Origin of the sequence: Micromonospora sp. NPDC050695, assembly GCF_040654415.1 — a bacterium.
Classification (GTDB): Bacteria; Actinomycetota; Actinomycetes; order Mycobacteriales; family Micromonosporaceae; genus Micromonospora.
This window is the reverse complement of sequence record NZ_JBFAHZ010000014.1, coordinates 99,912-144,135: the sequence shown is the minus strand read 5'-3', so window position 1 is coordinate 144,135 and position 44,224 is coordinate 99,912. Positions and strand designations below refer to the sequence as shown.

Here is a 44,224-nt window from a genome sequence, read left to right as displayed (position 1 = left end):
GGTCGCACCACTTCTGCTTCGGTGCCCAGCCGAGCCGACCACCTGCACCGGACGGTTGACCGCGAGTTCCCGCAGGTCAGCCGGCACTCAAGCGATTACGCAATAGCCCTGGTCGCGCAATCAACCCTTATGCGTTGCTGAGATCACCTCGGTCCTCGGCGGCCCTGGCCACCTGGCGCATGGCCAGCGAAAGTCGTCGCAGCGGTCGACGCTGGAAGAATAGCATTCGGCCAAAGATAGTGAGATTTTGCGATCGTAGCTTTGGTGGCGTCAGGTAAAGAGTTAAAGATGTGCGGACTATCCCTCGCGTTAAGTATATTTTGCATCAAATAGCCATCAACTTGGATCCTTTTCGCGAACTCTTTAAGGCTAATTCCTGAATCCGCGAAACTGATCAGCTGCGCTTTCCACCATTCGTCACTTCCGCGCCTTTCCGACGCCTGGGGTGTGACCTGCTGCTGCCTGTACTGACTCGAACTAGTGCTGGCCATCTGCGCCATCTGTGCGGGTGCCTGTGGCAAGTGGCCTGGTGGGGGGTAATTGGCTGCTCGGCGGGCAGCAAGAAATTCCTCAAACTGCGTAGGGTGATTGTTTCGAGTGTTGTAGATATAGTCTATCAACATTGCTACATTTACATTGTTTTGCCACTCCGTGCAGGACGTCTTCAGTTCCTCGGTCTGCTCCCGGAAGGCGGAGTACATTGGGTTGGTCGCAGTCTCTCTCACCAACCTTACCCATTCGTTCAGATGTTGGTCTTCGGCCGCGAGAAGGTTCCTCGCGGTGACTTTAGCGGCCATTTCAAGTTGAGTGATGTCATAATGCAGGCCGCGCCCTGGCGAACTAATGTGCGTGGGATCCACTTCAAACCGTCCAATCATCTAGGATATTGGCCACTCATAAGGTAACGAAGGGCGACTGCCGCTGGTTCATGGAGTGCCCGAATCCCTTACGCCGGGGTTCCACGGACAGGGCTATTGCGTAGTCCGTTTGCGCAGGTCAGCACCAGCGCAGCCCCCGTCGTGGTGGTCCCGGTCCATTGGCCTGCGGAGCTACGGGGCCTTCGGTCGCACCACTTCTGCTTCGGTGCCCAGCCGAGCCGACCACCTGCACCGGACGGTTGACCGCGAGTTCCCGCAGGTCAGCCGGCACTCAAGCGACTACGTAACAGCCCTGGCGCCAACCTGACCGGGCTTCATGTTGCGAGACGCCAGCAACCCAGCATCTTCCCGTCGTCAACTAAAGATGGCGATCCGGTCGCCGTAGGCGAGGATCAGGGCGTTGAGGGCCTTGGCCCAACCGTAGGCCGGCCGGTGATACTCTCGCGGCCTGCTCGGTCGGGAAGTGCCCCCGCCGTCGGGCGGCCTGCCGGAACCGGGCGTTGAAGCTCTCGATGATGTTGGTCGTGTAGAGGACTTTGCGGACCTCGTGGTCGTAGTCCAGGAACGGCACGAACTGCGGCCAGGAGGTCCGCCAGAGCCGGATCACGGCTGGGTACTGGTCACCGAACTCGGCGGCGAACGCCTGGAAACGGGCCTCCGCGGCGGCCACCGTGGGGGCCGTGTAGATCTCGCGTAGGGCGGGGGTGATTCTCTGCCAGTCCTTGCGGTTGGTGTATCGCAGTGACGCCCGCACGAGGTGAACGACGCACTGCTGATGCACCGCCTGCGGCCAGACCTGCTCGATTGCGTCGGTCATGGCCTTGAGGCCGTCGGAGCAGACCATGAACACGTCCTCCACACCGCGGTTGCGCAGCTCGGTGAGGTAGCCGGCCCACTGCTTGGCGCCCTCACCGCCGGTCCCGGCCCACATACCCAGCACGTCGCGTCCGCCCGCATCGGTTCAGGAAGCTGAGCAGTGGCCTTCTTGTCTGCCATGACGTGGTCCTTCCCGGACAGGATCAACGTCCTGTCCAACGGACCACACCCAGGTCAAACACGGAAATCTACGCAGTCCCATTCCCGGTGGCGGCGCCGCGATGCGCAGCGCACCCCCCTGGCCGGCACGACCAAAACTTCTGTCCGTTTGAGCAAAAGTTGGCGTCGGGATTGCCGAAGCTCTGGACAGGCGGAGCGGAACGCTCCTACTGTGTCGGACACAACACATCGGCATTGCGTCGATGTGAACGAGTCCGATGACGAGGTGAGTCCCCGGTGCGCACCGTCGACCCCCTGCACGTGCGACTGTTGCGGTTGCTCCGCGACGAGGGGGCCGTCTCCCGCGCCGAGCTGGGCGACCGGCTCCAGATGCCGCGCCCGCGCCTGCTGGCCGAGCTGGACCGCCTGGTCGCGCTCGGGTATGTCGCCGAGGCCGGCCTCGCCGCCTCCCGGGGTGGCCGCCGCTCCACGCTTGTCGAACTGAACCCGAACCTGCGCTTCGCCGCCGTCGACCTGGGTGCCAGCTCGATGGACGTCGAGGTGGTCAACGGTCGCCTCGAACCGGTGGCCCACTACGCCGAGCCGGCCGACATCCGCAACGGTCCGAAGGTGACCCTGCAGCGGGTCAACGAGCTGCTGCACAAGGCCCGCGTCGACGGGGCGTACGAGCGTCTGGACGCGGTGGGCATCGGCGTACCCGGGCCGGTGAGCTTCCGCGACGGCGTTCCGGTGTCGCCGCCGATCATGCCGGGTTGGGACCGGTTCCCGGTCCGCGAGCTGCTCAGCCGCGAGCACGGCTGCCCGGCGGTGGTCGACAACGACGTCAACATCATGGCGATCGGTGAGCGCCACGGCGGTGTCGCCCACTCGGTGGACGACTTCCTCTTCGTGAAGATCGGCACCGGGATCGGCTGTGGCATCTACCTCACCGGCGAGGTCTACCGGGGCACCGACGGCTGCGCCGGGGACATCGGCCACATCCAGGTCGACGCGCACGGCCCGATGTGCTCGTGCGGCAACGTCGGCTGCTTGGAGGCGCTGTTCAGCGGCGCGGCACTGGCCAAGGACGCCACCGCCGCCGCCCGCAGTGGGGTGTCGCCGGCGCTGGCCGAACGGATGGCCCAGCGTGGCGTGGTCACCGCGTTGGACGTCGCCGAGGGCGCCGTCGAGGGCGACGTGACCTGCATCCAGCTCATCCGCGACGGTGGACGGCGGGTCGGCGGCGTGCTCGCCGGCCTGGTCAGCTTCACGAACCCGTCGATGATCGTGATCGGCGGCGGGTTGGCCCAGCTCGGGCACATCCTGCTCGCCGAGATCCGCAGCGTGGTCTACCGCCGGTCGCTGCCGCTGGCCACCGGCAATCTTCCCGTCGTGCTCTCCGAGCTTGGTGGTCGCGCCGGCGTCGCCGGTGCCGCCGTCCTCGCCAGCGACGTCGCCTTCGGGGAAGCCGCATGACGCTGACCGAGATTCCGTCGTGAGCGAGGAGGAGACCGTGGCCCTGCCCGAGGAGACCACCGCCACCGACCCGGCCGAGGTCGGCGTCGAGGCACCGCTGGTCGAGGCTCCGCCCGACACCGTCGCGGGCGAGGTGGTCCTGCGCCTCACCGACGTGGTCAAGACCTTCCCCGGCGTACGCGCCCTCGACGGTGTCCAACTTGAGGTACGCGCCGGCGAGGTGCACTGCCTGCTGGGGCAGAACGGCGCCGGCAAGTCCACCCTGATCAAGGTGCTCTCCGGTGTGCACCAGCCGGACTCCGGGCAGGTGCAGTGGCGCGGCGAGCCGGCCACCTTCGCCAACCCGCAGGCCGCGATGAAGGCCGGCATCGCCACCATCTACCAGGAACTCGACCTCGTCGAGGACCTGTCGGTCGCGGAGAACGCCTTTCTCGGTCACGAGCACCGCCGGTTCGGGTTCGTCCGGCGGGGCCGGATGGCCCGGCAGACCCGGCAGATCCTGAGCCGGCTCGGCCACGGCGAGATCCCGCCGGGCCGGATGGTCCGGTCGCTGCCGGCCGCCGGCAAGCAGATCGTCAGCATGGCCCGTGCGCTGTCGCACGAGGCCCGACTGATCATCATGGACGAGCCGAGCGCGGTGCTGGCGCACGACGAGGTCGGCAACCTGTTCCGGATCATCCGGGAGCTGACCGCGCAGGGCATCGCCGTCATCTACATCTCCCACCGCCTGGAGGAGATCCGCGAGATCGGCGACCGGGTCACCGTACTCAAGGACGGCCGGACCACGGCGGCGAACCTGCCGGCGCGCGACACCCCGACCCGCGACCTGGTCAGCCGGATGACCGGCCGGACCATCGAGTACGTCTTCCCGGACCGCCCCGTCGACGAGGGCACCGGCGCCGACCTGCTCCAGGTGGAGGGGCTGACCCGCACCGGAGAATTCGCCGACGTCTCGCTGAACGTGCGGGCCGGGGAGATCGTCGGCATCGCCGGCCTGGTCGGCTCCGGTCGTTCCGAGCTGCTGGAGACCATCTACGGCGCCCGCCTCGCGGAGGCCGGCTCGGTGCGGATGGACGGGAAGGTCCTGCGTCCCGGCGTCGGCGCGGCGGTACGCGCCGGCATGGGCATGGCCCCGGAGGAACGCAAGAGCCAGGCGCTGCTGCTCGGCGAACCGATCTACCGCAACGTCACGCTGGCCACCTTCGGCCGGTACGCGCGGCTCGGCTTCACCGACGCCGCCAAGGAACGCGCCGAGGCGAACCGGATCGCCGACAGCCTGGAGCTGCGGCCCCGGGACGTCGACCGGCCGGTACGCACACTGTCCGGCGGCAACCAGCAGAAGGTGGTGGTCGGGCGGTGGTTGCTCGGCGGCACCAAGTTGTTGCTGCTCGACGAGCCCACCCGGGGCGTGGACGTGGGTGCCCGGGCCGAGCTCTACCAGGTCATCCGGTCGTTGGCCGCCCAGGGCGTCGGGGTGCTGCTGATCTCCAGCGAGGTGCCTGAGGTGCTGGGCCTGGCCGACCGGGTGCTGGTGATGCGGGAAGGGCGGGTCGTCCGCGAGGCCGCGGCCGGCGAACTCGACGAGAACACCGTGCTCGACCTCGTGATGGCGGGGTCCTTGATGGAAGGCGCACCGGCATGAGCGACGCGACTCCCTCTCCCACCGCGACACCGGAGCGCCCGCAGCTTCCGGCGCAGTCTCCGCCGGTGGACCCGGCGGAGACGGCGGTGGCCAGTGACAAGGCGGCGGGCACCGGCCGGCTCTCCTGGTGGCGGGGGGACAGCGGCGACGGCGCCAAGCGAAACCTGGGCCTGATCGGTGTGCTGGCCGCGCTCATCCTGGTCGGCGCGATCACCAAGCCGGACCTCTACGGCGACCCGACCTGGGTCTGGAACAACGTCCTGGCCATCCTCCAGCTCGCCTCGGTCGTCGGCGTGGTGACGGTCGGGATGACCTTCGTGATCATCGGCGGCGGCATCGACCTGTCGGTCGGGGCGATCGTCGCACTGGCCGGCGTCTGGTGCACCACGGTGGCCACCCAGAGCTACGGCGCCGGCGGCATGATCTTCACCGCCCTCGCCGTCGGCATCTGCGTCGGCCTGGTCAACGGCGTCCTCATCTCGTACGGCCGCCTGGTGCCGTTCATCGCGACGCTCGCGATGCTGGTGGCCGCCCGTGGACTCGCGGCGTCCATCTCCAACAAGCAGACCCAGGTGTCGAGCAGCACCTTCATCAACGACATCGCCGCCCGCAAGGTGCTGGGGATCCCGATCCTCGTCTACATCCTCGGCGCGGTGGTGGTGGCCGGCTGGATCCTGCTCAACCGGACGACCTTCGGCCGGCGGACCATCGCCGTCGGCGGTAACCCGGAGGCGGCCCGCCTGGCCGGCATCAACGTCCGCCGGCACACCATGCTGCTCTACGCGCTGTCCGGTCTCTGCTGCGGCATCGCCGCCATCATGCTCACCTCGCAGGCCACCTCGGCACAGGCGGCAATGGCCAACCTGTACGAGCTGGACGCGATCGCCGCGGCGATCATCGGCGGGACGTTGCTCAGCGGGGGCCGCGGCACGATCGTCGGCTCGCTGCTCGGCGTCATCATCTTCGCCACGATCACGAACCTCTTCGCCATCAACGGCCTCTCCATCGAGGCGCAGAACATGGTCAAGGGCGGCATTATCGTCGCCGCCGTCCTGATCCAGCAGTTCCAGTTCAAGTCCGTCACTCGGCTCCTCGCGCGGAACAGGGTCACCACCGCAACCTGACGCACCGCACCGTTGTCCCTGGCGACGTCGAGAACTTCGACAGTGGCCGGGCCTCGCACACCCTCACCCATACAGAAACCGCTCCCAGGAGGTCGTTCATGACCCAGCACAGTCGCGACCTGTCGCGCCGCCGGTTGCTCTTCGGTGGAGCCGCAGTGGGCGCCGCCACCCTGCTGACCGCCTGCACCAGCAACGAGACCCCGGCTGCCAGCACCCAGACCAAGGCCGCCGGAAACAGCGAAGGCAACAACGCCCCGGGCAAGAAGGTCGTCATCGGCTTCTCCGCCCCGGCCGCCGACCACGGCTGGATGGGCGCGATCCACGCCAACGCCAAGGCCCAGGCCGCCGCCTACTCGGACGTGGAGTTCAAGGAGGTCGACGGTGGGTCGAACTCCGAGGCCCAGCGCTCGACGCTCGGCACGCTGATCGCCCAGAAGCCGGACATCATCGTCGTGCTGCCGCACGACGGCAAGGAGGTCAACGCCGTTGCCCTCCAGGCGATGCAGGCGGGCATCCCGATCGTGAACCTCGACCGGGCCTTCCCCGACGCGCTGGCCTCGCGGCTGGTCATCAAGGGCGACAACTACGGCATGGGCGTCTCCGCCGGGCACTTCATCGGCAAGCAGCTCAAGGACAAGGGCGTCGCCAACCCGGTGATCGGTGAGATCGCCGGTCTGGAGATCCCGCTGACCGTCGAGCGCAGCGCCGGCTTCGCCGCGGCCCTGGCGACCTACGGGTTCAAGGTGGGCAACCGCCGCTCGGCCGAGTTCACCTCGGACAGCGGTCAGCGCGAGGCGGCCCAGCTGCTCCAGGCGCTGCCGAAGATCGACGCGATCTGGAACCACGACGACGACCAGGGCATCGGTGTGCTCGCGGCCATCAAGCAGGCCAACCGGTCGGAGTTCTTCATGGTCGGTGGCGCGGGGTCCAAGCTCGCGATCGACGCCATCAAGGCGGACAACACCGTGCTCAAGGCGACGGTCACCTACAACCCGTCGATGGCGTCCTCGGCGGTCTCGCTCGCGCGGCTCATCGCGCAGGGTCGGGGCCTGGGCGACCTGACGGAGCTGCAGGTGCCCAAGGAGGTGACCCTCGCCTCCGAGACGATCACCAAGGAGAACGCGAGCAGCTACGACAAGCTCGGGTTCTGACATACCGGGGGGAGACCCACCTTGTCCACGACAGACAGAGAACTGCGGATCGGCATGGTCGGTTACGCGTTCATGGGCGCCGCGCACTCACAGGCGTGGCGCACCGTGAACCGCGTCTACGACCTGCCGGCGCGGGCCCGAATGGCGCTGATCTGCGGCCGGGACACACCGAAGGTGGCCGAGGCCGCCGACCGGCTCGGCTGGGACGCGTACACGACGGACTGGCGTGACCTGATCAACCGGGACGACATCGACGTGGTCGACGTCTGCACGCCGGGCGACAGCCACGCCGAGATCGCGCTCGCCGCGTTGGCCGCCGGTAAGCACGTCCTGTGCGAGAAGCCGTTGGCGAACTCGGTGGCCGAGGCACGGGCGATGACCGCCGCGGCGGAGACAGCCCGGGCCGCCGGGGTGCGGTCGATGTGCGGGTTCAACTACCGCCGGGTCCCCGCGGTCACGATGATGCGCCAGCTGGTCGCCGACGGACGACTCGGGGTGATTCGACACGTCCGAGCGACGTACCTGCAGGACTGGATCGTGGATCCGCAGTTCCCGCTGGTCTGGCGGTTGCAGAAGGACAGGGCGGGCTCCGGCGCGCTGGGTGACATCGGTGCGCACATCATCGATCTGACCCAGTTCGTCACCGGCCAGCGGATCACCGGGGTCAGCGCCGTCACCGAGACCTTCGTCAAGGAACGGCCGCTGCCGGCCGAGTCGAGCGGTCTGGCGGCCACGGTGGACGGCGGCACGTCGCCCACCGGGCCGGTCACCGTCGACGACGCCGCGGTCTTCGTGGCCCGGCTGGACGGCGGCGCACTGGCCACGTACGAGGCGAGCCGCTTCGCCACGGGCCGCAAGAACGCCCTGCGGGTCGAGATCAACGGCTCGCTCGGCAGTGTGATCTTCGATCTGGAGCGCCTCAACGAGCTGGAGTTCTACGACGCCACCCGGCCCGCCCTGGAACAGGGTTTCAGCCGGATCCTGGTGACCGAGGGCGATCACCCGTACATGTCGGCGTGGTGGCCTCCGGGTCACATCATCGGCTACGAGCACTCCTTCACGCACGAGATGCGTGACTTCATCGAGGCGGTCGCCACCGGCGTCGACCCGACTCCATCCTTCGCCGACGCGTTGCAGGTCCAGCTCGTGCTGGACGCGGTGACCCGTTCGGCGGAGGTCGGTTCCTCCTGGACCGAGGTGGAGCCGACGCTGGCCGCGGTGGCCGTCTGACACTGACCATCCGCGACGGCGGTGTGTAGGCACCGTTGTCGCCCGACCGGCTTTCCGGAGCCGACCGGCGAGGGACCGGCCGCGGTTTGCGCCCCGCGGCCGGGACGAGGTCGGCACCGGAGGGCGTGCGGCCGGGCCGTACGGCCCGGTGGCGCACGAGCAGAACGGTTGTCCGGTGTGGCCGGACCGGGATTCCCCGGCCGCACCGGAGGACCGCCACCATTCCCGGCGATCCGGAGGACCGCCACCATTCCCGGCGATCCGGAGGACCTGACGGTTCCGCCGGCCTGAGACGTCCGGTCGAGGCATGCCAACGCCCTGACCGGCCGGATGCGGGGGAGGCAGGGTCGAGACGCCGACCGACCCTGCCTACCAGCCCCGTCTGCCCGCACCCGCACCGGGAACCGGTCCGGCGTCGTCGCCGCCGACGCCGACGTCGGACCGGGTGCCGTCCCGGTGCGAGGCGGGCGGGCGGGGCCCATCCGCCCAGGGCGTATCTTTCCGAACAATATTCTGATATTCCTATATTTAATTACACCGACGGTTCCTCCTGAACGGGAAGGAGCACCATGCGAACGGGTGTCTGGTTGGTGGGAGCGCGCGGTTCGGTCGCGACCACCAGCATCGTCGGAGGGCTCGCGCTGCGAGCCGGCCTGGCCGGGCCGACCGGCTGCGTCACGGAACTGCCCGAGCTGCGCGGCCCCGACCTGCCGTCCTTCGCCGACCTGGTCTTCGGCGGGCACGACCTGGCCACGACTCCGCTGTGCAAGCGCGCCGAGGCGCTGGCCGACGCCGGGGTCGTCCCCGGCAGGCTCGTCGCCGCGCTCCCCGACGAGCTGACCGCCGTCGAGCAGGAGCTGCGCCCCGCGCCCACCGGCGCCACCCAGGCCGACCGGGCCGCCGCCGTGGTCCACGACCTCACCAGCTTCCGCGAACGGCACGGGTTGGACCGGGTGGTGGTGGTCAACGTCTCCGCCACCGAACCGACCCCCCGGCCGCACCCCGGGCACGCCGATCCCGACGCGCTGCGCGCCGCGCTCGCCGGCCCGGACGAGGTGCTGCCACCCAGCTCCCTGTACGCGTACGCGGCGCTGCTCGCCGACTGCCCGTACGTCGACTTCACCCCGTCCACCGGGCTGCGGCTGCCGGCGCTCACCACGCTGGCCGAACAGCTGCGCCTGCCGTACGCCGGGCACGACGGCAAGACCGGGGAGACCCTGGTCAAGTCGGTGCTCGCGCCGATGTTCGCGATGCGCAACCTGGCCGTGCGCTCCTGGTCCGGGATGAACCTGCTCGGTGGCGGCGACGGCGCCACCCTCGCCGACCCGGCCGCCAACGCGGCGAAGGTGCAGAGCAAGCAGCGGGTGCTCGGCGAGACGCTGGGCTACGTCCCGCAGGGCAACACCCGGATCGAGTACGTCGAGGAGCTGGGCGACTTCAAGACCGCCTGGGATCTGATCACGTTCGCCGGCTTCCTCGGCACCGGCATGCGGATGGAGTTCACCTGGCACGGCTGCGACTCCGCGCTGGCCGCGCCACTGGTGCTCGACCTGGCCCGGCTCACCGCCGCGGCGCACGCCGCCGGGCACGTCGGGCCGCTGGCCGACCTGGGCTTCTTCTTCAAGGACCCGCTGGGTGCCCCCACCCACTCGCTGGCCGAGCAGTGGGCCCGACTGACCGACTTCACCCGGCAGCTGCACGCCGGCCGGGACGGTGGCCATGACCACGCTGGCTGACGTCGCCGAACTGGTCCGGGCGCCGGCGGCGCTGTCGGTGCCGGGTGACGTGATCGCCGGAGCGGCGGCGGCCGGCGCGCTCGGCCCGCGTACCCCCGCTCTGGCCGGCGCATCGGTCCTGCTCTACTGGGCCGGCATGGCCGCCAACGACTGGGCCGACCGGCGCCTGGACGCCGTCGAGCGGCCCGAGCGGCCGATCCCCAGCGGCCGGGTCACCCCGGCCGTCGCGGTCGGCCTCGCCGCCGGCCTCACCGCCGCCGGCGTGGGCCTGGCCGCCGCCGTGGGCGGGCGCCGCGCCGCCACGCTCGCCGTGCCCCTGGCCGCCACCATCTGGGGGTACGACCTGCTGGCCAAGAACACCGCCGCCGGGCCGGCCGTGATGGCCGCCTGCCGCGGGCTGGACGTGCTGCTCGGCGCGTCCGGCGGGCGGCTGACCCGGGCGCTGCCGGCGGCGGCGACCGTCGCCGCGCACACCTGGACGGTCACCGCCCTGTCCCGCCGTGAGGTCACCGGCGCCGACGCCGCCCTGCCGATGCGCACCCTCGCCGGCACCGCCATGGTCGCCGCCAGCGCCGCCGTCGCCGCGCCCGGCGCCCGCCGCGCAGCCGCCCGAGTCGACGAGCGGTCCGGTGCGACCGATCGGGCCGGTGCCGTCGGCGAGGTCGGTGTCCGCGCGAGGCGCACCCGATCGGCCGGGATCGCGGCCGCGCTGCCCGCCGTGCTGGCCGGCTGGTACGCCGCCCGCTACGGCGCGGCCCAGGTCGAGGTGGTGCGTGATCCGTCGGCCGGACGGGTCCGTGCCGCCGTCGGCGCGGGGATCACCGGACTGCCCGCCCTGCAGGGGGCGCTCACCGCCCGGGGCGGCGCTGGCCTGCTCGGGTTGGCCGTCGCCGCGGCGGCACCGCTGGGCCGGCGGCTCGCTCGGAAGATGTCCCCGACATGACCGTGCCCCAGCCGCGACCACCGGTCGCCGACGCGACGACGCTGCGCCTCGGGTACGGCACGAACGGCTTCGCCAACCACCGACTCGACGACGCGCTCGCCGTCATCGCCGACCTCGGCTATGTCGGGGTGGCGCTCACCCTGGACCACGACCACCTCGACCCGTTCGCGCCGGGGCTCACCCGCCGGATCGCCGCGGTTGGGCGACGGCTGAGTGAGCTGGGCCTCGCGGTGGTCATCGAGACCGGTGCCCGCTACCTGCTCGACCCGTGGCACAAGCACGCCCCGACGCTGCTGCACGACGACCCGACCCGACGGATCGAGTTCCTGCGTCGGGCCGTCCGCGTCGGCGCCGACCTCGGCGCGGAGGCGGTGTCGTTCTGGGCCGGCGTACGCCCCGAGTCGGTGTCGCCGCAGTGCGCGTGGGACCGGCTGGTCGCCGGTTGCGCCACCGTCGTCGACGCCGCCGACACCGCCGGCGTCACCCTCGGCTTCGAACCGGAGCCGGGGATGCTGGTGCAGGACATCGCCGACTGGCGGCGCCTGCGTGCCGCGCTCGACGCACCGGCCCGCTTCGGCATCACCCTCGACATCGGACACTGCCGGTGCCTGGAGCCGTGGCCGGTCCCGCAGTGCGTCGCCGAGGTGGCCGACCACCTGGTCAACGTGCAGATCGACGACATGCGTCGGGGCGTGCACGAGCACCTGGAGTTCGGCACCGGCGAGATCGACTTTCCGCCGGTGCTGGCCGCCCTGGCCGAGGCCGGCTATCGCGGACTGGTCGCCGTCGAGCTGCCCCGGGACTCGCACGCCGCGCCCGCCGTCGCCGCCCGCTCGATCGAGTTCCTGCGCGCCGCCGGGCAGACCGCCGCCGGGCAGACCGTGGCCGGGAGCGGCACCACGAGCACGGTGGCGACCGCCGGGTCCACCGACGGCGAGACAACCACCGCCGCCCTTTGCTCTGCTTCACCGGACGCAACACCTGCCGTCCGCTATCCGGACAGCGACCGTCGCGTGGGGTGAAGCAGAGCAAAGGACGCGCCTGAGGCACTCGAGCCGCCGGGTGCCTGCGGAGCAGCACGAGGGAGGAGACGGGATGACACCGGATTCACTACGGGCCGCGCTGCGGGGCGTACCCGATCCCGACTGGCTGGACACGGCGCTGCGCCGGGTCGCGGCCGAACCCACCGCGATCACCCGGCTCTTCCCCGCCGCCGCCCGGCGCTGCGGGCGCGGGCCGCTGCCCGACGCCCCCGGTTGGACGGCCGACGACGCGGCCCGGGTGCTGCTGCTGACCGCGCTGCCCGGCGACCACGCCGCGTACGCCGAAACCCTCTACCAGCACGGTGACGCGGCCGAGCGGCGGGCCGTGCTGCGCGCTCTGCCGCTGCTGCCGATCGGCGCCGCCGGGGTGCCCCTGCTGCACGACGCGATCCGGACCAACGACACCCGACTGGTCGCCGCCGCCCTCGGCCCGTACGCCCGGCACCTCGACCCGGCCGCCTGGCGACAGGCGGTGCTCAAGTGCGTGTTCAGCGGCGTACCCCTGACCGCCGTGGCCGACCTGGACACCCGGGCCGACGGTGAGCTGGCCGCGATGCTGGCCGCGTTGGCCGCCGAACGCCACGCCGCCGGCCGCGAGCTGCCCGCCGACGCCACCGACCTGCTCGACCGGCTCACCGCCGCACTGCCCCGGGAGGCGTGACATGCGCATCTTCGACCCCCACATCCACATGACCTCACGCACCACCGACGACTACGAACGGATGGCCGCCGCCGGGGTGCGCGCGGTGGTGGAGCCGGCGTTCTGGCTGGGTCAGCCGCGCACCAGCGCCGCCTCGTTCACCGACTACTTCGACTCGCTGATCGGTTGGGAGCCGTTCCGGGCCGGGCAGTTCGGGGTACGCCACTTCGCCACCATCGCGCTGAACCCCAAGGAGGCCAACGACCCGCGCTGCCGGCCGGTGCTCGACCTGCTGCCCCGCTACCTGGACAAGGACGCGGTGGTGGCGGTCGGCGAGATCGGCTACGACTCGATGACCCCGGAGGAGGACGAGGCGTTCGCCGCGCAGCTCGCCCTCGCCGTGGCGCACGACCTGCCGGCCCTGGTGCACACCCCGCACCGGGACAAGGCGCGCGGATGCGAGCGAACCCTCGCCGTGGTCGCCGAATCCGGCATCGACCCGGGGCGCGTGGTGGTCGACCACCTCAACGAGGTGACCGTCAAGTTGGTCCGCGACAGCGGCTGCTGGCTGGGCTTCTCGATCTACCCGGACACCAAGATGACCCCGTCCCGGATGGTCGAGCTGCTGCGCGAGTACGGCACGGACCGGATGCTGGTCAACTCGGCCGCCGACTGGGGGCGCTCCGACCCGCTGCTGACCCGGGCGACCGGCGAGGCGATGCTGCAGGCCGGGTTCAGCGACGACGACGTCGACACCGTGCTGTGGCGCAACCCGGTGGAGTTCTACGGGCAGTCCGGTCGGCTCGACCTCAGCGACCTGGAGGTCACCGCCGTGGACCCGCAGACCGGCAACTCGATCCTGCGCGGCGGCAGCTGATGCGGCTGCGACATGCCGGCGGCGACACCGTCCACCTCGGCTACTGCACGAACGTGCACCCCGCCGAGGACCTCGCCGGCATCCTCGGTCAACTCGACACCTACGCCGTGCCGGTCCGCGAGGCACTCGGCAGCGACCTGCTCGGCCTCGGCCTGTGGCTGGCCGCCCCGGTCGCCGCCGAGCTGGCCGCCGACCCGGCGCTGCGCCGCCGGTTGCGCACCGAGCTGGACGCGCGCGGGCTGGAGGTGGTCACCCTCAACGGCTTTCCCTACGCGGCGTTCCAGGCACCGGTGGTCAAGCAGGACGTCTACCACCCGGACTGGACCACCGAGCAGCGGCTGACGTACACCCTGGATCTGGCCCGGGTGCTCGCCGACCTGCTGCCCGACGACGCCGCCCGGGGCTCGATCTCCACGCTGCCGCTGGCCTGGCGGCAGCCCTGGGACACCGACCGGGCCGACGCCGCCCGACGCCGGCTCGACCAGCTCGCCGCCGGCCTGGCCGCGGTGCAGCGCGACACCGGCCGGCAGGTCCGGGTCGGCTTCGAACCGGAGCCCGGCTGCGTGGTGGAGAGCACCGACCAGGCCGCCGCGCTGCTGTCCGGCATGGACACCGAACGCCTGGGTGTCTGCGTCGACCTGGCCCACCTGGCCTGCGCCTGGGAGGAGCCGACCGAGGCACTCGACCGGCTGCGGGCGGCCGACCTGCCCGTGGTGAAGGTGCAGGTCTCCGCCGCCGTCGAGGCCACCGACCCGGCCGGTGACGCCGACGAACTGCACCGCTGGGTGGAGCCACGCTTCCTGCACCAGACCCGGGGGGCCGGCTGCGCCGCGGGCGGCGACCCGGCCGACCCGGCGTACGCGGCCGACGACCTCGACGAGGCGCTGGAGCGGGCGCTGCCCGGCCCGTGGCGGGTGCACTACCACGTGCCCCTGCACGCCCCACCCGAGGAACCGCTCGGCTCGACCCTGCCCGTTCTGCGCGCCGCGCTGAGAGCGCTCTACACCGGCCCGGCCGCCGGCTGCGACCACCTCGACGTCGAGACGTACACCTGGGGGGTGCTGCCGGCCGCACGACGGCCGGGCACCGACGCGGAGCTGGCCGTCGGCATCGCCGCCGAGCTGGCCTTCGCCCGCACCGAACTGGTCAGCCTCGGGCTGACCCCGGAGAACACCGTGACCGCGGGAGTGACGAGATGAGCCGACGACTGGTGGTGCTCGACGTGGTGGGGCTGACCCCGCGACTGCTGGCACACATGCCCCGGCTGCGCGGAGTCGCCGACGGCGGCTTCCGGGCCGAGTTGGGCACCGTGCTGCCCGCGGTGACCTGCTCGGTGCAGTCCACCTTCCTGACCGGCGAGCCGCCCAGCGGGCACGGCATCGTCGGCAACGGGTGGTACTTCCGGGACCTGGGTGAGGTGCTGCTGTGGCGGCAGCACAACGCGCTGGTCGGCGGGGAGAAGCTCTGGCAGGCGGCCCGCCGGGCCGAGCCCGGCTACACCGTCGCCAACGTCTGCTGGTGGTACGCGATGGGCGCGGACGTCAACTGGACGGTCACCCCGCGCCCCGTGTACTACGCCGACGGGCGCAAGGAGCCGGACTGCTACACCGACCCGCCGGAACTGCACGACGCGCTCACCGGCCGGCTGGGCACGTTCCCGCTGTTCACCTACTGGGGGCCGACCGCCGGGCTGCCGTCGTCCCGGTGGATCTGCCAGGCGGCCGAGCAGATCCTGGCCGACGTGTCACCCGACCTGACCCTGGTCTACGTCCCGCACCTCGACTACGACCTGCAACGCTTCGGTCCGTCGTCGGCCCAGGCCGCCGCCGCTGCGGCCGAACTGGACGCGGTGCTCGGGCCGCTGCTGGACGCCGCCCGCGCCCGTGACGCCACCGTGGTGGTGCTGTCCGAGTACGGCATCACCGACGTGTCCCGGCCGGTGGACGTCAACCGGCTGCTGCGCGCCGAAGGGCTGCTGCGGGTGCACACGCAGGCCGGCATGGAGTACCTCGACCCGTGGACGTCGAAGGCGTTCGCGGTCGCCGACCACCAGGTCGCGCACGTCTACGTCAAGGACCCGGCCGACGTGCCGGCGGTGGCGAAGCTCTGCGCCGGGCTGCCCGGGGTGGCCGAGGTGCTCGACGCCGACGGCAAGGCCGCGCACGGGCTGGACCACGAGCGCGCCGGTGAGCTGGTGCTGGTGGCCGAGCCGGACTCCTGGTTCACGTACTACTACTGGTTGGACGACGCCCGCGCACCGGACTTCGCCCGGCTCGTCGAGATCCACCGCAAGCCCGGGTACGACCCCGCCGAGCTGTTCTTCGACCCGGCCAACCCCGGGGCGGCCAAGCTGCGGGCGGCCGCCGCGCTGGCCCGCAAGAAGGTCGGCATGCGGTACCTGATGAGCGCGATCGGCCTGGACGCCGGAGCGCGCGCGGTACGCGGCTCGCACGGGCGGCTGCCGGACGACCCGGCGGACGCCCCGGTGCTGCTCTGCTCCGACCCCACCGCCGCCCGTTACCGGATCGCGGCCACCGAGGTCAAGGAGTTGTTGCTGGAGCTGGCCGGGCTGAGTTCCGGTGGCGGGTCGGGGGAGGGGTCGTGACGGTCACCGTCGCGCCCACTGACACGAGCGGATTGCGGGCGCGCTTCGACGCCGAGCTGGCGGCGTTCCTCGACCGGCAGGGGCCGGACTGGCCGGACGGCGCGCCGCGCGGGGTGTTCACCGCGCTGCAACGGTTCGTGCTGGCCGGTGGGAAACGGCTGCGCCCGCTCTTCTGCTACTGGGGTTGGCGCGGCGCGGGCGCCGCCGACGGCACCCCGATCGTGGTGGCGGCGGCGGCCCTGGAGCTGTTCCACGCGTTCGCGCTGATCCACGACGACATCCTCGACGGCAGCGACCGCCGCCGGGGTGAGCCGTCGGTGCACCGGCTCTTCGCCGACCTGCACGCGCGCTCGTCGTGGCGTGGCGACCCCGAGGCGTACGGGCGCAACACCGCGCTGCTCTGCGGGGATCTCTGTGCGGCCTGGTCGGATCAGATGTTCCACGAGTGTGGCCTGGGCACCGAGCAGGTGCACCGGGGTTACGGCGTGTTCGCGCTGATGCGTACCGAGGTGATCGCGGGGGAGTACCTGGACCTGGTCTCCGGGGTGGGTGACGGCTCGGTGGCCAGCGCGCTCACCGTGATCCGGATGAAGGCGGCCCGGTACACGGTCACCCGACCGTTGCAGATCGGCGCGGCGCTGGCCGGCGGAGGGCCGGAGCTGATCGACGCGCTGGGCGAGTTCGGTGACCCGCTGGGCGACGCGTTCCAGCTCCGCGACGACGTGCTGGGCGTCTTCGGTGATCCGGCGGTGACCGGCAAGTCGGTGCTGGACGACCTGCGCGAGGGCAAGCCCACGGTGATGATGGCGCTGGCCCGGAGCGCCGCCGACCGGACGCAGACCGCGCGGCTGCGGGAGCTGTTCGGCAATCCCGGGTTGGACGGCGAGGGCGCGGCGGAGCTGCGCGCGATCATCGAGGAGACCGGCGCCCGGGACCGGATCGAGCAGATGATCCGGGTCCGTACCGAGGCGGCGTTGACGGCCCTGGAGAGCGCGGAGGTGGCCGCGGGGGCCCGGTCGGCGCTGATCGCGTTGGCCGCGCAGGCGATCGACCGCCGCGCCTGATCCGGCTGACTTTCAGCCAAATCGACGAAAGTTGATGCCGGATCATCGGAAGGTATGGACACATCGACACGCGCAATTTAGTGTCGTGGCCAACACGACAATGTTTCGTCGAGGTGAACCGGCGGCGCGGTAACCCATCGACCCCCACCACTCACCGCTACGGCATCCGGCGCGACGGCGCGCGCCCGGCCTGGCAGTCATTCGTCAGGAAGGGACAGCACAGATGTCCATGAAGGACGTTCCCCACCACCGGTCCCGACGATGGTTCTCCGCCGGATCGGCCCTGCTGCTCGCAGTCGCGGCCGGCACGGTCGCACTCGTGGCCGGCTCGACACCGGCCCAGGCGCACACGATCAACGCCACCGACTTCCAGCAGGTCGAGCTCGCCCGCGGCGTGGCCGACATGGGTGAGCCGATGTCGCTGGCCGTGCTGCCGGACCGCTCCGTCCTGCACACCGCCCGCAACGGCACCCTGCGCCGCACCGACGCGGGCGGCACCACCTCCGTGATCGGCACCCTGTCGGTCTACAACCACGACGAGGAGGGGTTGCAGGGCGTCGGGGTCGCCCCGAACTTCGCCAGCAACCGGCAGATCTTCCTCTACTACGCCCCGCCGCTGTCCACCCCGGGCGGCGACGCGCCGGCCACCGGCACCGACTTCTCGGCCTGGGACGGAGTGAACCGCCTCTCCCGGTTCACCCTCAACGCCGACTTCACGCTCAACCAGTCCAGCAAGGTCGACGTGCTCGACGTCCCGGCCAACCGGGGCCTGTGCTGCCACGTCGGCGGGGACATCGACTTCGACGCCGCGGGCAACCTCTACCTGTCCACCGGCGACGACACCAACCCGTTCGAGTCCTCCGGCTACTCGCCGCTGGACGAGCGGACCAACCGCAACCCGGGGTACGACGCGCAGCGCAGCGCCGGCAACACCAACGACCTGCGCGGCAAGATCCTGCGGATCAAGGTGAACGCCAACGGCACCTACTCCATCCCGTCGGGCAACCTGTTCGCGCCCGGCACGGCCAGGACCCGGCCGGAGATCTACGCGATGGGGTTCCGCAACCCGTTCCGGATCAGCGTCGACAAGGCCACCGGCGTCGTCTACGTCGGTGACTACGGGCCGGACGCCGGCTCCACCAGCTCCACCCGCGGGCCGTCCGGGCAGGTCGAGTTCAACCGGGTCGCCGCACCGGGCAACTACGGCTGGCCGTACTGCACCGGCACCAACACCACCACCGAGACGTACAACGAGTGGGACTTCGCCACCAACGCCAGCGGCGCGAAGTACAACTGCACCGGCGGGCCGACCAACAACTCGTTCCGCAACACCGGCCTGACCACTCTGCCGCCGGCCCAGCCGGCCTGGATCCGGTACGCCGGAGACGCCGGCACCCCGACCGAGTTCGGCGGCGGCTCCGAGTCGCCGATGGGCGGCCCGGTCTACCGGTACAACGCCTCGTCGACCTCCACCACGAAGTTCCCGCAGTCCTTCGACGGGCAGTTCTTCGCCACCGAGTTCGGCCGTGGCTGGATCAAGCCGATCCACGTCAACGCCGACGGTTCCCGGGGCACCATCGACACCTTCGGATGGGTCGGCAAGCAGGTGATGGACTCGGCGTTCGGCCCGGACGGCGCGTACTACGTGCTCGACTACGGCACCGGCTACTTCAACGGTGACGCCAACTCCGCGCTCTACCGCTTCGACTACGTCGGTGGCGGCAACCGGGCACCCACCGCCGCGGCCAGCGCCAACCGGACCTCCGGCGCCGCACCGCTCGCGGTGACCTTCTCCTCGGCCGGCTCGTCCGACCCCGAGGGTGGCGCGCTGACGTACTCGTGGGCCTTCGGTGACGGGACCACCTCGACGGCGGCCAACCCGACGAAGACGTACACCGCCAACGGCACCTACACCGCCACCCTCACGGTGCGCGACCCGCAGGGCGCCACCGGCAGCAGCAGCGTGCAGATCAGCGTCGGCAACACCGCGCCCACGGTGACCATCAACAACCCCGGCAACGGGCAGCTGTTCAGCTTCGGCGACACGGTGCCGTACAGCATCACCGTGACCGACCCGGAGGACGGCACGATCGACTGCACGAAGGTCAAGATGACCTACGTGCTCGGGCACGACCAGCACGGGCACCAGATCACCTCGAAGACCGGCTGCTCCGGCTCGATCACCATCCCGGTCGACGGTGAGCACGACGACGCGGCGAACATCTTCGCGATCTTCGACGCGGAGTACACCGACGCCGGTGGGCTGACCACGCACACCCAGCACACGCTGCCGCCGCGGCACCGACAGGCCGAGTTCTTCGGCACCTCCTCCGGCGTCAACGTGTTCAGCAAGACCCCGGCCGAGGGCGGCAAGACCGTCGGTGACATCAACAACGGCGACTGGATCGCGTTCCAGCCGTACCGGCTGGGCAACGTGACCTCGTTCACCGCCCGGGTCTCCTCGGCGGGCGCCGGCGGCACCCTCCAGGTCCGGGCCGGCTCGGCCACCGGCACGGTGCTCGGCTCGGCCACGGTCCCGGTCACCGGCGGTTGGGAAACCTTCACCACGGTCACCGGGGCGATCACCAGCCCGCCGACCGGCACCACCACGCTCTACCTGACGTTCGCCGGAACGGGCACCGGGGCGCTCTACGACATCGACGCCTTCACCCTCGTCACCGGTACACCGCCCACCGGCGGGGCCGGCGCGATCAAGGGTCTGGGCGGCAAGTGCCTGGACGTGCGCAACGCCGCCACGGCGGACGGCACGCAGATCCAGATCTACACCTGCAACGGCAGCGCGGCGCAGACCTGGGCGGTCACACCGAACTCGACGATCAAGTCGTTGGGCAAGTGCCTGGACGTCTCCGGTGGTGGCACCGCCGACGGCACCAAGATCCAGCTCTGGACCTGCAACGGGACCGGAGCGCAGAACTGGGCCGCCCAGGCCGACGGCACGGTGCGCAACGTGTCGTCCGGCAAGTGCCTCGACGTCTCCGGCAACAACTCCGCCGACAGCACGGTGGTCCACCTGTGGACCTGCACCGCGGCTGCCAACCAGAAGTGGACCCTGCCATGAGAATCCTGCGACCCGTCCTCGGCGCGGCCATGGCGGCCCTCGCCGTGATCGCCTGCACCACCCCGGCCACCCCGGCCAGCGCCGCCGACGCCCCGTACGACGTGCTGGTGTTCTCCAAGACCGCCGGTTTCCGGCACGACGCGATCCCGGTCGGCATCCAGACCATCCGTGATCTGGGCGCCGCGAACAACTTCACCGTCACCGCCACCGAGGACGCCGCGGCCTTCACCACCGGCAACCTCGCCCAGTACGAGGCGGTGGTCTTCCTCAACACCACCGGCGACGTCCTCAACGCCAGCCAGCAGACCGCCTTCGAGTCGTACATCGGCTCGGGTCGCGGGTACGTGGGTGTGCACGCCGCCGCCGACACCGAGTACGACTGGCCGTTCTACGGCAACCTGGTCGGCGCGTGGTTCGCCTCGCACCCGGCCATCCAGCAGGCCAACATGAAGGTGGAGGATCGGGGTCACGCGGCGACCGCGCACCTGCCGCAGACCTGGACCCGCACCGACGAGTGGTACAACTACCGGACCAACGCCCGGTCCACCGCCCACGTGCTGGCCACCCTGGACGAGTCGTCGTACTCCGGTGGCGGCATGGGCGCCGACCACCCGCTGAGCTGGTGCAAGGGCTACAGCGGCGGCCGGTCCTTCTACACCGGCGCCGGGCACACCCAGGCGTCGTACGCCGAGCCGGCGTTCCGGGCACACCTGCTCGGCGGCATCCGGTACGCGGCCGGTCGGAGCAAGGCCGACTGCCGTCCGGAGACCGGCTACACGCCGCTCTACAACGGGTCGACGGCCGGTTGGTCGCAGGCCGGTCCGGGCAGCTTCACCAACTCCGACGCCACCCTCACCTCGGTGGGCGGCATGGGGCTGTTCTGGTACAACGCCAAGCAGTTCACCAACTACTCGTTGAAGCTGGACTGGAAGCTGGCCGGGGACGACAACTCCGGCATCTTCATCGGGTTCCCGCCGTCGAGTGACCCGTGGTCGGCGGTGGACAACGGTTACGAGATCCAGATCGACGCCACCGACGCGGTGGACCGCACCACCGGAGCGGTCTACACGTTCAAGTCCGCCGACATCGCGGCCCGCGACGCGGCGCTGAACGCCCCGGGGGAGTGGAACACGTACGAGTTGCTGGTCGAGGGGGAGCGGCTGCAGATCTTCCTCAACGGTGTGAAGATCAACGACTTCACCAACACCAATCCGGTACGGTCGCTGGCCGGCCACATCGGCATCCAGAACCACGGCACCGGTGACGACGCCTCGTTCCGCAACATCCGGATCAAGGAGCTGGGCACCACCCCACCGCCGACCGGCAACACCACCGTCCAGGCCGAGGCGTTCAGTTCGGCCAACGGCGTCAGCCCGTTCACCAAGGCGGGCGCCAACGGTGGGCAGACCATCGGCTACATCGACCCGGGTGACTGGGCGGCGTACAACGGGGTGGACCTGACCGGCGTCACGTCGTTCACCTCCCGGGTCGTCTCGGGCGGCGCGGGCGGCACCATCCAGGTGCGGACCGGCTCGGCGACGGGCCCGGTGCTCGGTTCGGTCGCGGTGCCCAACACCGGCAGCTGGACCACGTTCGCCAACGTCACCACCGCCCTGTCCGGCGTTCCGTCCGGCGCCCAGAACCTCTACCTCACCTTCACCGGTAGCGGCACAGGGCTCTTCGACGTGGACGACTTCACCCTGGTCAAGGGCACCGGTGGCGGCACCGGGGTCGGCCCGGTCAAGGGGCTGGCGGGCAAGTGCCTGGACGTCCGCAACGGTGCCACCGCCGACGGCACCCAGATCCAGATCTACACCTGCAACGGCAGTACGGCGCAGACCTGGACGGTGACGCCGAACTCGACGATCAAGGCGCTCGGCAAGTGCCTGGACGTGTCCGGCAGCGGCACGGCCGACGGCACCAAGATCCAGCTCTGGACCTGCAACGGCACGGGCGCGCAGAACTGGGCGGCCCAGTCCGACGGCAGCCTGCGCAACCCGTCGTCGGGCAAGTGCCTGGACGTGTCCGGCAACACCTCGGCGGACAGCACGATCGTCCACCTCTGGACCTGCAACGGCGCGGCCAACCAGAAGTGGACCCTGCCCTGACCGACTGAGCCGGCTCGCCGCGAGTCGCGGTGAGGCTGGGGAGGCAGGTGCACCGATGAGCGTGATGCCTGTGGGTCATATTGATGACTCACAGGCATCACGCTCACACCCGTCATGGCCCGCCTTCGCCGTCTCCGCGAGGCCACGGGTCGACGCACAGTTGGCTGCCGTACCTTGATCGGCATGGGGCGTTTTGCGCGGTGGCGCCGGACGGTGCGGGCGCGGTGGCGCCGGACGGTGCGGGCGCAGGGGCACCGGCTGCGCGCGGCGCTGCGCCCGGCCGAGGAGCCCGACCCGTCGACCGGGCCGGAGCCCAGCCTGAACCGCCTCGACGCCCTGGTGGAGGACTTCGCCGCAGGTCAGCCGGTGCGCTGGAGCCTGGCCGGGCAGCCCCGGCCGCTGCCGGGCGCGGTCGACGTCGCGGCGTACCGGATCATCGAAGAGTCCCTCACCAACGCGCGCCGGCACGCTCCGGGCGCGCCGGTCGCGGTCCGCCTGCGCTACGACGTCGAGGGCATCACCATCGAGGTACGCGACGAGGGCGCCCCACCGACGCAACCCGCGCCCACCGGGCAGACCCGTGCCGGCAGGGGCCTGCTGGCCGTACGCCGGCGGGCCGAGCGGGTCGGCGGCTCCTTCTCCGCCGGCCCGCGACCCGGCGGCGGCTTCACCGTCCGGGCCGTCCTGCCCGCGCCCGAAGAGGCGGCCGGCTGACGATCCGTCGGTGGGGCTTCCGCGATGGGGTGCGACGGAAATAGGGTGGGAGCGGCGACCGTGACGGTGGCCGGTGACCCGGTGGGAGGCGCAACCCGCCGGGCTCAGGTGTGTTCCGCACCCACCGGTGACCGCCCGGACGCCACGTACCGGTCCGACCGGTCACCCTCGCCCTGGTCCCGCACATGGAATCCCCATCACAACAGGGGAGAAGGACAATGGCGCGACCCATCACGCTCTTCACCGGCCAGTGGGCCGACCTGCCGTTCGAGGAGGTCTGCCGGCTCGCCTCCGAGTGGGGCTACGACGGTCTGGAGATCGCCTGCTGGGGCGACCACTTCGAGGTCGACAAGGCGCTCGCCGACGACTCGTACGTCGATCGCAAGCGGGAGACGCTCGCGAAGCACAACCTTGAGGTCTTCACGATCTCCAACCACCTCGTCGGTCAGGCGGTCTGCGACCACCCGATCGACGAGCGGCACCAGGACATCCTGCCCGCCCGGATCTGGGGCGACGGGGAGCCCGAGGGGGTCCGCCAGCGGGCCGCCGAGGAGATCAAGGACACCGCGCGGGCGGCGGCGAAGCTCGGCGTGAAGACCGTCGTCGGCTTCACCGGCTCGTCGATCTGGCACACCCTGGCGATGTTCCCGCCGGTCCCGCCGTCGATGATCGAGCGTGGCTACCAGGACTTCGCCGACCGGTGGAACCCGATCCTCGACGTGTTCGACGAGGTGGGGGTGCGGTTCGCGCACGAGGTGCACCCCAGCGAGATCGCGTACGACTACTGGACGACGAAGCGGGCGCTGGAGGCGATCGGCAACCGGCCCGCGTTCGGGCTGAACTGGGACCCGTCGCATTTCGTCTGGCAGGAACTGGACCCGGTGAACTTCATCTTCGACTTCGCCGACCGGATCTACCACGTGGACTGCAAGGACGCGAAGGTGCGCACCGGGGACGGTCGGCGTGGCCGGCTCGCCTCCCACCTGCCCTGGGCGGACCTGCGCCGCGGCTGGGACTTCGTCTCCACCGGGCACGGCGACGTCCCCTGGGAGGACTGCTTCCGCGCGTTGAACGCGATCGGCTACACCGGCCCCATCTCGATCGAGTGGGAGGACGCCGGAATGGACCGTCTGCTCGGTGCCCCGGAGGCGTTGCAGTTCGTCCGGCGGCTCGCGTTCGACGCTCCGAGCGCGGCCTTCGACGCGGCGTTCAGCAGCAAGGACTGACCGCACCCGGACAGACCACGGGCCGGTCGCCCTCTCGGCGACCGGCCCGTCGACGTGCGGTGGGTCTACGTGCGGTGGGTCTACGTGCGATGGGTCTACGTGCGATGGATCAGAGCGTGCTGGCGTTGGTGCCCGAGCCGGACGGCTTGGTGCGGGGGTTGGTGGCCGACGGAGACCCGGAGGTCGTGCCGACCGGGCTGCTGCCCGCCTTGGCACCCACGGTGGCGGGCGTGCCGGCGAACGCGTCGTCGGCGGCGGTCAGTTCCTGCTTGCCGGTGCTGCCGTTGCCGGTGCCCAGCTTCTCGCCCAGCCTGGTCTGGCCAAGCTTGTCCTTGCCCTCGCTGTAGAGCTTGTTGGCCTGGGCCTGCGCGACCCCGGCCGCCTCCTGGACGGTCGGGTGGTCGAGCACCTTGCGGCCCCGGACCACGAGCTCTTCGTACTTTTCCCGGCCGGCACGGGCGCCCAGGACGAATCCCGCAGCCAGCCCGCCAAGAAACATGATCTTTCCGCGCATGGCGGCTCCTTCCGTACCTGACGCGCCGTCGCCTCGGCGAGTTGCCTCGTCGGGAGCGACCAATTCGCGCCTGCGTCCTCTGTCCGCAGCTAACTACCCATCCTGCTCTCCGCTCAAGCATGCTTGTGCCGGGATGGCGATTTACCCGAATTGTCGATGCAGGGGCGGGGGAGGAACCCACTGGACCACCACCCCGGGATGTCCTGTACTCTTGTCCCGTCGCACAGCGCCGGCGAGATCCGGATTCTGGGCGGTGCACGATCCCCTGTAGCTCAATTGGCAGAGCAGCCGGCTGTTAACCGGCAGGTTATTGGTTCGAGTCCAATCGGGGGAGCTCTTCCACGTAACGCCCGTCGGCAGCACGCCGACGGGCGTTGTCGCGTACGTGGCCCTCCGGTTTCGCCCTCCCTCGACGAGCCCGCCCGGCAGGATGGTCGATGTCGACTTAGACTCCCGCTGCGTCGATTGATGCGTCGATTCCTGGGTGGTGTGGATGTCCGGACGAGGGGGCTTTGGGCGGGCCACGCTGATCGCGGTGGCGGTCGTGCTGGCCTGGCTGGTGATCGGCGGCGTCGCCGGCCCGTACGCGGGACGCCTCAGCGAGGTCGCCACCAACGACAACGCCGCCTTCCTGCCCACCGACGCCGAGGCGACCCGTGCCCAGGACCTCGCCGGCGGATTCGTCGACCGGGAGACCGTTCCGGCGTTGGTGGTCTACGAACGGCGCTCGGGGATCACCGACGCCGACCGGCAGCAGGTGAGCGCCGACGCCGCCCGGTTCGCCCAGATCCCCGGCGTGGTCACCCCGCTGCCCCCGCCCATCCCCAGCGAGGACGGCCAGGCCCTCCAGATCGTCGTGCCGGTGGACGACGCCGAGGGTGAGGAGATCGGCGCGGTCGTCGAACAGTTGCGCGACATCACCGGCGACGGCCGCGGCGGGCTCACCGTGGACGTCGCCGGCCCGGCCGGCCTGCTCGCCGACCTCATCGAGGTCTTCTCCGCCATCGACGGGCCCCTGCTGCTGGTCACCCTGGTCGTCGTGCTGATCATCCTGCTGATCGTCTACCGCAGCCCGGTGCTCTGGATCTTCCCGCTGCTCGCCGCCGGCATGTCGTACGCCCTCGCGTCGGTGTTCGTCTACCTGCTCGCCGACGCCGACGTGGTCAAGCTCAACGGGCAGGCCCAGGGCATCCTCACCGTGCTCGTCTTCGGCGCCGGCACCGACTACGCGCTGCTGCTCATCGCCCGCTACCGGGAGGAACTGCACCGGCACGACCGGCCGTGGGACGCCATGCGTACCGCCTGGAGGGGCGCCGCGCCGGCCATCATCGCGTCCGGCGGCACGGTCATCGTCAGCCTGCTCTGCCTGCTGCTGTCCAGCCTCAACTCCAACCGGGCGCTCGGCCCGGTCGCCGCCATCGGCATCGCCGCCACCCTGCTGGTGATGCTCACCTTCCTGCCCGCGCTGCTGGTGATCGGCGGCCGGTGGGCGTTCTGGCCCCGACGGCCCCGAGCCGACCAGGCCGATCCGCGGGCCGAGCACGGCACCTGGAGCCGCGTCGCCGGCTTCGTGGCCCGGCACGCCCGACCGATCTGGTTGAGCACCGCCGTCGTGCTGGCCGTCCTCACGCTCGGCCTCACCCAGCTCGGCGCCACCACGCTCGGCCAGTCCGACCTGTTCACGCAGCGCACCGACTCGGTGGACGGCCAGGAGGTGATCGCCCGGCACTACCCGGCCGGCACCGGCAGCCCGGCCACCATCTTCACCACCGAACAGACCGCCCGGCAGGTCGCCCAGGTGGCGCAGGGCGTGCCCGGCGTCGCCGACGTCCGTCCGCTGACCGCCGGCGCGCAGACCGGCCCGCCGCAGGAGAACGCCGCACCGAAGGTCGTCGACGGGCGGGTGCAACTCCAGGCGACCCTGGCCGACCCGCCGGACAGCGACGGCGCCGAACGGACCATCCGCGAGCTGCGGGTCGCCGTCCACCAGGTGCCCGGCGCGGACGCCGTGGTCGGCGGCTTCACCGCGATCGACGTGGACACCTCCGACGCCGCGAAGCGCGACCAGAACGTCATCATCCCGATCGTGCTGGTGGTCATCGCCGTCATCCTGGCGCTGCTGCTGCGTGCCCTGCTCGCCCCGGTGCTGCTGATCGCCACCGTGCTGCTCAGCTTCGCGGCGACCCTCGGCCTCTGCGCGCTGCTGTTCCGGCACGTCTTCGGCTTCCCCGGCGTGGACTCGTCGTTCCCGCTGTTCGCGTTCGTCTTCCTGGTCGCGCTCGGCATCGACTACAACATCTTCCTGATGAGCCGGGTCCGCGAGGAGTCGGTCAAGCGGGGCACCCGCGCCGGTGTGCTGGCCGGCCTCGCCGTCACCGGCGGGGTGATCACCTCCGCCGGCATCGTGCTCGCCGCGACCTTCTCCGCCCTCGCCGTGCTGCCCCTGGTGATCCTGGTCGAGTTGGGTACGGCGGTCGCCATCGGGGTACTGATCGACACGATCATCGTCCGGTCGCTGCTGGTGCCGGCACTCGCGTACGACATCGGGCCGAAGGTCTGGTGGCCGGGCCGGTTGTCCCGGGCGAACGGTGAGCGGGAGGCGCGCGATGCTGGCTGAGACCGACGTGGTCATCGTCGGCGGCGGCCTGGCCGGCCTCGCCGCCGCGCGCCGGCTGCACCGTGCCGGCGTGCCCTGGCGGCTGCTGGAGGCCGGCGGCCGGCTCGGCGGGCGGGTCGCCACCGACGTCGTCGACGGCTACCTGATCGACCGGGGCTTCCAGGTGCTCAACACCGCCTACCCCCGGCTCGGCACGCTGCTCGACACCGACCGGCTCAACCTCGGCTACTTCACCTCCGGCGTGCTCGTCCGCAGGGGCGACGACCTGCTGCGACTGGTCAACCCGCTGCGCGAGCCGACCGGCGGGCCACGCACCGCCCTTCCAGTCACGTCCTCGCGATGGTGTTGCGCTCCTTCGCCCGCGGCCGCATCGGTCTGCCCGCCGAGGGGATGGCCGCGCTGCCCCGGGCCGTGGCCGACCCGCTGCCGGCCGATCTGCTCGACCTGGACATCCCGGTCGCCGAGGTCGCGCCCGGCCGGGTCCGCACCCAGGCCGGCGACATCCGCTGCCGGGCCGTCGTGGTCGCCGTCGATCCGCCCGCCGCGTCCGCGCTGCTGCCGGCCCTGACGACGGTACGCATGCACAGCTACACCACCTACTACCACAGCGCACCGGAGCCGCCGCTCGCCGAGCCGATCCTGCTCGTCGACGGCGACCGGCGGGAGATCGTGGCGAACACGGTGGTGCTCAGCAACGCCGCCAGAACCTACGCGCCCGCCGGACGGCACCTCGTCGCGACGTCGGTGGTCGGCCCGACGGCCCCACCCGAGCCGACCGTACGGGCCGAGTTGACCCGGCTGTACGGGCGGTCCACAGCCGACTGGACCCACCTCACCACCGTCGCCGTGCCGAACGCGCTGCCCGCCGCGCCACCACCGCAGGGGCGGCTGCGTAAGCCGGTCGCGATGGGGGAGGGGTTGTTCGTGGCCGGTGACCACCGCGACAGCCCATCGATCCAGGGCGCTCTCGCCAGCGGCTGGCGGGCCGCCGGGGCGGTGCTGGAGGAGCTGCGCGCGGGCTGAGCCCCGACTCGAAACAGGACACCGCCGCCGAAGTTGATCACCTATGATCCCCGCCATGCCCGCCCACTTCCCGGCCCTCTCCTTCGACGCAGGTGTCGCGTACCCCGAGGTCAACGACCTGCGTAAGGCGCTCGACGCCGCCGACTGGCCCGCCGTCCGGGCGGTGTTCGCCGACCGCGACCCCGCCACCCGGACGCTGCTGGTCGGGGCCGCCGGCGACCAGGACGGGACCGAGCCGTTCCTGCGGCGGGCGTACGACGACGACCCGACCGACGCCCTCACCGGCACGCTGCTCGGCAACTGCCTCATCCGCACCGGCTGGCGGATCCGCAGCGCCGCCCGCGCCCAGTACGTGAGCCGTTCGCAGTTCGGCCAGTTCCACGAGTACCTGCGTCGCGCCGAGCAGGTGCTCATCGACGTCACCGCCCGACACGAGGACGACCCGGCCGCCTGGACCCAGCGGATCACCCTCGCCCGAGGTCTGGAGCTGGGGCAGAACGAGGCCCGTCGCCGCTACGACCGGCTGGCCCGACATCACCCCCACCACCTGCCCGCGCAGGCGAGCCTGCTGCAACAGCTCTGCCCGAAGTGGAGCGGCGACTGGGACCGGATGTTCGGCTTCGCCCGCGAGTGCGCCCAGGCCGCGCCCGCCGGGGCACCCAACGCCGCACTGATCGCCGAGGCCCACCTGGAACGCTGGCTCGACGTCGACACCGAGCGGGAACGCGCGGCGTACCTGCGCAGCACCCCCGTCGTCGACGAGATCATGCAGGCCGGGCAGCGATCCGTGCTGCACCCGGACCACGTCGACCGGGGCGACTGGGTGTGGGTCCGTTCGACGTTCGCGCTGATGTTCAGCCTCACCGAACAGTGGACCGCGGCCGCGAGCCAGTTCACCGCCCTCGGCAACCTCGGCACCGAGTACCCGTGGACCTACGTCGACGGGGCTGAAGGCTTCACGAAGTACCGCGCGAAGGCGTACGCGAAGGGTGGCCAGTCATGATCCAGCACCTGGACGTGGACGGGGTGCCCACGCTGCTCGCCCCCACCGGCGGGCCGATGCACGCCGGGCTGACCTTCCGGGTCGGCACCGCCGACGAGACCCTCGGACGCGCCGGCATCACCCACCTCATCGAACACCTCGCGCTGGCACCGCTCGGGCTGGCCGACTACCACGTCAACGGCATGACCGCCCCCACCTTCACCATGTTCCACACCCAGGGCTCCGAGACGGACATCGCGGCGTTCCTCACCGCCGTCTGCGCGCACCTCTCCGACCTGCCGGCGGCGAGGCTGGACGTCGAGAAGGAGATCCTGCGCACCGAATGGAGCAGTCGGGGCGCCGCCGCCGAGATCCCGCTGTGGCGGCACGGTGCCCGGGACTTCGGGTTGAGCAGCTACCCGGAGTGGGGGCTCGGCGCGCTCACCGTCGACGACCTGCGCGAGTGGACCGCCCGGTGGTTCACCCGGGAGAACGCCGTGCTCTGGATCACCGGTGACCGGGTGCCCGCCGGCCTGCGGCTCCCGCTGCCCGGCGGGGTGCGGCAGCCGATGCCGGTGGCCTCGTCGGCGCTGCCGCAGACGCCCGCGTACTTCGTCAGCGGCGCCCGCGCCGTGGTACTCGACTCGGTGGTACGACGCAGCACCGCCGCGAACATCTTCGCCGGGGTGCTGAAGCGCGAGCTGTACCGGTCGCTGCGCCAGGACGCCGGCCTGTCGTACACGACCACCACCGCGTACGAGCCGCGCGGTGACGGGTACGCCACCCTGCGGGCCCTCGCCGACGCGCTGGCGGAGAAGCAGGACGCCGTACTCGGCGGCTTCATCGACGTCCTCGCCAAGATGCGCGTCGGGCGGATCGAACAGGCGGACCTCGACGCCACCATCGCCAAGCGGGAGGACCTCCTCGGCACCGCGGAGGTGGACGCCGCGCGGCTGCCGTCGTACGCCCTCAACGTGCTGACCGGGCAGCCGAACCTCACCATCGACGATTACCGGGCCGAGTTGAAGGCCGTCAACCTCGCCGACCTGCACGAGGTGGCCGAGGAGGTGACGGCGTCGGCGCTGCTGATGGTGCCGGGCGGCCACACCGCCGCCTGGGCCGGCTTCGTCGCCGCACCCACCCACTCCACCGACACCGTCGACGGCACGACGTACCGCGCGAAGGAGGGCGCCGGCGGGATCCGCATCGGCGCGGACGGGGTGACCTACCTGCGGGCGGAGGGGCCGCTGACCGTCCGCTACGCCGACTGCTCCGCCATGCTCACCTGGCCCGACGGCGCGCGACAGCTCATCGGCGCGGACGCCATCGTGCTGCACATCGAACCGACCATGCTCGAGGTGCCGCCGGCGACAATCCAGAGCATCGACGCACGGGTGCCCGCCGACCGGCACGTCACCATGCCGGCCCGCACACCGGACCAGATCCCCCAGCCGAAGCCGATCGCCCGCGAGGCCGGCTCCGCCAGACGTTCCTGGTGGGAGATCCCGGTCATGGTGCTCAGCGGGCTGGGCACCCTGCTGATGGGCGGCCTCTGCCTGGTGCTGACCATCGGCACACTCGCCGCCGAAGAGAGCGACCCGGACGAAGCGTGGTTCTGGGGCGTCATCGCGGTCGGGTGGGTGCTCACTATTATCCTCGCGTTGCCCATCGTGCTGCTGAAGCGACGACGGCAGTGATGAGGTGGGGCCGGATCGCTGCTGGCCCGTGATCCACCGGGCGGGTTAAGATCTGGCGCGGTGTCAGGGGCGGTAGCTCAGCCGGTTAGAGCAGGGGACTCATAATCCCTCGGTCGCGGGTTCGAGTCCCGCCCGCCCCACCAGCCAAAACGTGCATCCGGAGATCTCCCGTTTGACTCGCTGGGTGCACGCCGGGTGCACCGTAGGTCAAAAAGGCGGGGCACGCCCGTCGGACGTGCCCCGCGATCACGCTGGTTCAGGCTCAGCCGCGGCTTCGGAACCGATGCACGTTACTGCCGTCCGTGCCGGTGCTGTCGATGAAGTTTTGCGTATGCGCCATCACCTGCCGGGCAGCCTCGTCGCCGTCACGCAAGAACACGCCGATCGCATCCTTGAGTGCCTTCACCTGCCGGGTGTGCTGGAATTCGCGGATCCGGTCCGCTTCGGCTTGGTGTCGGCTGGCGTCGCGTTCCCGCAGCCACGACAGCAGTGTGACAACGGCGGCGAGGGCGCAAGCCCCCGCGAACGCCAGGAACGATCCGTAGGCGCGGCCGATGGGGGCGTCCGGGGCGTTAACCGAGTCGGCGTAGATGATCGCCCACAGTGCGAGGGTGGCCGATCCGGTGGTGATGGTGAGGATTCGGTATATGGGCGGTGGTGTCGCCTTCTGTCGTTGCCGGATAATCCGCCGAACGTCGGCGTGTTCGTCTTCGGCGCGACGCAGATCCTGGGTGTCGACGCTGTCCGAGTAAAAGTTGCTGTGCATGGGGTGGTGCTCCGATCGGGTTGCAGGGGAGTGCGATCGGAGACTGCGCGGAATTGTGGGCGCGTCTCCCCGCCACGGGGCCGACCGGTGGCGTCGCGGCGGTCGCAGACCGTGCACGGTGAGGGTGTACGGGCTGCCGGGGTGTGGCGCGTCGGCCTATCCGGGCGGCGGGGATGGCGGCTGGGTGCGCCCGTCGTAGCGGCCGTTGTGATGCCTCGTGTGGGGTTGCTGCCAACGTGGCGGCCCGGTCGGGCGGTTGGTGGCGCCGCTGTGGTCGGGGGTGCGCAGGCTGCCAACAAGATGCTGGTTGGCGTTGTCGCTGCCCGGGTTGAGGTACGTCCGCGTCGGGGGGATCGCCGGGATGCCGCTGGTTTGGTGGCGGTGGTGGACGGTCCGGCTGTCACCGTGGTGGTCGCCGGTGGGGCGGCGCACGTCCGGGTGTTGCGGGGCGGTGTGGCTGGGTGCGCCCGAGCTGGCACCGTCTGGTGTGGGGGGACCTGGTGGTGCCGGCTCGGACGCCGTCTGGGTGCCGGCCGGGGGCTGCTGCCCGGCGTGGCCGGTGGTGGGTGTGTCGGCGATGGTGGGTGTGTCGGCGGGTTTCGTGGCAGGCCGGATGGCGTCGACAAGCATGTCGGTGGTGTTGGTGATGTTGTCGACGGCGTGGCCTGCTACAGGTATCGGCCGGGTGGCGTCGTCCACTGTGTCGGTGGTGTGGGTGACGGCGGTGGCGGTGGCGTCGCGTAGCCGGCCGGTGAGGTCACGAACGGGCTGGTCGCCGAGGATGCTGCTGGTGTGTTGGGTGACGCCGCCGAGGGTGTCGGTGTGGGGCTGGTTGTCGGCGTGCGCGGGGCTGCTGGCGGTGAGGGCGAGGCCGATGCCGGCACCGATGCCTAGTCCGGTGAGCAGCAGTAGGCGGCGTGTTCGCCTGCGACTCTGCTGCGTGGGTTGTGGCATCGCGGTTCCTCCCCAGGGATCCGGTAGCACCCGTACGTGTGGTTCACGTTCTCAAGATTGTTGCGGTGGTAACTATCCGGTGACCGGGTGCGCCCGTTGCCTTAAAGATCCTTTAAGCCTGGCCCGTTCGGTTGACCCTCGTTTGGGGGTCATGGGACGGTTGGGCAGCGTCGTTGAGTAGTCGATGTTGCTGCTTTGAGTAGTCGATACTGCCTGACCCGACGCAGCGCGCAACGCCCACATGTACAGACATGCTCATGGTGAAAAGGTTCCGCCCACGCATATCCCACCCGGCGGGATTCTCGTTAACGTGCGGTTACGCGTGCGCCCGCCCCGGCAGCATCCAACGATCACCCGGCAGCAGCTCCGGCTTCACCGCGCCCAACTTCCACACCACCCACACCGGAACGCCTTCGTCAAAGCCGTCTGGCAGCACTGCGCCCAGCCGCGCACGCTCCGGGGCGGTGGGCATGCGTACTTCGATCTTCACCACTCCGGTGAGATCGATAGGACTCTTGTCGTGCAGGGGGCGCACCCGGCTAGTTTTGCCTTGGCGTGTGACAACGAGCCCTTCCGAGCGGAGCACCGCTTTCGCCAGGCGGACGAGGCCACGGGACACGCCGTGGGTTTCGCGCAGCCAACGGTCGGAGGGGATGCGCGCACCCGGTTTGAGCTGCCCAGACAGGATTTGGTCGCGCAGCATCGCAGCCAGCTCTTCGGAGCTGATCGACGGTGCTGGTCGGGCCACGCCGCGATTGTGTGTCTACCGCCGAGACGGGCATCGACCGGTCATGTACAGACAAGTTGGAATCGGAATGGGCCCGGCCCGTACCCCACGGGGGAGGGGTGCGGGCCGGGCAGGGTTCAGGCTAGACGGCGGGTGCGACACGCCGGGAGTGTCGGCTATCGCAGAGGGAAGGCGACAGTGAAGGGTGAGCACCTACCGCCATGCCCGGCGCCCTGCTTGCAGTCGAACGGCACGACACGACGGCGGCCCTTCCGGCAACGTGTCTCAGTCGGCGCAGGCGCATCCCGGTGGTAGGCGGCGGTGAGCTGGGCGAGGTGGTCGCCCAGCTCGTGCCGCACGGCGACGGTGGTCACGGCTGGACCTCGGCGATGCCACGGCGGGCAGCCTCGGCGCGGCCCTCGTCGGTGATCCGCAGCGCGTACTGGGGACCGCCGTAGTTGCCACGTGGGATGACGGCGAGCCCTCTGTCGATCAGCGCGCCAGCGGTGCGGCTCCACCGGGATCCCCGGGTGATGTACATCTGCGGCTTGATCGCGATGTCGGTCAGCAGTTCGAGCATCGGCGGCGACAGTCGGATCGCCTTGCGGGCCGTGGCGGTCATCTCGATCTCTCCTTTGGTGATCGTCTTGTCTCTGGATCTAGCCGTTTAATGGGAGCTATCCGGGGTGCTGGTGGTTGCTTCGGACGGGTCGGTGAAGGTCAGGGCGGTCGCAGCACACGTCCCACCCCGAGTGCTCAGGGCAGCACTCGGTTTCGCCGGAGGTGGGGCAGAAGTAGGGGACGTGCGGATTACTCGGCAGGGTGATGTCGTCGGCGAGGCTCGGCGGGCTGGGGTGGATGCCGGTGGATTCAGAGATCGTCACGACTTCATCCCCGGGGTCAACATGCGGGCACCTCAACGCGCTCGCCTGCGGCAACAACCTTCGGGCAGTTCGCCCAACACTGGTCACCCATGAACGCGTACACGGTGACGAACTTGTCGCGCAGCTCGGCCGGCAGACGCGACGCAAACCAGTCGTGACTGTTCGCCGCCGTCAACGTCGACCACGGCACCCGCCGGTACGAGGTGATGTCTTCGGCGGCGTGCCGGCAGCAGGCCAGGCAGGCGATACGCCCGGTCAACGAACGACCCGTGGGCAGGTGGGTGATGGTGTAATAGCCGGGGGTGGTTGCGGCGGTGATGGCCAGGTGGCGGCCGTACCGCTCGACGACGGTCAGGGTGGTCATCGGGCCTCCTTCGCGGTGCTGGCGGGTTGACGGCCAGCAAGCCGGTCGCGCATGCGGGCTTCGATCTGCGTCCGAGTGCTGCCGGCGCATGACGACCGCCCACGCTCCGATGGCGTCGAGGGTGACATGGTCGAGGCCGCTAACGCGGACGTCCATAGGGTGCTCCTTGTCTTTGGCGGGGGTCTGAGCGGCTGCCGCTCGCGTCGGACACGGGTTCCGGCCCGGCGGTACGCCGCTCAGTTCAGGTCGGCGCGAACCTTCTCGAACTCGGCGGTGGGCATCCAGTCCTCACCCTGACCGCCCGGATCCAGGAACTTGAACACCTCGCCCACCTCATCGTCTTGGCCGATCTCCAGCACGGTGACGGTGAACGGGACACCGGGCATCTGCACCCGATCGTTGATCGCGAACTTGGGCATGGGCTGCTCCTTGCGGTGAGAGTCAGGCGGTGGTGTCGACCAAGGCGAGAACGGCCTGCGGGTTGGCGCGGATCGCGTGGGCGATCTTCACCGCCAGCTTGATGGCGGGCCGCAGATCCTCGTCGGCGATGTCCTCGTTCTCGTTCGTGTCGTCTTCGGCGTAGGACTCCGCGCCGTCGGCGACCAGCTGGACGGCGTATTCCTCGATCGTCATGTGGTGCTCCGTTCGGTCAGTTGGCGGGTTTAATGGCGGCGGTGTGCATGTCCCGGCTGGCGTTGTAAGACCATTCGTCGGCGCGCACATAGCCGTGTGTGGTGATCAGCCGGTCGGCGGCGGCCCGAAAGTAGGAGACGAAGTCGGTTTCCCAGTCGCCTTCACCGAGGACGTTCAACCGCACACCCGGGCCGGGTTGCCCGTCGGACAGGGTGAGGGTGGTCCGGAAGTGGTCGATCGTGAGCGTGGCGGACGTCATCACGGGCGCGCGTTCCGCATCGACAGGTCGACCTGCGCCGTGGGCTCGAATCGCAGGGTCGCGCCGTTCGAGTTCGGAACCGTGCCGCTGTAGATCGTGACGGCGATCTTGTCGTCGGCTGGCTGGGCGTCGTAGATGAGCACGTAGTTGGTGCTCGATCCGATCCGTAGCAGGTCGCCGTTGCGGAGGTCGCTAGCGGTGGTGGGGATGTGGGTTCGCATGGTCAGTCCTCCGGGTCGCAGATGAGGCAGTCGACGGCCGGCGTCGTCTGGTGGTTGATGCACACGATCAGCGCCTCCGCCGAGACGGGCTGCGGGGCGCGCTCCAAGATGCGGGCGATGGCGTCGTAGCCGTACGGGTCGGTTCTCGCGTTCACGCGCTCGACGAACCCGCCGTTGACGAAGATGCCGAGGCCAGCGCCAGCCATGCCGGAGGCGTCCTGATGGGCGAAAGGCTGGCGGGGCATCAGTCAGTCCTTGGCCGGCGCGGCGCTGTCCAGAAGATGCTTGGACACCTTCAACGCCTCCGGCTCGCTTTCGAACGTCACGAAGGCCACGCCGGGGTCGGAGGTGACGCCGCCGTAAACGCCCCACTCGCGCCGGGTGCGGTGGTAAACGCGATCACCGATCCTGTACTTACGCTGCCGCTCCATGCCCCAAAAGCTACTCACCGTTTGGGGTTCACGCAAGCGATAGAGCGGCCAGTTCGGATGGCGCAAAAACCAGCCACCGTTTGGACCCAACAGGCATGGCATGATTGCGCCATGGCAGACGATCCGCTCGCCGACATTGGCGCACGCCTCAAAGACGTGAAACAGCGCCACGACGCGGCAGTCAAAGCCGTCCGTCGCGCCGACCACAAGCGGGCCGCTCTCGCGGTTGAGCTGGACGCACTGCGGGAACCGGCGCGGGCCGAGATCGTCGCGGCTGCGAAGGCAGGACGTGCGCCGAAGGTGATCTGCGAGCTGACCGGGTACGGGCCGGAGCGTGTGCGGCAGATCCTTCGGGCGGCGGGCGTGGAACCCTTCGAGCGGGACCAGTCGCCTACCTGACACCGCGACATCCGGTCGGCGGGTGCCCAAGCCGAACCCAACTCACCACCATGTGTCAGGTGAGCAAACTCAACACCAAGCAGAAAATCGGCCTCGGGGTCGCCGTGCTGTTCGGCCTGTGCTGCTGCGGGTCCGGCATCGGCAACGCCATCGGCGGCAACGACCAGGCCGCCAACCCGAAACCGTCCCCGTCGGTGCGCGTCGACCAGCTCGCCGACATCGTCACCGCCAGCCCGGCAGCCGACCAGACCGAGGCGGCAGCGAAACCCACCACGACCGCGCCCCGCAAGCCGGCGCCGAAGCCGACACGCACCAGCAGTCAACCCAAAGCGCCCTACTACAAAAACTGCGACGCCGTACGGGCTGCCGGCGCCGACCCCCTCTACCCGGGCGAGCCTGGCTTCCGTGCCGAGCTGGACCGCGACGGTGACGGGGAAGCCTGCGAGACGGACGGCGGCAACGGCGACACCGGACCAGCCCCGGACGGCAACGTGTCCTACGCCAACTGCACGGCGGTGCGGGCTGCCGGCGCAGCCCCGATCCGCAAAGGTGACCCCGGCTACTCGCGGAAGCTGGACCGGGACGGCGACGGCGTCGGCTGCGAATAGGGTCGCATAGACATCCAGGTGGATCGAGAACGGAGAAGGTGTGGACGGAGAAATTTGGGGCGACGCGGACGTCACCTACCCCGACTGGAAGGGCACAGCGCAGCTAGACGAGCGCCTGACGATCCCATGGGAAGGGCTGGCGCGAACAGTTGGGCTCGACAGCGACCAGTGGCAGGTGGTGGGGTTCAGCATCGGCGGCGGTGAACACGAGTACGACCTGCGGGTTGTTGCCACGCCCCGCGACGTGTGGGAGAAAGTGAAGTCCGACGATGACGCTGAGATCGAAGTAACCGAGTTCCTTGTCCATGACGTTGACCCGCTCGCGATCCTCCAGCAGATGACCCACATGTTCGACCTGCGGATGCGGCTTAGCGGGCTCGACGGTCGCAAGGTGCGAGTCCGGGCGTTGTCCGATCTTCCGGCAGAGCTGTTCGTAGATGAGATTTTCGGCCCGCAGACGGACTAACGCGAAGGGGAAGTTACATGACCGAGCAGGCTGTAACGGGGATGGACTGCGACAAGATCCACCCCTTTCCGCTCCCACGGCTAGGCAGAGGCGTCGACTCGATGGACTACGGGGCCACCAAGCGGCGGCCGGTCGGGAGCATTTACGACGTGAACACCACCCCGACCTGGCGAATGGTCGCGGCCTGGATGTGGGGTACGGACTGCGTACGGCAGCACATCCGTGAACTCGCCGCCGACGACATCCTGACCACACACCTGCTTGCCTGCGCGGCAGTCATCGGACTACCACCGGGTGCCATCGTCGAGAACATCGCGTTGGGCGCGGTCGGGGCAGGGGAGCCAGTGGAGGCGCTGCGTACGGGAGGCTTGAAAGCTGGCCGACGAGCCGTCGCGGACATGTCCGTTCAGCAGCGGGAGAGTCTGATCCCGGAGCTGCTGTCGATGATCCTGCGAGGCCCACGCACGCTCGAGCTTGATATCGATGGCTCAACGGTCCAAAAGGCTTTGCGCAGGTAGCTGGCGCGACAGAGCCCCGGACGGTCGAGTCTGTACGTCCGGGGCTCTGCTTGCTCAAACGACGGTCGCCGCTACCTGGTTGCGGTGAGGATCGACGCGAACAGCTCCGAACCGTCGACGAACACGACCCGCATGCCGCCGGGTTTCGTGCTGCCACCCCACTCGGCGTACGTCTCAGCCGACTTCACGCGCGGCAAACCCGCCTCGGTGACGGTGCGGGTGATTGCCTCAGCCCAGCTGACCGGATCCGTGGGGGACGCCGCCACCTGCGGCAATGCGCCCGCATCGTTCAGGTCGAGCGGTGCCGCTTTCTGGTCGCCGCCCACCAGTTGCAGGTGCATCCGCCCGGCCAACGTCAACCCGACAGGCTTCGGACCGGAACCCGTTGACCAGCGGGTGACCTGACCGGCCCACGGCTGGGTGGCCAGCACACCTGCAAGCCAGCCCTCAAACTCGCGGACGATCATCCTGTGCGCCTCGCGTCCTGCTCGGCCCCCGTCTTGGTCGAGTTCGTCGCCATTGACCACTGACCGGAGGCAGCCCGGACACTCTTACGAGTACCGACCCGCGGCACAGCCTTGCGGGGGGCCACCTGAGAAATGCGCTGCGGCTTCACACCGATGAGGGCTGCTGCGTCGCGCACCGACATGGAGTGGAGAGAAACCATCTCCTTAGCCAGTTGCACCGTCTGCTGCGCTACCCGCTGCTCGTCGATACGAACGCGGTCGCGTAGCGCACGCAGTTGGGCGGCGGCTTCATCGAGCTGCGGGTCGCCGGTGTGGTACTCGTAGGCCAGTCGCAGGGTGGGTTCGGCACCGTCGGGAAGATCCTCGCTGAGGGCGATGGCTTCGCGGACCGCCTGGTCTAGGCCGGGAAGGTTGCGGGCGTAGGTGTGGGTGCCTTCGAGTTCGGGCACGTCGGCGAGCCATGCGCCGTCTTCGCGGGTGACAATGACCCGGTACGCGTGTTCGTTCATCGCAGCCAGCCCTCTCCGAAGACGGGTTCCATGTCTTTCTCGATGGCTCGTAGGGTGCCGTTGGGAATGTCGCCGGTGTGTTGGGCGACGGTGGTGCGGGCGGTCACGGTTTCCCCGTTGCGGGTGGTTGATGCCTCGTACCGTCGGTGTGATCCGCGTTGGCGGGTTTCTTTGCCGCCTAGCTTTTCGATCCGCTGGTTGACTTCCCGTGCCCTCATACCGTACAGGCTAGTCAAGCCGCTAGACAACTGTCAAGCAGCTTGACACCCATTGGGTGAGGTGCGGTCATGCCCAGGTCAACCAGTCCGCTGAGCATGGCGGGCTCAGTGAAGAGTCAACGGCGGGTCGGGCTCTGGCGACGCTCAGCAGTGCTCCAACGGAAGGGTGCCGTCGTCCGGCTCATCCTGCGGCCACTCCAAAACCACGGTCACGATCGGGTCGCCGTCGACCCGCGCACGCTTACGACGGGCGGACTGCTTCGCGGCCAGGATGGTGCCGGCGCGGCGGGTCGCCCACACGTGGTACGGCACGGCGTAGGTGAAGCCATCGGTGCGCGTCTTCGTCCCCATCCTGTAATTGTGCGGTCACAGTGAGGGTTTTGTCTATTTCTGATCGCTGTTCCGCCGTAACCGGTCAACGGCCGATCGCACGGACCGCAACCTGCGTGACCACCACGAAGGCGCCCAAGCAAGCCGCCGCCACGAGAAGCAGGACGCCATGCGCCACCGGCGGACCCATACCCTCAATCACCATCAACGCCTCAGCGCCAACGGCGACCGCGCCCACGAACCCGAGCGCCCCCGCAACCCGGAACCGGTTGCGCTGCCACCACGACCGGCTGTGATGGTCGACGGTCGCGGCGAGCAGCCTGCGCGACGGGCCCGGCGCGGGCACCCGGTCCAGGCGAGTGTCAGCACGCCACGCGTGGGCCGCGTCGCACACCGTCTGGGCCGCCGCGTCCCCGCCGGCAGGGTTCGCGCGGACCACCGCAGCTAGCCGCAGGTCGGCGCCGGTGGTGTGACCGGCGGCTGCCTCATCAGGTTGGTCGCCGACCGCCCACACCACTGCGGCGAGTTGCACATCTTCGGCGGTGGTGGGTTTGCCGGTTTCCACCTTCGCCATGATCCGCCTGAGGCGGCGATCCAAAGCGTCAGCGTTCATCCGGTGATCCTCGCCGCGGCACCGACCGGCGGCTATCGGCGGGCAGGGTCAGTCTTCGTCGCCGTACGGGTCGCCCGGGTCGGCGCCCGCATATTCGGTCCACGCCTCACGCAGCGTTTCCAAGACCACCGGCGCGGCGTGAAGGCCGTTCAGGTAGTTGACGTACGTCGGGTAGTCGCCGCTTGTCGGCCAGGTGTCGTCGTCGGCGGCGTCCCGGGCCAAATCCCCGATTGGGTGCCGGGCGTCGGTCTGCTCGCCCAGCCACGCCGCGAAGCTACCCTTGGCGGGCTTCGGCCGGTACGGGGCGGTGGTGACACCGATCTGCGGGTTCGCCTCACCCCGCTTCGCCTTGACGGTCACCCCGGCGAGGTACGCGGCGGCGATGAACGCCCCGTTCGTCACATAGCCGATACCGGCCTGCTCCCCTTCATGCTTCAACCCGTAACTGGTGGCCGTGTCACGGGTGATGCGGCACCGCCGCAGCGTGGTGATCCAGTCGTAGGCGGCCTGCACCTCATCCAGCCTGTTCGCGAGCTGACGCCGGGACGCCGCCCAGTCGTCGGACGGCCCGAATCCGGGGTGGTCGTAGCCGTTCGTGTTCAGCGTGGGGTGGGCGTCGAGCACCTGGGCGAGATCGTCGGCGGTGATGATGCGCGGGCTCATTGGCTGCTCCTACCGGGGGTCGGCTCGGGGACAGGTGGAGCATGTCAAATCGGCTCTTAGTGGAGGAAGCATCCGCGCCGGGGATCACGCGCCGCCCGCCGGTCAGTCGTCGGCGGCGGGCACCTCAACGTCCCGCCAGTGCAGATGATTGAGGGTCAAGCCGAGGATCTGCACCGCCCGCCACACACCGACCGCCGCCGCGGTTGCCGCCGCGGTGAGGGGGATCGCCCATGCGGCGTCGAACAGGGCGGGGCTCAAGCCGACGACGATGACGGCGAGGGCACCTCCCCAGCCGATGCCGGTCTGGATGGGTTTGCTGGCGTCACGGGTGCTGGCCATCGTGGGTGCTCCTCACATCGGGGGATGTTCGGGAACACGGTAGGCGGTGGACACCACCCGGAGAGGTCAGCGACTCGGCTACGTCGGGAGACCGGCGGCCTGGATTCGGGCGGCAAAGGGGCGGATGCCCGGCAATGTGGCCTCCCGTTCGGTGGCGAGCAGAGTCGCCGTCAGGTGCTGCGCCCACGGCCGGTACAGCACCTCCTGCGGCGCTGCCGTCTCCGCCTCCCGCAACGCGATCCACGCCTCAGCGGGACGGCCACGACCCATCCACGCCAAGGCGGCGTCTTCCCAGTAGCGGGCCCGCCGTTCCGGTGTGGGCAGCAGGTCGATCCGCACTCGCCGGGCGTGTTCAACGGCCGCACCGTAGTCTCCGAGAGCCCGCGCGATACCCGACCGGTACAGCTCCAGGTCGTTGGCCCCGAACCCGGACGGTTGCCGGGATGCCAGCGCGTCACCCGCCTCCCCGGCGAGGGTCCACGCGTCGTCACGGCGGTCGGCGCGGGCGGCAGCGTATGCGGCCGTGGCGAGCATCGACGCGTACAGCGACACGTCGTGTGCGTCCGCCAGCCGGGTGGCGTCCCGAAGGTTGGTGGCCGCGCCGATGACGATCTGCTGGGCCTGGTCGTGGTGGTCTGAACGGCGCAGCACCACCGCCGCAGTGCGGTGCGCCACCGCCAGGGTGCGGGGGTCGTCGCATGCCCGCGCCGCCTGCACCGCCCGGTCGGCCATCGACCAGGCAAGACCCTGCTCGTGCAATTTCACCGCAAGGCGGGTGGCCAGCGTGTACACGGTCGCCAGTAGCGTTGCCACCGCGCCGGTCGCCCCGGGTGACGCCGCCGCGTCGCGGGTCGCCTCGGCGGTGCGCACCAACTGCGGTAGGCGGTGTGCGAGTTGTTGGTAGCGGACTGCCTGGAAGTCGGCGTCCGCCTTCGCGACCGCCGTCCGCAGGGCACTCACCGTGACGGGTGCGGCATCAGGTCCGGCGGGCTCGAACAGCAGCCGGTCAAGGCCGCTCACAGCCGCCGATCCGGCCGTCGACCCAGATTGGGCCAACACGACACCGGTGAGCGCCCCGGCCATCAGCGTCCGTCGCCGCATGTCGCTGTCCCCTTCGTCGCAGAGAGCCCGCAGGCGGCCCGCACCGTCGAGCGCCTTATCCAACGCCGCAACCAGGCTCGGTGACGGCCGCCGCTGCCCAGTCTCCACACGGCTGAGGTAGCCGGCGTCGCAGTGCACGGCTGACGCCAACCGGCGCAACCCCCACCCTTTCACCTCGCGGAGCCTGCGCACCTCCTGCCCGAGCATGTTGCCAGGTGTTGCCCCGGAGTTGGCAGCAGACAACACATCGACCTCCAAGGGACGGTAGTCGATGCTTATCGTACGGCCCGGCCGACCGTGAAACCCCAATCGATCAGCGGAAACGAGGAGCCATGCCTGTTCTCGCCCACGACCGGACGCAGCTGCCGATCCACGTCGACACGATGGAGACCGGCAGCCCCACCACTCACCGGCCGTTCGGTTTGACCCTGAGCCGCCCGTCGGTCCCCAGCGGCGACGTCCTCGACCTCACCGACACGCACCTGGACCCGGTGACGCAAACCATCGTCGGCGCCGACGGCGTGACGCTGGCGAGCAAGCCGCAGACCACGCAGAAGGTCACCACCAACGAGAAGACCGTCCACGACCACCAGTCGTGGAACGACTCCAAGACCGACACCTACCAGGACTGACCCCCGAAGGAGATCAACGGTGACCGTCCTGGTGATTACCGAACCGGCTGATGTGACCTGCGACTTGGTGATCGTAGAGCTGAACCGCAGGAACGTCCCGGTCCACCGGATCGACACCGCCGATTTCCCGACGACGCTGGCCGTGACCGCCTCCCTCGGCGGCCACGGCCAGTGGTCAGGGACCATCGGCGACCCCTACCGCACGAGCCCCATCGAGGCGATCCGGTCCGTGTACTACCGCCGCCCGGCGGCGCATCGCTTCCCGCCCGGAATGGATCCGCACGAGCAGCGTTGGGCCGAGCAGGAGGCACGCAAGGGCTTCGGGGGGCTGCTGCAAGCCCTGCCCGACGCGCGCTGGATGAACGACCCCCACGCGATGACGTCAGCGGACCGGAAGCCCCGGCAGCTCGCCGTCGCCGAAAGCCTCGGCATGGCAGTCCCCGCCACCCTGATCACCAACGACCCGGCGGCGGCGCGGGCGTTCGTGGATGCCGCGCCGCACGGTGCCATCTACAAGGCGATGCACGCACGGCCGTACATCGATCGAGACAGCGGGCAGGTAATGGCCCTGTCGACGACACCCGTCACCGCCGACATGATCACCGACGCGGTGACGGGCACCGCGCACCTGTTCCAGCACTGGATACCAAAGTCGTACGAGGTCCGGGTCAACGTCATCGGGGACCGGCTGTTCGCCGCCCGCATCGACGCGCACTCGCCTGCCGCGCGCATCGACTGGCGCACCGACTACGACAGCCTCACCTACGAGCCGATCACC

At 70.2% G+C, this 44,224-nt stretch carries 48 protein-coding genes, 2 tRNA genes and 2 pseudogenes (1 of these 52 running past the window's edge); 29 read left to right on the top strand and 23 right to left on the bottom strand.

All coding sequences use genetic code 11. The annotated features are described in order from the left end of the window. Window positions 1–143: 143 nt before the first annotated feature. Both AB0H52_RS14340 and AB0H52_RS14335 read right to left on the bottom strand, forming a co-directional pair. Window positions 144–878 carry a hypothetical protein gene (locus AB0H52_RS14340; protein WP_357947760.1) on the bottom strand — a complete coding sequence of 245 codons (735 nt, stop codon included), beginning with the start codon at window positions 876–878 and terminating at the stop codon, window positions 144–146. Between the two features lie 358 nt (window positions 879–1,236). Further along, window positions 1,237–1,809: a transposase gene (locus AB0H52_RS14335; RefSeq protein ID WP_255473679.1), complete on the bottom strand. Its 573-nt coding sequence runs from the start codon at window positions 1,807–1,809 to the stop codon at window positions 1,237–1,239. 341 nt (window positions 1,810–2,150) lie between these two features. Between AB0H52_RS14335 and AB0H52_RS14330 the strand changes: the two genes are divergently transcribed. The 17 genes from AB0H52_RS14330 (at window position 2,151) to AB0H52_RS14250 (ending at window position 24,511) form a co-directional block, all read left to right on the top strand. After that, window positions 2,151–3,329 carry an ROK family protein gene (locus AB0H52_RS14330; protein ID WP_357947757.1) on the top strand — a complete coding sequence of 393 codons (1,179 nt, stop codon included), beginning with the start codon at window positions 2,151–2,153 and terminating at the stop codon, window positions 3,327–3,329. A 133-nt stretch (window positions 3,330–3,462) separates the two neighbouring features. Beyond that, window positions 3,463–4,971 (top strand): sugar ABC transporter ATP-binding protein, encoded by a 1,509-nt coding sequence (locus AB0H52_RS14325; RefSeq protein ID WP_357947767.1) that lies wholly within the window; start codon window positions 3,463–3,465, stop codon window positions 4,969–4,971. Then, window positions 4,968–6,095, top strand: coding sequence for an ABC transporter permease (locus tag AB0H52_RS14320; RefSeq protein WP_357947754.1), 1,128 nt, complete (start codon window positions 4,968–4,970; stop codon window positions 6,093–6,095). The genes AB0H52_RS14325 and AB0H52_RS14320 overlap by 4 nt, the downstream gene beginning before the upstream one ends. 98 nt (window positions 6,096–6,193) lie before the next feature. After that, window positions 6,194–7,246 (top strand): substrate-binding domain-containing protein, encoded by a 1,053-nt coding sequence (locus AB0H52_RS14315; RefSeq protein WP_151489663.1) that lies wholly within the window; start codon window positions 6,194–6,196, stop codon window positions 7,244–7,246. 21 nt (window positions 7,247–7,267) lie between these two features. Continuing rightward, entirely contained in the window at window positions 7,268–8,476 is a 1,209-nt protein-coding gene (locus AB0H52_RS14310) for a Gfo/Idh/MocA family oxidoreductase (RefSeq protein WP_151489664.1), read from the top strand. A 569-nt stretch (window positions 8,477–9,045) separates the two neighbouring features. Continuing rightward, entirely contained in the window at window positions 9,046–10,212 is a 1,167-nt protein-coding gene (locus tag AB0H52_RS14305) for an inositol-3-phosphate synthase (protein WP_151489665.1), read from the top strand. Further along, entirely contained in the window at window positions 10,196–11,155 is a 960-nt protein-coding gene (locus AB0H52_RS14300; RefSeq protein WP_357947750.1) for an SCO3242 family prenyltransferase, read from the top strand. The genes AB0H52_RS14305 and AB0H52_RS14300 overlap by 17 nt, the downstream gene beginning before the upstream one ends. Then, a complete protein-coding gene (locus tag AB0H52_RS14295; RefSeq protein WP_357947747.1) occupies window positions 11,152–12,177 on the top strand; it encodes a sugar phosphate isomerase/epimerase family protein in 1,026 nt (341 codons plus the stop codon). The genes AB0H52_RS14300 and AB0H52_RS14295 overlap by 4 nt, the downstream gene beginning before the upstream one ends. A 73-nt stretch (window positions 12,178–12,250) precedes the next feature. Beyond that, complete coding sequence (locus tag AB0H52_RS14290; RefSeq protein WP_151489668.1) at window positions 12,251–12,859, top strand: EboA domain-containing protein; 609 nt, start codon at window positions 12,251–12,253, stop codon at window positions 12,857–12,859. A 1-nt stretch (window position 12,860) separates the two neighbouring features. Then, entirely contained in the window at window positions 12,861–13,715 is an 855-nt protein-coding gene (locus AB0H52_RS14285) for a TatD family hydrolase (RefSeq protein ID WP_151489669.1), read from the top strand. Then, window positions 13,715–14,914, top strand: a complete 1,200-nt coding sequence (eboE, locus tag AB0H52_RS14280) for a metabolite traffic protein EboE (RefSeq protein WP_357947743.1) — start codon at window positions 13,715–13,717, stop codon at window positions 14,912–14,914. The genes AB0H52_RS14285 and eboE overlap by 1 nt, the downstream gene beginning before the upstream one ends. Further along, entirely contained in the window at window positions 14,911–16,320 is a 1,410-nt protein-coding gene (locus tag AB0H52_RS14275) for a nucleotide pyrophosphatase/phosphodiesterase family protein (RefSeq protein WP_357947740.1), read from the top strand. The genes eboE and AB0H52_RS14275 overlap by 4 nt, the downstream gene beginning before the upstream one ends. Then, the gene (locus AB0H52_RS14270; protein ID WP_151489671.1) at window positions 16,317–17,384 is read left to right on the top strand and encodes a polyprenyl synthetase family protein; all 1,068 of its coding nucleotides are present in this window, start codon (window positions 16,317–16,319) and stop codon (window positions 17,382–17,384) included. The genes AB0H52_RS14275 and AB0H52_RS14270 overlap by 4 nt, the downstream gene beginning before the upstream one ends. A gap of 223 nt (window positions 17,385–17,607) precedes the next feature. Then, on the top strand, window positions 17,608–20,463 hold the full coding sequence (locus AB0H52_RS14265; RefSeq protein ID WP_357947737.1) for a PQQ-dependent sugar dehydrogenase: 2,856 nt from the start codon (window positions 17,608–17,610) through the stop codon (window positions 20,461–20,463). Next, complete coding sequence (locus tag AB0H52_RS14260; RefSeq protein ID WP_151489672.1) at window positions 20,460–22,571, top strand: ThuA domain-containing protein; 2,112 nt, start codon at window positions 20,460–20,462, stop codon at window positions 22,569–22,571. Before AB0H52_RS14265 ends, AB0H52_RS14260 begins: the two co-directional genes overlap by 4 nt. A 183-nt stretch (window positions 22,572–22,754) precedes the next feature. Beyond that, window positions 22,755–23,285 (top strand): ATP-binding protein, encoded by a 531-nt coding sequence (locus AB0H52_RS14255; protein ID WP_192580248.1) that lies wholly within the window; start codon window positions 22,755–22,757, stop codon window positions 23,283–23,285. A 218-nt stretch (window positions 23,286–23,503) separates the two neighbouring features. Further along, window positions 23,504–24,511 (top strand): sugar phosphate isomerase/epimerase family protein, encoded by a 1,008-nt coding sequence (locus AB0H52_RS14250; RefSeq protein WP_151489674.1) that lies wholly within the window; start codon window positions 23,504–23,506, stop codon window positions 24,509–24,511. A 109-nt stretch (window positions 24,512–24,620) separates the two neighbouring features. Here the strand turns inward: AB0H52_RS14250 and AB0H52_RS14245 are convergent, their stop codons facing one another. Continuing rightward, window positions 24,621–25,025 carry a hypothetical protein gene (locus tag AB0H52_RS14245; protein WP_151489675.1) on the bottom strand — a complete coding sequence of 135 codons (405 nt, stop codon included), beginning with the start codon at window positions 25,023–25,025 and terminating at the stop codon, window positions 24,621–24,623. Between the two features lie 261 nt (window positions 25,026–25,286). Between AB0H52_RS14245 and AB0H52_RS14240 the strand changes: the two genes are divergently transcribed. From AB0H52_RS14240 to AB0H52_RS14215, 6 genes and pseudogenes are all read left to right on the top strand, one after another. After that, window positions 25,287–25,359 (top strand) — tRNA-Asn (locus tag AB0H52_RS14240). 159 nt (window positions 25,360–25,518) lie between these two features. Beyond that, window positions 25,519–27,642: an MMPL family transporter gene (locus AB0H52_RS14235; protein ID WP_357947732.1), complete on the top strand. Its 2,124-nt coding sequence runs from the start codon at window positions 25,519–25,521 to the stop codon at window positions 27,640–27,642. Beyond that, window positions 27,632–28,665 (top strand): annotated as a pseudogene (locus AB0H52_RS14230) (FAD-dependent oxidoreductase). Before AB0H52_RS14235 ends, AB0H52_RS14230 begins: the two are co-directional and overlap by 11 nt. A gap of 55 nt (window positions 28,666–28,720) precedes the next feature. Next, window positions 28,721–29,668: a hypothetical protein gene (locus AB0H52_RS14225; protein WP_151489677.1), complete on the top strand. Its 948-nt coding sequence runs from the start codon at window positions 28,721–28,723 to the stop codon at window positions 29,666–29,668. Continuing rightward, a complete protein-coding gene (locus AB0H52_RS14220; RefSeq protein WP_357947729.1) occupies window positions 29,665–31,344 on the top strand; it encodes an insulinase family protein in 1,680 nt (559 codons plus the stop codon). Before AB0H52_RS14225 ends, AB0H52_RS14220 begins: the two co-directional genes overlap by 4 nt. A gap of 66 nt (window positions 31,345–31,410) precedes the next feature. Continuing rightward, window positions 31,411–31,487, top strand: a tRNA-Ile gene (locus AB0H52_RS14215). 119 nt (window positions 31,488–31,606) lie between these two features. On the opposite strand, the gene AB0H52_RS14210 is transcribed toward AB0H52_RS14215, so the two are convergent. The 11 genes from AB0H52_RS14210 to AB0H52_RS14160 form a co-directional block, all read right to left on the bottom strand. Beyond that, window positions 31,607–32,110, bottom strand: a complete 504-nt coding sequence (locus tag AB0H52_RS14210) for a hypothetical protein (protein WP_357947726.1) — start codon at window positions 32,108–32,110, stop codon at window positions 31,607–31,609. Between the two features lie 156 nt (window positions 32,111–32,266). Next, window positions 32,267–33,064, bottom strand: a complete 798-nt coding sequence (locus tag AB0H52_RS14205) for a hypothetical protein (protein ID WP_357947723.1) — start codon at window positions 33,062–33,064, stop codon at window positions 32,267–32,269. Window positions 33,065–33,380: 316 nt separating this feature from the next. Then, window positions 33,381–33,812 carry a winged helix-turn-helix domain-containing protein gene (locus AB0H52_RS14200; protein ID WP_357947720.1) on the bottom strand — a complete coding sequence of 144 codons (432 nt, stop codon included), beginning with the start codon at window positions 33,810–33,812 and terminating at the stop codon, window positions 33,381–33,383. Between the two features lie 349 nt (window positions 33,813–34,161). Next, window positions 34,162–34,413 carry a hypothetical protein gene (locus AB0H52_RS14195; protein ID WP_357947717.1) on the bottom strand — a complete coding sequence of 84 codons (252 nt, stop codon included), beginning with the start codon at window positions 34,411–34,413 and terminating at the stop codon, window positions 34,162–34,164. Between the two features lie 278 nt (window positions 34,414–34,691). Continuing rightward, window positions 34,692–35,039, bottom strand: coding sequence for a hypothetical protein (locus tag AB0H52_RS14190; RefSeq protein WP_357947714.1), 348 nt, complete (start codon window positions 35,037–35,039; stop codon window positions 34,692–34,694). Window positions 35,040–35,275: 236 nt separating this feature from the next. Then, entirely contained in the window at window positions 35,276–35,458 is a 183-nt protein-coding gene (locus AB0H52_RS14185) for a hypothetical protein (RefSeq protein ID WP_357947711.1), read from the bottom strand. A gap of 22 nt (window positions 35,459–35,480) precedes the next feature. After that, window positions 35,481–35,672 (bottom strand): hypothetical protein, encoded by a 192-nt coding sequence (locus tag AB0H52_RS14180; protein WP_357947708.1) that lies wholly within the window; start codon window positions 35,670–35,672, stop codon window positions 35,481–35,483. A gap of 16 nt (window positions 35,673–35,688) precedes the next feature. Continuing rightward, window positions 35,689–35,931, bottom strand: a complete 243-nt coding sequence (locus AB0H52_RS14175; protein ID WP_357947705.1) for a hypothetical protein — start codon at window positions 35,929–35,931, stop codon at window positions 35,689–35,691. Next, window positions 35,931–36,152: a hypothetical protein gene (locus AB0H52_RS14170; RefSeq protein WP_357947702.1), complete on the bottom strand. Its 222-nt coding sequence runs from the start codon at window positions 36,150–36,152 to the stop codon at window positions 35,931–35,933. Before AB0H52_RS14170 ends, AB0H52_RS14175 begins: the two co-directional genes overlap by 1 nt. Window positions 36,153–36,154: 2 nt before the next feature. Continuing rightward, entirely contained in the window at window positions 36,155–36,397 is a 243-nt protein-coding gene (locus tag AB0H52_RS14165; protein WP_357947699.1) for a hypothetical protein, read from the bottom strand. A 3-nt stretch (window positions 36,398–36,400) separates the two neighbouring features. After that, window positions 36,401–36,583 (bottom strand): hypothetical protein, encoded by a 183-nt coding sequence (locus AB0H52_RS14160; RefSeq protein WP_357947696.1) that lies wholly within the window; start codon window positions 36,581–36,583, stop codon window positions 36,401–36,403. 111 nt (window positions 36,584–36,694) lie between these two features. On the opposite strand from AB0H52_RS14160, the gene AB0H52_RS14155 reads away from it, so the two are divergent. The 4 genes from AB0H52_RS14155 to AB0H52_RS14140 are packed head-to-tail and all read left to right on the top strand — an operon-like array spanning window position 36,695 to window position 38,574. After that, complete coding sequence (locus AB0H52_RS14155) at window positions 36,695–36,982, top strand: hypothetical protein (RefSeq protein WP_357947693.1); 288 nt, start codon at window positions 36,695–36,697, stop codon at window positions 36,980–36,982. Window positions 36,983–37,041: 59 nt separating this feature from the next. Beyond that, entirely contained in the window at window positions 37,042–37,590 is a 549-nt protein-coding gene (locus AB0H52_RS14150; protein ID WP_357947690.1) for an excalibur calcium-binding domain-containing protein, read from the top strand. Window positions 37,591–37,630: 40 nt separating this feature from the next. Next, a complete protein-coding gene (locus AB0H52_RS14145) occupies window positions 37,631–38,056 on the top strand; it encodes a hypothetical protein (protein ID WP_357947687.1) in 426 nt (141 codons plus the stop codon). 17 nt (window positions 38,057–38,073) lie between these two features. Then, entirely contained in the window at window positions 38,074–38,574 is a 501-nt protein-coding gene (locus AB0H52_RS14140; RefSeq protein ID WP_357947684.1) for a hypothetical protein, read from the top strand. Between the two features lie 71 nt (window positions 38,575–38,645). Here AB0H52_RS14140 and AB0H52_RS14135 read toward each other — a convergent pair whose 3' ends face one another. From AB0H52_RS14135 to AB0H52_RS14095, 9 genes and pseudogenes are all read right to left on the bottom strand, one after another. Continuing rightward, a complete protein-coding gene (locus tag AB0H52_RS14135) occupies window positions 38,646–39,041 on the bottom strand; it encodes a hypothetical protein (RefSeq protein ID WP_357947681.1) in 396 nt (131 codons plus the stop codon). Beyond that, complete coding sequence (locus AB0H52_RS14130; RefSeq protein WP_357947678.1) at window positions 39,038–39,550, bottom strand: hypothetical protein; 513 nt, start codon at window positions 39,548–39,550, stop codon at window positions 39,038–39,040. The genes AB0H52_RS14135 and AB0H52_RS14130 overlap by 4 nt, the downstream gene beginning before the upstream one ends. Next, window positions 39,547–39,768, bottom strand: a complete 222-nt coding sequence (locus AB0H52_RS14125) for a type II toxin-antitoxin system HicA family toxin (RefSeq protein WP_357947675.1) — start codon at window positions 39,766–39,768, stop codon at window positions 39,547–39,549. The genes AB0H52_RS14130 and AB0H52_RS14125 overlap by 4 nt, the downstream gene beginning before the upstream one ends. A 144-nt stretch (window positions 39,769–39,912) precedes the next feature. After that, window positions 39,913–40,119, bottom strand: coding sequence for a hypothetical protein (locus AB0H52_RS14120; RefSeq protein ID WP_357947672.1), 207 nt, complete (start codon window positions 40,117–40,119; stop codon window positions 39,913–39,915). 64 nt (window positions 40,120–40,183) lie between these two features. Further along, window positions 40,184–40,711: a hypothetical protein gene (locus AB0H52_RS14115; RefSeq protein ID WP_357947669.1), complete on the bottom strand. Its 528-nt coding sequence runs from the start codon at window positions 40,709–40,711 to the stop codon at window positions 40,184–40,186. A gap of 48 nt (window positions 40,712–40,759) precedes the next feature. Beyond that, window positions 40,760–41,374, bottom strand: a complete 615-nt coding sequence (locus tag AB0H52_RS14110; RefSeq protein WP_357947666.1) for a YozE family protein — start codon at window positions 41,372–41,374, stop codon at window positions 40,760–40,762. Between the two features lie 102 nt (window positions 41,375–41,476). Next, window positions 41,477–41,713: a hypothetical protein gene (locus tag AB0H52_RS14105; protein ID WP_357947663.1), complete on the bottom strand. Its 237-nt coding sequence runs from the start codon at window positions 41,711–41,713 to the stop codon at window positions 41,477–41,479. A gap of 78 nt (window positions 41,714–41,791) precedes the next feature. Further along, a complete protein-coding gene (locus AB0H52_RS14100; RefSeq protein ID WP_357947770.1) occupies window positions 41,792–42,814 on the bottom strand; it encodes a hypothetical protein in 1,023 nt (340 codons plus the stop codon). Window positions 42,815–42,850: 36 nt separating this feature from the next. Then, a pseudogene (locus AB0H52_RS14095) lies at window positions 42,851–43,021 on the bottom strand (helix-turn-helix transcriptional regulator); the annotation flags it as partial. 125 nt (window positions 43,022–43,146) lie between these two features. On the opposite strand from AB0H52_RS14095, the gene tgmA reads away from it, so the two are divergent. Further along, a complete protein-coding gene (gene tgmA, locus AB0H52_RS14090; RefSeq protein ID WP_357947660.1) occupies window positions 43,147–43,446 on the top strand; it encodes a putative ATP-grasp-modified RiPP in 300 nt (99 codons plus the stop codon). Window positions 43,447–43,465: 19 nt separating this feature from the next. Further along, window positions 43,466–44,224, top strand: partial view of an ATP-grasp ribosomal peptide maturase gene (tgmB, locus tag AB0H52_RS14085; protein WP_357947657.1) — the 5' portion only. It continues 201 nt past the right edge of the window; the window shows 759 of its 960 coding nt (coding positions 1–759); the start codon lies at window positions 43,466–43,468; the stop codon falls past the right edge of the window.

What these genes read in the sequence shown, in the direction of transcription:
- AB0H52_RS14235 (WP_357947732.1), top strand. Translation starts at nt 25,519, where the DNA reads ATGTCCGGACGAGGGGGCTTTGGGCGGGCCACGCTGATCGCGGTGGCG.
- AB0H52_RS14255 (WP_192580248.1), top strand. Translation starts at nt 22,755, where the DNA reads ATGGGGCGTTTTGCGCGGTGGCGCCGGACGGTGCGGGCGCGGTGGCGC.
- AB0H52_RS14165 (WP_357947699.1), bottom strand. Translation starts at nt 36,397, where the DNA reads ATGCCCCGCCAGCCTTTCGCCCATCAGGACGCCTCCGGCATGGCTGGC.
- AB0H52_RS14105 (WP_357947663.1), bottom strand. Translation starts at nt 41,713, where the DNA reads ATGGCCAGCACCCGTGACGCCAGCAAACCCATCCAGACCGGCATCGGC.
- AB0H52_RS14250 (WP_151489674.1), top strand. Translation starts at nt 23,504, where the DNA reads ATGGCGCGACCCATCACGCTCTTCACCGGCCAGTGGGCCGACCTGCCG.
- AB0H52_RS14305 (WP_151489665.1), top strand. Translation starts at nt 9,046, where the DNA reads ATGCGAACGGGTGTCTGGTTGGTGGGAGCGCGCGGTTCGGTCGCGACC.
- AB0H52_RS14340 (WP_357947760.1), bottom strand. Translation starts at nt 878, where the DNA reads ATGATTGGACGGTTTGAAGTGGATCCCACGCACATTAGTTCGCCAGGG.
- AB0H52_RS14130 (WP_357947678.1), bottom strand. Translation starts at nt 39,550, where the DNA reads ATGAACGAACACGCGTACCGGGTCATTGTCACCCGCGAAGACGGCGCA.
- AB0H52_RS14320 (WP_357947754.1), top strand. Translation starts at nt 4,968, where the DNA reads ATGAGCGACGCGACTCCCTCTCCCACCGCGACACCGGAGCGCCCGCAG.
- eboE (WP_357947743.1), top strand. Translation starts at nt 13,715, where the DNA reads ATGCGGCTGCGACATGCCGGCGGCGACACCGTCCACCTCGGCTACTGC.
- AB0H52_RS14195 (WP_357947717.1), bottom strand. Translation starts at nt 34,413, where the DNA reads ATGACCGCCACGGCCCGCAAGGCGATCCGACTGTCGCCGCCGATGCTC.
- AB0H52_RS14185 (WP_357947711.1), bottom strand. Translation starts at nt 35,458, where the DNA reads ATGCCCAAGTTCGCGATCAACGATCGGGTGCAGATGCCCGGTGTCCCG.
- AB0H52_RS14265 (WP_357947737.1), top strand. Translation starts at nt 17,608, where the DNA reads ATGTCCATGAAGGACGTTCCCCACCACCGGTCCCGACGATGGTTCTCC.
- AB0H52_RS14335 (WP_255473679.1), bottom strand. Translation starts at nt 1,809, where the DNA reads ATGTGGGCCGGGACCGGCGGTGAGGGCGCCAAGCAGTGGGCCGGCTAC.
- AB0H52_RS14220 (WP_357947729.1), top strand. Translation starts at nt 29,665, where the DNA reads ATGATCCAGCACCTGGACGTGGACGGGGTGCCCACGCTGCTCGCCCCC.
- AB0H52_RS14140 (WP_357947684.1), top strand. Translation starts at nt 38,074, where the DNA reads ATGACCGAGCAGGCTGTAACGGGGATGGACTGCGACAAGATCCACCCC.
- AB0H52_RS14190 (WP_357947714.1), bottom strand. Translation starts at nt 35,039, where the DNA reads ATGACCACCCTGACCGTCGTCGAGCGGTACGGCCGCCACCTGGCCATC.
- tgmA (WP_357947660.1), top strand. Translation starts at nt 43,147, where the DNA reads ATGCCTGTTCTCGCCCACGACCGGACGCAGCTGCCGATCCACGTCGAC.
- AB0H52_RS14115 (WP_357947669.1), bottom strand. Translation starts at nt 40,711, where the DNA reads ATGAACGCTGACGCTTTGGATCGCCGCCTCAGGCGGATCATGGCGAAG.
- AB0H52_RS14225 (WP_151489677.1), top strand. Translation starts at nt 28,721, where the DNA reads ATGCCCGCCCACTTCCCGGCCCTCTCCTTCGACGCAGGTGTCGCGTAC.
- AB0H52_RS14285 (WP_151489669.1), top strand. Translation starts at nt 12,861, where the DNA reads ATGCGCATCTTCGACCCCCACATCCACATGACCTCACGCACCACCGAC.
- AB0H52_RS14100 (WP_357947770.1), bottom strand. Translation starts at nt 42,814, where the DNA reads ATGCGGCGACGGACGCTGATGGCCGGGGCGCTCACCGGTGTCGTGTTG.
- AB0H52_RS14170 (WP_357947702.1), bottom strand. Translation starts at nt 36,152, where the DNA reads ATGCGAACCCACATCCCCACCACCGCTAGCGACCTCCGCAACGGCGAC.
- AB0H52_RS14210 (WP_357947726.1), bottom strand. Translation starts at nt 32,110, where the DNA reads ATGCACAGCAACTTTTACTCGGACAGCGTCGACACCCAGGATCTGCGT.
- AB0H52_RS14155 (WP_357947693.1), top strand. Translation starts at nt 36,695, where the DNA reads ATGGCAGACGATCCGCTCGCCGACATTGGCGCACGCCTCAAAGACGTG.
- AB0H52_RS14160 (WP_357947696.1), bottom strand. Translation starts at nt 36,583, where the DNA reads ATGGAGCGGCAGCGTAAGTACAGGATCGGTGATCGCGTTTACCACCGC.
- AB0H52_RS14315 (WP_151489663.1), top strand. Translation starts at nt 6,194, where the DNA reads ATGACCCAGCACAGTCGCGACCTGTCGCGCCGCCGGTTGCTCTTCGGT.
- AB0H52_RS14125 (WP_357947675.1), bottom strand. Translation starts at nt 39,768, where the DNA reads ATGAGGGCACGGGAAGTCAACCAGCGGATCGAAAAGCTAGGCGGCAAA.
- AB0H52_RS14120 (WP_357947672.1), bottom strand. Translation starts at nt 40,119, where the DNA reads ATGGGGACGAAGACGCGCACCGATGGCTTCACCTACGCCGTGCCGTAC.
- AB0H52_RS14300 (WP_357947750.1), top strand. Translation starts at nt 10,196, where the DNA reads ATGACCACGCTGGCTGACGTCGCCGAACTGGTCCGGGCGCCGGCGGCG.
- AB0H52_RS14205 (WP_357947723.1), bottom strand. Translation starts at nt 33,064, where the DNA reads ATGCCACAACCCACGCAGCAGAGTCGCAGGCGAACACGCCGCCTACTG.
- AB0H52_RS14135 (WP_357947681.1), bottom strand. Translation starts at nt 39,041, where the DNA reads ATGATCGTCCGCGAGTTTGAGGGCTGGCTTGCAGGTGTGCTGGCCACC.
- AB0H52_RS14260 (WP_151489672.1), top strand. Translation starts at nt 20,460, where the DNA reads ATGAGAATCCTGCGACCCGTCCTCGGCGCGGCCATGGCGGCCCTCGCC.
- AB0H52_RS14290 (WP_151489668.1), top strand. Translation starts at nt 12,251, where the DNA reads ATGACACCGGATTCACTACGGGCCGCGCTGCGGGGCGTACCCGATCCC.
- AB0H52_RS14180 (WP_357947708.1), bottom strand. Translation starts at nt 35,672, where the DNA reads ATGACGATCGAGGAATACGCCGTCCAGCTGGTCGCCGACGGCGCGGAG.
- AB0H52_RS14110 (WP_357947666.1), bottom strand. Translation starts at nt 41,374, where the DNA reads ATGAGCCCGCGCATCATCACCGCCGACGATCTCGCCCAGGTGCTCGAC.
- AB0H52_RS14245 (WP_151489675.1), bottom strand. Translation starts at nt 25,025, where the DNA reads ATGCGCGGAAAGATCATGTTTCTTGGCGGGCTGGCTGCGGGATTCGTC.
- AB0H52_RS14175 (WP_357947705.1), bottom strand. Translation starts at nt 35,931, where the DNA reads ATGACGTCCGCCACGCTCACGATCGACCACTTCCGGACCACCCTCACC.
- AB0H52_RS14275 (WP_357947740.1), top strand. Translation starts at nt 14,911, where the DNA reads ATGAGCCGACGACTGGTGGTGCTCGACGTGGTGGGGCTGACCCCGCGA.
- AB0H52_RS14295 (WP_357947747.1), top strand. Translation starts at nt 11,152, where the DNA reads ATGACCGTGCCCCAGCCGCGACCACCGGTCGCCGACGCGACGACGCTG.